A 57,671-nucleotide genomic window follows, 5' to 3' on the forward strand; every position below is an offset into this window, starting at 1 on the left:
GCAGTTTACCCGAGTTTCCGGGTAGTGGGCGTAATTGGGATTACCGCTATTGTTGGCTGCGCGATACATATTATGTGCTTACCTCGTTAAATCACATCGGGCATTTTGAGGAGATGGAACGTTATTTTGGTTACGTAACAGATATCTCCTTCGGCGAAAGTACATTCAGATATCAGCCGCTGTACGGTATCGACGGCCGTAAAGATCTTACTGAAGAGATAATGGATCATCTGGAAGGTTACTTAGGTAACGGCCCGGTGCGTATTGGTAACCAGGCATCAGAGCATATCCAGAATGACATTTACGGGCAGGTACTGGTCTCTTTGTTGCCGCTATACACAGATCATCGTTTTGTTTTTAGCGAACGCAAGGATTCTCATAAATGGATATCATCTATACTGGATAAAATTGAACGGACCATTGATGAAAAGGACGCGGGTATATGGGAGTTTAGGAACATAGCGCACATACATTGCTATAGTAATCTGTTCCAATGGGCTGGTTGTTGTGCTGCCGAAAAAATTGCGCTCACGATAAACAACGAAGAATTGGTTGAACGTGCGCTGGCACTAAAAGCCAGGGCAGCAGCGCATATAGAAAGTTGTTACGATCCGGTACGTAAAGTGTATACGCATGCTGCAGGCAGTCCGCACCTTGATGCGAGTACGCTGCAACTCATCATGATGAATTATCTGGATCCTTCATCACAAAGAGCTAAAGACCACCTTATAGCGCTTGAAAACGAATTGAAAACGGAGGGTGGACTATTCTTCAGGTATATTCACCAGGATGATTTTGGCAAGCCCAAAACAACTTTCCTGATATGTGCCTTTTGGTATGTAGAGGCACTTGCCTGCGTTGGCCGCATGGACGATGCCATGCGCGAATTTGAAAAATTGATGAAATACTGTAATCACTTATTGCTGTTTAGTGAAGATGTTGATGAAAAGACGGGCAGCCAATGGGGTAATTTCCCTCAGGCGTACAGCCATGTAGGTTTAATGAACGCCGCTTACCGTATAGCAGTTAAGTTAGACAGGCCAATATTTTTATAATGGAAAGGCAGTTTAATGCGTGGTCTAAACAAGTACCACATTTTCTATGGAACGTCATTATCATAGCCGCGGTATTGGCTATAGGCTTCTTAGTAAAATTTGTTGTTAAGCTGTTGCTGAATTACTATAAAAACAGGAAAGAAGCCGAGTATTCATTCTTGCGTTCTTTTGTTACGCATTTTAGCAGATCGCTTAATCATTTTATCCCGCTTTTAACGCTTAACATCCTGTTGCCTTACTTTGCACTAAAGGATGATTATGCGGACGATGTAAAAAAGTGGTTAGGTATTTTGCTGTTAATATCGTTTGCAGCGCTGCTTACCAATGCTATTAAAATTCTTGAAGACTTTATTTACTATAAATACGATTTAAATAAAGAGGACAACTTAAAAGAACGGAAAGTGCGCACGCAATTGCAGTTTGTGCGCAAACTCACCACTGTGCTTATCATCCTGATAACACTGGCGCTTATCCTGCTAAGTTTTGATAATGTCCGCAAGTTGGGTGCAGGTTTGCTTACAGGTGTAGGTATTGGCGGTATCATTATCGGCTTCGCTGCACAAAAATCATTAGGCAACTTGCTGGCAGGTTTTCAAATAGCTTTTACACAGCCCATCCGTATAGATGATGTACTGGTGGTTGAAGGCGAATGGGGCAGGGTTGAAGATATAACCCTTACCTACGTAGTGCTCAATATATGGGACCAACGCAGGTTAATACTACCTATCAACTATTTTATAGAAAAGCCATTTCAAAACTGGACGCGTACTACATCCCAGTTATTGGGCACCGTATTTTTGTATGTAGATTACGAGGTGCCAATTGACTCGCTTCGTACCGAACTGACACGCTTATTAAACGAAACGCCGTTATGGGATAAGCGTGTTGGTATATTACAGGTTACAGATGTTAAACCAAGTACTATCGAACTCCGCGCTTTGGTTAGTGCACGTAATTCTTCGATAGCTTTTGACCTGCGTTGCTACATCCGCGAAAACCTGATCAAATACCTCCAGCAGAACTACCCGGCCAGTTTACCTAAAAATAGGATACAAATTGATTCCGCTCCGGATGCGTTCAAAAAAAGCTTTGTTTCTGATGTGTAAGTCGTCATTGTGTCTTGAAATGGTCATTTAGTGTTGATAATCAATATTAAAAAATTAATTACTAATTAAAACCCAATATAACTTACGCTGTTTTTATAAGTACTTATCTATCTACTTATGAAATCAGTTTTTGTGATCAACGATAATAGCGTTGAAGCCAGGAGTGTAGCGGAGGCGGCATTGATGTTTGCTAAAAGCATAAATGCCGGTTTATTGATAGGGAGCAAGGTTATCAGATCTGAAAGCGTTGAACTAAGCCTGGTTTCCGGAACCGAAGATGACGAGCATCACATCGATGAGCACTTGTTTCATTATCTAAATGTTTTAAACCAGTACACGGAGGGTGATGAAACGTTAATAAGGGAAGTCGATATCACGGACCTCGACAGCAATTCGGTTGCATCATTTATCAATCAAAACAACATTACTATGGTAATGGTGCCTGCAGATCACGAACTGGCATGCAATGCCATGGCCAAACAGCTCGATCTGCAAGTTGTCCTTAATAAAATATCAGTACCAATGTTGGTTTTGCCAGCAAATTGGTCTTACAAAAGCATACAAAGGCTTACTTACATCACAGATCTTCGGTGGTGCCGTACAGATGTGTTGGGTTATCTGAGTAAGCTAACACACCCTAATAAAACGGAACTGTTTATTGGCCACGTGGCTGCTTCCGGAATACCTGACATGAGTACCGACTTTGCGAAGCAGGTGTTTTTTGAGGTTGCTAAAGGGTGCGGTAATTACGAAAGATTGAATTTCCATCACATAAAATCAAATGATATTGCAACGGTGGCGGATGTATTAGTTCATGCAATGAAAAACGATGCATTGGTACTGATCAACCACTCGCAACATTATAGTTATTTTATAGGTAAAAACCTTAGCTTGAACCAACCGCAACTGATAAACGTGCCGTTATTATTGTACCCAAACTAACTAACTGATAATAAATGCTTTTGTAATAAATACACAACGTTTTTATACCATACAACTAATTTTAGATTTATAAAACCTTACACATTAACAGCTGTTATGGACATCATGGAAAATCAAACCGAATCACGCGAGAGAACGAGGTACTCAGACAAAGAGCTTGAGGAATTCAAAGATATAATTATGCAGAAGAAAGCGATAGCTCAGGAAGAGTTAGAAGCACTATCGTCATCTTTAGGTAGCAGTAACCCAAATGGAACTGATGATACATCAGCTGCTTACTCAACTCTTGAAGATGGATCTGCTACTTTGGAAAAGGAAAGTTTACATCAATTAGCCGGTCGTCAGAAAAAATTTATAGAGCAGTTAGACGCTGCATTGGTGCGTATTGCCAATAAAACTTACGGTGTTTGCCGAGTTACCGGTAAGTTGATACAAAAAGAACGTTTAAAAGCTGTGCCACATACCACATTAAGCATGGAAGCTAAATTGAAACAAAACTAAGAATCAGGTCATTCTGCTATCATGAAAGCCGGCTTATGTAAGTCGGCTTTTCTATTTTATAAATTTTTTCGAGAGGAATTAACTTTGTTATAAAAGCTGCCATTTCTCTCCTAAAGATTTTAAATTTGAGTATCAACTTAACCAAATGAACCCAAAAGTTAACTTCTATTTCGAAAAAGATAAGGCCTGGAAACAGGAAGTAAATAAGCTGCGCGAGATTGTTTTACAGAGCAGCCTTAATGAGGAATTGAAATGGGGGCACCCCTGCTATACCTTAAACGGTGCAAATGTTGTACTGATCCATGATTTTAAGGGATACTGCGCTTTGCTTTTCTTTAAAGGCGCGTTGCTGAATGATGCCGATGGCTTGCTTGTGCAGCAAACGGAAAACGTACAATCGGCGAGGCAAATGCGATTTACCAATTTTGATGATATTGTAAAATTAGAAAAGACAATTAAGTCATACATATTCGAAGCGATAGAAGTTGAGAAGGCCGGGCTTAAAATAGCGCTCAAGAAGACCAAGGAATTTACCATGCCCGATGAATTTGAAGCCAAGCTTAAAAAGTTCCCTGACTTAAGAAAGGCATTTGAATCATTAACTCCTGGTAGGCAGCGAGGTTATCTGTTGCATTTCTCGTCGGCAAAACAAGCTAAAACACGCGAAGCGAGAATAGACAAGCACATCCCCCGGATATTAGCGGGCAAAGGTATCGACGACTGAAATTGCTTGTTTCTTAACACTTTCTAATAACTCTTTAATGTGTTTTTAATTAGTGTTTTAAGAAATTGTAAAATCGGTCATTTTCGTGTCTGTATTGCTATATTTTTAGTTATTCGAGCAAACACTTAGTGTATTAAATGGTTACTTTTGCGCAAAATACAATCAGTAATGCTTTTAAAAAGGTCGCTTATTTTTCGCTCGCTTGGATTACTGCTCATTATAGTATTCCTGGCTAAGTCGTGCGATCTTTTTATCGAGCAATGTGTAGCGCATCACAGTGCATTTGCGTCTGATAAATCGATGGATGGTGATAACACGCTAAATAACGATAGCAAGGCTTCTGCCGAGGACGGCTTTGAAAAAGGTTCAAAAAAAAGTTATTCTTATTTTAACTATCAGATCACCTTTAGTTCTTTATCGCGGATCATTACCTCGTCTGTTTCCTGGGAACCTTACAGCTTTGGCATTTTTACTGAGCCATTAAAAGTTGTTCTGACACCTCCTCCTAACGTCTGTTAGCTCCGTTTAAACAGCTTTATTATTTTCAAAATTGTGAACAATTTTTTCGCACAAAATTGTCACAACCTTGTTACAATGTCGGCAAATAAACCGACGATGCCCTTACTATTTATACACTAATAGCTTTTAACTCTTTTATGAAAAAAAACAAGCATGTAGATGTAGTTACACCCTGGCAAAGGCTTGTACGCATTTTACATTACGAGCGTAATACCATTAACTACATTTTTGTATACGCTATACTTATCGGGCTAATTGGCCTCACTTTGCCTTTGGGTACAACCGCTGTTTTCAATTTGTTATCTAATGGTGCAATGTACAGCTCAACATATCTTTTAATTGCGGTTGTTCTTATTGGTATTGTTATAGGCGGTTGCCTTTTGATCGGCCAGTATACTTTGGTGGAATTTCTTGAGCAGAAGATTTTCACTAAAGCCTCAATGGAGTTTGCCTATCGCTTGCCACGGATAAAAAAATCAGAATGGGAAGGAGAGCACCCGCCTGAGTTGGTTAATCGGTTCTTTGATATTCTTACAATTCAAAAAGGTTTAACCAAACTTTTGATAGATATAGTGGCTGCTGCTGTGCAGGTATTTTTTAGTGCTATACTGCTTTCTTTTTATCATCCAGTATTTATGGCTGTAGGCCTGTTGGCAATAATTGCCATAGTGGTAATCGTATTGCTTTACTACAGGCAAGGTGTTGAAACCAGCCTTGATGAATCTCATTACAAATACGAGCTTGTTGCGCATTTAGAGGACGTAGCCGGTGATCTGGACAGTTACCGTAATAACCCGGAAATGATGGACAGGGTTGTAAAAACCACTGATGATATCAACGCTAAATATCTTACAGCCCGTAATAGTCACTTTAGCGTATTAAGAAAATACTTGATGGGATCGGTCGCATTACGCACAATCTTGATGGGCGCCCTGCTGTTGTTGGGGTCTTTCTTTGTAGTAGAGCGCCAGATGACGTTTGGGCAGTTTGTAGCCGCGGAGGTAATTATTGTGCAAATAAGCTATGCAATTGAAAAACTGTTAACAAACATGAACACTGTATTTGATATGGTTACCGGCAGCGAAAAACTTGCCGTAGTTACCGATCTTGAAATGGAAGGAGCACCACAACATGGCTAAGCTTACCGAACAAGGATTGCATAACCAGCACATGGAAAACCTTGCTGTGCAATCAAAAGATGAGTTGATAAATGTGAAAGGTTCGCGTTTACTGGGCCGTATCATGACCATTTGCCTGGTATTATTCATCATTATATTGATGTTGCCATGGAGACAGACGATACAAGGTAAGGGTACTGTAACAGCCTTACGGCCTGAGGACCGCCCGCAGACTGTACAGAACCAAATAGGTGGCCGTATTGAGCACTGGGCGGTGCGAGATGGACAAGAGGTTAAGAAAGGTGATACCATTCTGGTGATCTCAGAGACCAGCCAATCGTACTTTGACCCTGAATTGCCTAAGCGCCTGGATGAGCAGCTTAACGCTAAAATTGGAAGCGAACAAGCGGCTGTCAAGAAAATAGAAGCTACTAATGCACAAATGGCTGCACTAAGTAGCGGTCTTCGTTTCCAGCTTTCAGCTGCTGAAAATAAGGTTAAGCAATCTATCAACTATGTGAAGATCGATAGCGCCGACCTTGTGGCTATCCAGAACTTTTATGAAACATCAAAAGCGCGATTAGCACGGTACGAAGCCGGTTACAAAAATGGTTTGTTCTCTCTTACTGATATTGAAACTCGAAGACTTAAGCTTCAGGAAGATATGGCCAAAGTGATCGGTCAGCAAAATAAGCTCAACAACTCCAAGCAGAATCTGCTGAATGCCCGCATTGATCTGGATAACATTCGCGCTAAGTATCAGGAATCGTTAGCTAAGGCACAATCTGATCTGGGTTCAGCATTATCAAGCAAAGCGAGTGTACAAGGCGAAATAGCCAAATTGCGTAATGATATTTCTAACATTACTATTCGCAGAGGGCTTTACGTAGTGCGTGCACCGCAGTCTGGCTATGTAGTAAAGACACTTAAGGCAGGTATCGGCGAGAATATCAAAGAAGGTGAGTCCATTGCCACACTTCAACCTAAAAATCCTAAGATAGCTGCAGAACTTTATGTTAACGCTATGGATGTGCCTTTGATATTAGATACAAGCGATGTGCGTCTTCAATTTGAGGGTTGGCCATCGGTACAGTTTTCAGGCTGGCCATCAGTTGCGGTAGGTACATTTGCCGGTAAAATATGGGCCATTGACAGGGTTAGCAGTAGTGATGGTAAGTATCGTGTGCTGGTTAAGCCAGAGACGCCCGTACCAAAGAATGATGAGGAATGGCCGGTACAGCTACGCCAGGGATCGGGCGTGTATGGGCGGATAATCCTTCGTTCTGTGCCGTTATGGTATGAGATATGGCGTCAGTTAAATGGTTTCCCACCAAGCCTTGATAAAGAACCTGCAGCAAAAGCTACAGACGGAAAGAAAGGATAATTAGCATGACAACGAAAGTGAAACAACATATAGCTGCAGTTTTTATCGCGGCGTTGATGATGGTGGGTATAGCTCACGCACAGTCGCCTCCAAAAGCAGATACTGAGAACGTATTTGCATTGGCTGATCTGCAGGACCTGGTTTTCAAGTACCATCCTGTAGTGAAGCAGGCAGCATTACTTACCGACGCAGCAAAAGCAAATGTCCTGCAATCTTTAGGTTACTTCGATCCTAAAATTAAGGCAGACTTTGGGCGTAAACTATTTGGGAATACAGAATATTACAACAATTGGGGAAGCGAGCTTAAGATACCTTTGTACGTTGCCGGTGCTGATCTAAAAATTGGTTATGACCGAAATGTTGGTACATACACAAATCCTGAAACACGCACCGGTCTTGACGGACTTACTGCCGTTGGGCTTAGCATTCCTTTAGGGCAAGGCTTACTCATTGATGCACGCCGCAATACACTGTGGCAGGCAAAAGCCATGGTGGCTTATGCAGAAGCCGATAAGGTAAAACAGATCAACTCCGTTTGGTATGATGCCGTTAAAAACTATTGGGAATGGTATTATAAATACCAGGAATACATCTTGCTTAAAGAAGGCGTAGAACTTGCGCAAAAACGATTTATTGCCGTAAGGAACCAAACTTTAATAGGGGATAAGCCGCCAATAGATTCTGTAGAGGCCAGTATAACCGTACAAGACAGGGAGATACAGCTTGCTAAAAGCGCAATAGAACTACAGAACGCAAAACTACTGCTATCCAATAATTTATGGAACGAGCAGGGGGTGCCATTAGAGTTGCCACAAAATGCCATTCCGCAGCGGGTCGGCGATAAGGTTATTTTGCCTGGTAATGCTATACTGGACAGTTTAGTTGCTCAAGCTAAAGATCAGCACCCTGAGCTGGTTAAACTTAGGGCCAAGGGCACCCAGTTAGACATTGAGCGCCGTTACCGGCAGGAGGTGATGAAACCTAAGATCAATATTATGGGCGCACTTATCTCATCACGCCGCGATTTTAACACTTACGTACCCGATTATTACGATTTTAACTGGCGCAATTATAAAGTTGGTTTAGAGTTTGAATTTCCTTTATTTCTGCGAAAGGAGCGTGGTAAACTGCGCGAAGTAAAGATCAAACAACAACAGTTGGGTTACGATCTTCAGCAAAGTGGCAGGGAAATAAATAACAACATCCTGGGCTCCTACAACAGTTTGAACGCATACCGGTCGCAATTGGGTATACAAGTGCAGAGCATTAATAACCAGCAAATATTGCTTACCGGCGAGTTGCAAAAATTTGATCTGGGAGAAAGCACCCTTTTCCTGATCAACAGCCGGGAAAGCAAGCTCCTAGATATGAAAATCAAACGCGAGAGTATGATAGCGGGTTATCAGAAAACCCTTGCTGAACTGTATTATAAGGCCGGAACGCGGCAAAATCTATAGTTTTGTTTAAAGGGTTATCCAAACTGGATAGCCCTTTTTTGTTTTAAAACGGCATTTTTTGCCTATATTTTATATTTTCCGAAAAGTCGTGCCAGTAAAACTGTGTAATAAATGAGTAGCCAAAACTTATTAACCAAGCCACATTATTTCATTTTGGACGGCCTTCGAGGTGTCGCAGCAATCATAGTTGTAACTTTTCACCTTACAGAGCCTTTAGGTACCGGCCATTTGGACATATTGGTTAATCACGGCTATTTGGCTGTTGACTTTTTCTTTCTACTATCGGGGTTTGTGATAGGTTATACTTATGATGACCGTTGGCGAAAAATGACGGTGACTGAATTTTTTAAGCGCCGCATTATACGGTTGCAACCAATGGTTGTACTGGGTATGACCTTGGGTGCAATGGGCTTTTATTTCACAGATTCAACCATCTGGCCATTGATCCACACGGTGCCGGTTTGGAAGATGCTGCTGGTGATGTTGATAGGATATACCGTTTTACCGGTACCATTATCGCTTGATATTCGCGGCTGGCAGGAGATGCACCCGCTTAACAGCGTAGGATGGTCGCTGTTTTTTGAATACATCGCCAATATTCTCTATGCCGTTTGGATAAGAAAGTTTTCTAATACAGCATTAACAGTATTGGTAGTTTTAGCGGCAATAGCACTTGCGCAATTGGCTATCACCAACGGTGATGTGAGCGGCGGTTGGACGTTAAATGCAGAGCAAGTACGTGTGGGACTTACGCGGACGATCTATCCGTTTTTAGCGGGACTACTGATGTCCAGAATTTTAAAGCCTGCCTATATCAAAAATGCATTTTTAATGTGCAGTTTCTTGTTAGCTGTAGTGCTTTACATGCCCCGCATCGGTGGCGCTGCACACCTTTGGATGAATGGCGTTTACGAGTCTACCTGTATTATCATCATATTCCCGCTCATAGTTTATATGGGAGCAAGCGGTGTTTTGCAAAACGGCCGTGAATATCGGATATGTAAATTTCTTGGTGATATTTCTTACCCACTTTATCTGGTGCATTATCCGCTGGTTTACTTTTACGTAGCCTGGATAAGCGATAATAAAGGCGTCACGCTGTTGCAAGCCTGGCCTTACGCCACATTGGTATTGTTCGGTAGCATTGCTTTAGCTTATGCTGCGCTCAAATGGTATGATGAGCCGGTAAGGAGATGGTTGGGAAAACAGTCACTTAAACTCTAAGCAGTAGTTACTTTGCGCCCGTAAAACAATAAAGCCTGATATTTGCATATCAGGCTTTATTTGTTCGATTCTGTTTTGTACTCAGAGCGGGAATCGAACCCGCACTCCGTTTACGGGAACAGGATTTTAAGTCCTGCGTGTCTACCAGTTCCACCATCTGAGCAGGTGATTAACCTTTTAAAAATAAATCCCTCCGTATAAGAGGGATTTGAGCGAAAGACGAGATTCGAACTCGCGACCCCGACCTTGGCAAGGTCGTGCTCTACCAACTGAGCTACTTTCGCGTTGGTGTCTCGCGCTACAAAAACAAAATTCGTTTCTGTTTTGCGTGGTGCAAATATAGCGAGAAATGAAGTTTCTGCAAGTAAAAAGTTAACTTTTTTTAAAGTATTTCATAAGTCGTTGGCTTTCAAAACATCGCTGATAAGATCGGCCTCGTAACCACGGCCCATAGCGTATTGCTGCAGTTTGTAGCGCCTTTTAAAGGTGTCCTTCTCAAAAATGGTTGGCGCTTTCTTTTCAATAAGCCTGGTAAGTGCAGCTATATAATCATCGGCATCAATCACCAGCATAGCCTTCTTTATCAAGTTAGGCGATACCCGTTTCAATTTAAGCCCCTGCTTTATCCTAATACGGCCCCATTGTTTTTGATTGAATTTTCCCTTAACATAAGCCTTGGCAAAGCGCTCTTCATTAAGGAAGTTTTCTTCAATCAGGTAGGTTATGATCTGTTCGACAGCATCAGGCCAAAGCCCCCAGTCATATAATTTATCCCGAACCTCCTGTTGGGAACGCTCCTGGTAAGCGCAATAATGCTCCGCTTTAGCTTTCGCTACATTTACGTCGGTAATGTGTGTTTTTTTTGGAGCATCCATCAATGCCAAAATTCGTTAAAATTCTTCGCTTTACAGAAATATAAGCAATTTAGTAGCATGCAAGCTACTTATCCTATTAGCGAGATAAAGCAGATCATTGACGCTACCGGTGAAATTGTTGAAGATTCACAAATAAGCCTTTTAGTAACAGATAGCCGCCGCATCAATCATCCGGGAGCAACACTCTTTTTTGCTTTGAGCGGCAGGCGAGATGGCCATGAGTTTATATCCGAAGCTTATAACTACGGTGTTCGTAATTTTGTAGTCACCCGAAAGCCAGAGATAATTACTACCGACATTAATTTTCTTTTAGTTAACGATGTTTTAACGGCTTTGCAGAAACTTGCTGCTCATCATCGCAGGCAATTTAGTTTTGATGTAATAGGTATAACCGGTAGTAATGGCAAAACCATCGTTAAAGAATGGCTTTATCAACTGATGTGCCCGGAGCATAACATTGTACGTAACCCTAAAAGCTATAACTCACAGATCGGTGTACCGTTGTCAGTTTGGCAGATGGGAGAAGGCAATGATCTCGGTATTTTCGAAGCCGGGATATCGTCTATAGGAGAGATGCCGCGCTTACAAGCTATAATACAACCTACTATAGGTATTTTAACACACATGGGCACTGCGCATGATGAGGGCTTTGAATCCCCAAGGCAGAAACTTGAAGAGAAACTGCGTTTGTTTGACGATTGCCGACAAATTATCTATCAATACGATCTGCTGATAGACTTCCCGGAACATATGCGGGGGCGCGAATGCTTTACCTGGAGCCGTAAATTTAATATCGCAAATTTGTATGTTTTCAGCGAGACGACAATATCCGGTCGCTATTATATGCGTGCTATTTACAAAGGCGAAGAAATAGAATGCCTTGTTCCGTACCGGGATGAAGCATCTGTTGAAAATGCCATTACCTGTTGGGCAACTATGCTGGCTTTAGGCTATTCGCCTGATGTTTGCGATGATCGCATAGAGCGCCTTACACCTGTAAGTATGCGCCTGGAGCTTAAACACGGTATAAACGACTGCTCGATCATTGATGATTCATACAACTCCGATATCCAATCATTGGAGATAGCTCTCAACTTTTTAAAGCAACAAAATCAGCATAACAAAAAAACGCTAATACTGTCTGATATCTATCAATCCGGTTTGCAGGAAGAGGAGCTTTACAGGCGTGTGTCGCAGTTGGTGAGTAACGCACAGGTAGATAGGTTCATCGGTGTTGGTAAGGCTTTAGGGCAATACAGATCATTCTTCGGTGAATCTCAACTGCATTTTTATGCAGACACAGCGGCTTTGTTAAACGATCTTTCGCGTTTGCATTTGCAGGAAGAAACCATCCTTATAAAAGGGGCCCGTAGTTTTGAATTTGAGAAGATAAGCCGTGCTTTGGTACAAAAAGCACATGAAACTGTTTTGGAGATAAACCTGAATACACTTTTAAACAACCTCAACTTTTACAAAGCTAAACTTGATCCCGGCGTTAAGATAATGGTGATGGTAAAAGCATTCTCATACGGTAGCGGTACTTTTGAGGTGGCTAATATATTGCAGTATAACAAGGTTGATTACCTTGCAGTGGCTTATACTGACGAGGGTATTGCCCTGCGCGAAACGGGAATAACATTGCCGATAATGGTTTTAAATCCTGAACCATTGGCATATGATAAGCTCGTAGCCAATAAATTACAGCCTGCTATTTATAGTTTTAGTTTATTGGATGAGTTTGTGAAATTTGCGCAGGAAGAAGAAATTCTTAACTATCCTGTACACATCAAAATAGACACGGGAATGCACCGCGTTGGTTTTGAGGAGTATGAAATAGAGACACTTTGCGACGTGCTGGAAGTGAACCCTTATATTCATGTCGAATCTGTGTATTCTCACATGGTGGCAAGTGATGCCGAGCAGCATGACCTTTTTACCTTGCATCAGATAAATACTTTCGAGAAGATCTATAAAGCAATTGAAGAGGCTTTAGGCTACACGGTTATCAAACACATTAGCAATACATCCGGCATAACGCGCTGGCCAAATGCGCAATATGATATGGTAAGGTTAGGTATCGGTTTATATGGTGTTGATGCAGCAGTGCCTCGCGAGAGTACTGCTTTGCAACCGATTGCTACGCTAAAAACAACGGTATCGCAAGTAAAGAAGGTGTTGGCCAATGAAACTATAAGTTACATGCGCAGTGGAAGCCTTAATGCCGATGGCAAGATCGCTACTGTGCGCATTGGCTATGCCGATGGCTATTTGCGGGCTTTTGGTAACGGTGTGGGTAAAATGCTGATAAACGGAACCTTAGTACCCACTGTTGGGAATATCACTATGGATATGTGTATGCTTGATGTCAGCAATGTTGAGGTAAAAGAAGGAGATGAGGTAATTGTATTTAACGAGCACCAACGTATTGAAGAATTAGCTGCGCAGATAGGAACTATCCCTTACGAAATACTTACAAATATTTCGCAGCGAGTAAAAAGAGTGTACTTTTACGAGTAATTTACTTGTGCTAATGACCCGTATTTTCCGCGCTTTACTTAATTATTTTATAAAAGGCCTATTGGTAGTTGTGCCATTGGGGGCTGCTTTTTTTCTCATCTTCTGGATAATTTCGCGCATAGATACTTCCCTTAATTTGAGCAGTGAGTTATGGGTTGACAGCAAAGGACGCCCGCTCTACATTCCGGGGCTGGGAATTTTAACCGTAATTGTAGTTGTAGTTGTTGCGGGTATATTGGTTACCAATGTTATAACAGAGCCTATTAAACGCTGGGCCGGTAGATGGCTTAACAGATTGCCACTTTTTAAATTCCTTTATTCATCCATTAAAGATCTTACTGAGGCTTTCGTGGGTGAGGAGAAGAAATTTAACGAGCCTGTTATTGTTGAGGTGAATGAATTTGGTTTAAAAAAGATAGGATTTCTTGTACAAAAAGATCTCGCCAAAATTAATTTGCCGGGAGAGGTGGCAGTATATTTTCCTTATTCTTATTCGTTTGCCGGGCAGGTAGTGATCATCTCTTCGGACAAAGTAAAGCCTCTGGATAAAAACGCTGCCGATGTAATGAAATTCGTTATATCCGGCGGTGTAAGTGGTCTGGACTAAATGTTTGCACTGGTTTTAGGAACGGTGTGCGAGTCTTGTTTTCCTTTGAAACTTCTGTAAGCCAGTAAAATTGCAATAAACATCATTATTGCTGCTAAAAGATATGGTGCTCCCGGAAAGTAAATGGCAGCCCCTTTAGCAGTAAAGTGATGAAATATGGATGTCATCATCAGCGGGCCGATAATAGTTGTTACACTTACCAAACTTGTTAAGGCTCCCTGTAATTCACCCTGCTCATTGGCCGGTACGTGGTCTGATATAAAGCCCTGCAGGGCTGTACCACCAAGGCCGCCAAGGCAATAGGGAATCATACAGAGATACATCATCCAGCCAACGTTGATTACAGATATCATCACCAGTCCGATTCCATAAAAAGCAATGCCTGCCATGATGTTCTTTTGTAAACCAAATTTGGGTATCGTCCATCTTACCAAACCGCCTTGTATTCCGGCTATCAAAGCGCCAATAAAAATGCCCAAGGCACCTATACTGTACGTTGTCCATTGAAATTTCTCTATTACGTAGAATGGCAGCACATGCTCAACGGCTTTTTGGGCAATATAAACAATTGTGTAAGCTGTGATTAACGTGCTAACCGCCCGCGAGTATTTGCGCAGCCTCAACAGAGATCCTATCGGATTGGCGCGTTTCCAATTAAATTCTCTCCTGTTTTTATCTGCAAGAGACTCCGGCAACACAAAGTAACCATAGGCTGCGTTAATGAGCGCCAGAGAAGCCGCAACTATAAAGGGTAACCGTATCCATACTCCACTTAAAAAGCCACCCAAACCAATACCTAAAATGAAGCCCAAACCTGTTGCTGCGCCAACTAAGCCAAAATTTGCGGCGCGCTTATCGCCACTACTAATATCGGCAATGTAGGCGGTTGCTGTAGTGGTGCTTGCACCCGCAATACCTGCTATAAAACGGCCCACAAAAAGCCACGCTATGGTTGGTGCAAAGGCCATTAACGCATAATCGAGCCCAAAACCTACCAGCGAAACAAGTAATACCGGCCTTCTGCCTATTTTATCGCTTAAGTTACCCAGCACAGGCGCAAAAATAAACTGCATGGTGGCATAAGTGAAGGTTAACCAGCCGCTGTACTGGCTGGCAGTACTTACATCAACATGGCCAAGCTGTTCTAACAAATTAGGTAAAACAGGGATAATGATACCCAAGCCGAGCACATCTATAAAGATGGTCACAAAAATAAATCCTAATGCAGCTTTGCCGTGTTCAGCAGTTTTGGTCATGTATCTTAGTCTATACTGCCGGTATAATAGCTTTTATCCGTGCTTTGTTTCGTTTTCTTAAAACTACGCACTGCAAGGATGGCACTCAGGAACATTAAAACCGATGCAATATAATAAGGTGCCCCTGGTAATTGTGTAGGTGCATTCTTGTTAGTGAAATAGTAAAATGTGTAGGTCATGAAGCCCGGCCCGAAGATAGAGCTTAAGCTCATCAAGCTGGTTAATCCGCCTTGTAATTCACCTTGTTCGTTTTTGGGCACTTCGTTGCTCATTACGCCTTGCAGCGCGGGGCCGCAAATACCACCTAAGGAATATGGTATCATAAAGGCAAACATCATCCAGCTTTTAGTTGCCATGCCAAATAGCGCCATTCCGATACCATAAAGTACCAAACCTATCCAAACGCTCCGTTCCTGACCGAGCTTTGGGATGGCCACCCTTATCAATCCACCTTGCACGGCTGCTATCAGCAAACCTATAAAGCCAAGGGAGTATCCAACAGTATCCTCATCCCATTTGAATTTCTCCATCGTGTAGAATGTCCAAACACTTTGTACTGCGTGGGCGGCAAAGTAAACGATGAACAAACAAGCTGCAAGGCCAAATATGGCCGGATATTTTTTCAATTGTATTAACGATCCTAACGGATTGGCGCGAGACAGATCAAGCTCGCGGCGATGTTCCTTATCCAATGATTCAGGCAGAATGAAGAAACCGTAAGCGGCATTTAAGAGCGCCAACGCAGCAGCAGCATAAAAGGGATAATGTGTATCCATTTTACCCAATATGCCGCCAATTACAGGCCCTATAATAAAGCCAAGGCCAAATGCAACACCTATCATACCAAAGTTTTGCGCACGTTTTTCGGGTTCGCTCACATCTGCAATGTAAGCTGATGCCGTAGTAAAGCTTGCGCCGGTAATACCCGCTATAATCCTGCCTACAAATAACAGCCAGATGGTTTTGGCAAAAGCCAGAAAAAGATAGTCGATACCAAAACCCAATAAAGAAAAAAGCAGAACCGGTCTGCGGCCATATTTATCACTAAGGTTACCAACCAACGGCGAAAACAGAAATTGCATTACGGAATACGCCATTAGTAAATATCCGGAATAACGGGTTGCATCGCTTAGCCCGCTATGGATAAGTCCCTCTATAAGCTTAGGAAAAACCGGGATGATGATGGCAAAACCTATAACATCTATCAGCAGGGTTACAAAAATGAAACTAAGCGCTGCTTGTTTCTTTTTAGGTTGTAAAATTGGCTGCATTGAAAAGTAAAGAAACGATAAATTTTCTTGTTGGCAATATTAATTATTGGATAATATTTGGATGATATTATGGTAAATATTTAAATTGACTAAAAATATAGTTACCATGAAAACTCTAAACCTGTTATTAGCGGTGCCTGGTATGTTGTTTATTCACAACTCCTTTGCACAATCATCAAAACATCTTACATTATCAGATGAAACGCCGTCTGTTGGCGAAACAATTAACCTTAGTTACAACCCTGCCGGTACATCTCTTGATGGCAAATCTGATATTAAAGCTGCGGTTTACTTTTTGGATAATAAAAAGTTCCCGGTGGCAGATGTAGATCTGAAAAAGAAAGGAAACGACCTTACAGGCAATTTTACAGTACCATCAGATGCAAAAGCGCTATTTGTGAAGTTAAGCAGCGGCACCGATGTAGATGACAACGGAGAGAACGGTTATGTTTACATGGTTTATGACAAAGCCAATAAACCTGTACAAGGTGCCAATGCTATGAAAGCCTATTTGTTAGGAAGCGGGATGGGTGGCTACTTTGCTAAAATAAAAAACAATCAGGCGGCAGCTAAAGAACTCTATAAACAAGAGTTTACGCTTTATCCGCAAAGCCAAAAAGACTTTGGAGCTGCCTATTGGGGAATGGTGGGTACGTCAAAAGATAACGCCGATAAAGCAGCGTATACAGCTAAAATGCTCGAATTATCTAAAAGCAATTTAGAAACAGATATGACGCTTGCTTACAACCTGCTTCAACGCACCCGCAAAACCAAAGAAGCTGATTCTTTAGGTAATATCGTCGTTGCTAAATTCCCTAACGGAGATGTTGCTAAAACAAAAGCAGGTATGGCAGTATACAACGAGCGCGACCCGGCCAAGAAAGAGGAACTATACAAAGCCTACATTGCCAAGTATCCCGAAAGTAATGATGAAAATACTGTACAGGATAACTTCAGGCTGCAGATAGCATCTGCTTACCTTGCAGCCGGTAATGTTGCAAAATATGATGAATGGGCCAAGCGGGTGAAAAATAAATCGCAGTTAGCGGGCGCACTTAATAATACCGCCTGGAACTGGGTTGAAAAGGGCGAGCGACTTGAAGAGGCAGCTTCGTTATCTAAACAATCTTTAGATATCCTTGATGATCTTTATAAAAATGATAAAGCGCCATCCATGTACACGTCTCCTGCACAAGCCAGGGAGAACAACCGCGAAACTTACAATATGTATGCTGATACATATGCCTTTATACTGTACAAACAAGGTAAGTTCAAAGAGGCCTTAAAATACCAACAAGCTGTTTATGACGTCCGCAAAACGGAAGATGCCGAAATTAACGAGCACTATGCTTTGATATTAAATGCCAATAGCCAGTATGCCAAAGCTAAGGAAGTGATTGAAAAATCAATGATTGCCGGTAAAACCAATGCGGCTTTAAAAGAGCAATTAGCTGTTGCCTATAAAAAAGTTAAAGGCAGCGACTCCGGTTATCAGGAATACCTCGCCGGTTTAGAAAAGCAAAAAATGATGAAGGCGAAAGCCAAGTTTATTAAAGATATGATCAATACACCTGCACCTGCTTTTGCTTTAAAAGATTTTGATGGCAAGGAAGTGTCTTTGGCCAGCCTTAAAGGAAAAGTTGTAGTTGTTGATTTTTGGGCAACTTGGTGCGGCCCTTGTAAAGCATCTTTCCCGGGAATGCAAATGGCGGTAAACAAATATAAAGACAATGAAAACGTGAAATTCCTGTTTATTAATACCTGGGAAACTGGAGATAATTATCAACCAAACGTTCAAAAGTTTATTGCGGATAACAAATATACTTTTCATGTATTGATGGACGAAAAAGGAGAGGATGGTCGTCAATCAAAAGTAGTATCGAAGTTTAAGGTTGAGGGTATCCCTACAAAATTCATCATTGACAAAAACGGGAATATCCGTTTCAAATATGTGGGTTATTCAGGCTCGTCAGATGCTGTACTTGATGAGGTAACCAACATGGTTGATCTGGCTGCAGACCCCGAAGCAGTGTCAAATGCGTCTAAGGTAACGATGCTTAAATAGTTGAGATTAAAAACAAAAAGAAAGGCGGCTCGGATTGAGTCGCCTTTCTTTTTGTTTAAAAGTTTGGTTTTAGCACATACTTATCGTAGAAGCGGAATACATGCTCTACTGCTTCCTCCGCGGTGTCTACAACGCGGTACAAATTAAGGTCGTCTGGGCTGATGTTGTGTTCATCATTCAGCATTCGCTCTTCAACCCATTTAAACAGGCCGCCCCAATATTCTTTACCAACAAATATAATGGGGAAACGGGCAATTTTACCGGTTTGTATTAACGTCATCGCCTCAAAGGATTCATCCATGGTTCCAAAGCCACCAGGCAGGATTATAAAGCCCTGGGAGTATTTCATAAACATTACCTTACGTATAAAGAAGTAGTCAAACTCCAGTATCTTATCCCGATCGATATATTTGTTATGGAACTGTTCAAAAGGCAGCTCGATGTTTAACCCAACAGATTTACCGCCGGCCTCATACGCGCCTTTGTTACCTGCTTCCATAATACCTGGGCCACCGCCGGTTATTACGCCATAACCACGTTCGGTAAGCAGGCGGGCAGTGTCCTCTGCCAGTTTATAATACTTATTATCATTATGCGTACGTGCCGATCCAAATATGGATACGCAAGGACCTATTTTAGCCAGCTTTTCGAAGCCGTCTACAAACTCGGCCATTATTTTAAAGATCTGCCAGGAGTCGGTTACTTTAATTTCCTGCCAGTTTTTGTTCTCAAACGCTTGTCTTATTTTTTCTTCACCAGTCATGTTACAAATTTAGTATAGGCAGCTTGCAATTAACAAGGCCCGTAAATAGATAGATATTACAATAAATTTTTGTTTAAGTTTTAAAAGGAGGGGGTTAAGCAAATTCTGCTCTCAACGCTTTATCATCTTTTCTTTTCGATGTGATCCACAACCCGGCAAATGTAATTAACCCGTTTACAATTATCAGTTCGTTGTCAAACACGTAACCGCCAAGCAATTCTTTCGAATCCTTGCTCAGGAAGTAGCAAACCGCCGGAGATATCAAGCAAATAAACGGAACCAATTTATCATTCACCTGTCGTTTACTTACAAACAAACCGAAGCTATATAAGCCAAGTAGTGGGCCATAAGTGTATGATGCCACTTTGAATATAGCGGTTACCACTGCATCATTATTTAATGCATTAAAGGCGATAATAGTAAAAAACATCAAGCCGGAAAAGGCGATATGCACCCAATGCCTTACGTTCACCATTTTTTTGCTGTTAGTATCTTTGCGTTTATTAAAGCCTAAAAAATCTACACAAAATGATGTCGTAAGCGCAGTAAGCGCCGAATCTGTAGTAGCAAATGTCGCAGCTGTTAAGCCGAGCATAAATACCATAGCCGGCACCAACCCCAGGTAATTTAGGGCAATGGTAGGGTATAAGTAATCAGTTTTGGCAACTGTTATACCGTTCTTAGCGGCATACATATAGAGCAAAGCGCCAACGCTGAGGAAGAAAATATTGATCACAACAAATACCCCAGTAAAGCTGAACATATTTTTTTGTGCTTCTTTGATATTGCTTAAACTCAGATTTTTCTGCATCAGGTCCTGATCAAGGCCAGTCATACCTACGGTAATGAACAATCCACCCAGGAACTGCTTGCTTAGGTGAAAATGACTGCTCATAAAATCATCCAGGAAGAATATCTTTGAATAACTACTGTTTTTGATAGCTTCAGCTGCCTGGAAAATGCTCATATCCAAGCTACGGCAAATAAAGTAAATAGATAAAAATACCGATGAAACCAGGAAAAGGGTTTGCAGACTATCGGTGATGATGATGGTTTTTAACCCACCTTTGAAGGTATATGACCATATTAGTGCTAAACATATAAGCACCGTTACGCCAAACGGCACGCCGTAACTATCGAATATAAATTTCTGCAAAACGATCACAACCAGGTACAGCCTGAAAGAGGAGCCAATGGTTCGGCTCAGCAAAAATATAGCGGCAGCCGTTTTGTAGCTCCAGGTACCTAAAGCATGTTCAATGTAGCTATAGATCGAGGTAAGCTTCATACGGTAATATAGCGGTAGTAACACCGTAGCGATGATAATAAAGCCCGCAGCATTACCTAACACAAACTGGAAATAGGAAAACTGATCGCCGCTTGGTGCGCCAACCTTACCGGGCACAGATATAAAAGTTACACCGCTTAAGGCAGTACCTATCATACCGAAAGCCACCAGGTACCATTTAGAGTTGCGGTTGGCTACAAAGAAGGTATCGTTATCTGAAGATTTACGTGATGTGAAATATGATATAACCATCAGCACTAAAAAGTAGCCGATAATGAATGACAGTAATATTCCGGGTGACATAATTTAGTTTTACGTTACGCCCTAAAGTAGGGGTTTACAATTGGCAATGCAAAATAATATGTGTACAGTATAGCAAAAAAGATACTTTTGCAAGCAGTTATTTAGCTTTAACGATATTACGGACATGAACCGACTTAACCAGCTTTTTGCTTCGAAAAATAAACATCTGCTTTCTATTTATTATACAGCCGGTTATCCGCAATTAAATACCACGCTTGATATTGCCGAAGCGCTTGAGAAAGCAGGTGCCGATTTTTTAGAGATCGGTTTTCCATATTCTGATCCGGTTGCTGACGGTCCAACCATACAGCACAGCTCGCAAACTGCCTTGGACAATGGAATGACTTTAAATATATTGTTTCAGCAGTTGAAAGATCTGCGTAAAAGTATTAGCATACCGGTGCTTTTAATGGGTTATGTAAACCCTATTGTGCAATACGGTGTAGAACGTTTTTGCCAAGATGCAGCAGCTGCCGGCGTAGACGGCGTTATAGTACCCGACCTGCCGATGTATGAGTACGAAACCCTATACCGTAAGCATTTCGAAGACAACAACCTCAGCAATATATTCCTGGTTACCCCGCAAACCTCAGAGGAGCGTATTCGTAAGATAGATGGTTTAAGCAACAGCTTTATTTATTTGTTGTCGTCTTCATCCATCACCGGAGGTAGTTTAAAGCTAAGTGATAGCATTGAGGCCTATTATAAACGTATTAAAGATATGCAATTGAACAATCCGGCTATTATTGGTTTTGGTATCTCAGATAACAGGTCTTTCAGCAAGGCTTGCGAGTATGCCAATGGTGCTATATTAGGCAGTGCCTTTGTAAAACTTTTAGCAGAGGAGAATTATTTGGAAAAAATTCCTGGATTTATAAAATCTATAAAGGGATAAATTATAAGTAATCTTCCAGAACACCTTTTCCTTCCCGGATGATCTCAAAGTCACCCGATGTGCAGTCAACCACGGTTGACGGTATGTTCTCACCATAACCGCCATCGATCACGATATCAACCAGGTCTTGATATTTTTCATAGATCAATTCCGGGTCAGTAGAATATTCCATGATCTCATCATCATCGTGGATAGATGTAGATAGGATAGGGTTGCCTAATACCTTTACAATGCAGCGGGCGATATTATTATCCGGTACGCGTATACCAACTGTTTTTTTGTTAGAGCTAAGCAGTTTAGGCACAGCATGGCTTGCATTAAAAATAAAAGTAAATGGACCTGGTAAGGCTTTCTTTAACAGCCTAAAAGTGGTGTTATCTATCGGTTTAATATAATCAGAAATGTGGCTAAGATCATAGCAGATAAATGAGAAGTTGGCTTTTTCGGGTTTGATGTTCCTGATGCGGGCAACCTTCTCAATAGCCTTCTGATTGGTAATATCGCACCCTATCCCATAAACGGTATCAGTAGGGTAGATGATTATGCCACCTTTACGCAGCACATCTGCAACCTGTTCAATAGCGCGTTCGTTAGGATTTTCAGGATAGATCTTTAAAAGCATAACTATAAAGCAAATATAACTATCAAAGGTTTTAAAAAGAGAAAGCCATCCGGTTTTACGAATGGCTTTCTGTGAATATTTAAGAGAGATTAATCTCCAATTAACTAATCACTAATTAATCAACTCAGGCTTGCTTAGCAAATTGGATGCTGGCGATCAATTTTATGTCTTCACCAACTACTACCGAACCTGCTTCCGTAATACCATCCCAGGTAAGGCCAAATTCTTTGCGGTTGATTTTGCCTGTTACGTCAAAGCCTGCTTTATTGTTACCGTAAAAATCGGTAGCAATGCCACCGTGTTCTACATTAAGAGTAACCGGTTTGGTAACGCCTTTTATAGTTAGATCACCTTTTAATTGATAATCATCTCCATCTTTTGTCAAAGAAGTTGATTTGAAGCTGATCTTAGGGTGAGAAGCAGCATCAAAGAAATCAGCACCCTTTAAGTGTTCATCACGCTGGCTTTGGTTAGTGTCAATACTGTCAACATTTAAAGAAAACTCAACTTTTGCATCTGTAAAGTCGTCGTTCTCGGTTTCTAATGAACCTTCAAATGTTTTGAAAGAACCTGTTACCGTAGATATTACAAGGTGTTTAACTTTAAACTGAACCTCTGAGTGCATTGGATCTAATACCCATTTTGTTGTAGTCATGATTGTAATTATTTGTTGTGTGTGACAAATATAGAAATTAAATGTTTAAACATCTATTTTGTTTTTCATCAAATGACGCTAAACAGACAATGATGTCAATGTTTAAACGGTAGGGCGACCACGATGTTTTCCGCTACCAATCATTTAACATTTTAGTAATAAAAAAGGCCCCGAGTTTCGGAGCCTTCTAATTTATCTATAAGTATGTAACTAATATTTAGCTACGCTAACACTTCTTTAACACGTTCTGCAGCCTCTTTCAACAAAATAGCAGAGAATACCTGCAAGCCAGAGTTATCGATCAATTCTTTTGCTTCTTTTGCATTAGTGCCTTGTAAACGTACAATGATAGGTACCGGGATGTTGCCAATTTCGTTGTATGCATCGATAACGCCTTGTGCAACACGGTCGCAACGTACTATACCACCAAAAATATTGATCAAAATAGCCTTAACGTTAGGGTCTGAAAGGATGATGTTAAAACCAGCCTTTACAGTTTGTGCATTTGCTGTACCACCAACGTCAAGGAAGTTAGCTGGCTCGCCACCGGCAAGTTTGATAATATCCATAGTAGCCATTGCCAAACCTGCGCCGTTAACCATGCAACCAACGTTGCCATCAAGTTTTACATAGTTAAGATTGCTTTTGCTTGCCTCAACCTCGGTTGGGTCTTCTTCAGCAGTATCGCGCATAGCAGCGTAATCCGGGTGGCGGTATAAAGCGTTATCATCCAGGTTAACTTTAGCATCAACTGCTAAAATTTTGTTGTCAGATGTTTTTAATACCGGGTTTATCTCAAATTGTGAAGAGTCGGTAGCATCGTAAGCTTTGTAAAGTGCAGTGATAAATTTCACCATGTCTTTAAACGCCTCACCGCTGGTGCCCAGGTTAAACGCGATTTTACGCGCCTGGAAGCCTTGTAAACCAACTTTAGGATCTATCTCTTCTTTGAATATTTTATCAGGAGTTGAGTGCGCAACTTCTTCGATGTCCATGCCACCTTCGGTAGAGTACATGATAATGTTGCGGCCTTTAGCACGATCAAGCAATACGCTCATATAGTATTCTTTGGTTTCACTTTCGCCAGGATAGTAAACATCCTGTGCTACTAAAACCTTGCTTACCAATTTACCTTCCGGGCCGGTTTGAGGGGTAACCAATTGCATGCCAATGATCTGGTTGGTTAATTCTTTAACCTGATCATGATTTTTTGCCAGCTTAACACCACCACCTTTACCGCGGCCACCAGCATGTATTTGTGCTTTTACAACAACCCAGTCAGAGTTAAAGTCTTCCTTTAATTTCTGTGCGGCTGCAACTGCTTCTTCAGCTGTTTCTGCAAGTATGCCTTCCTGTACTCGTACGCCAAAGCTTTTTAAAATCGCTTTGCCCTGATATTCGTGAATGTTCATATTGTCGAAGTATTTGCGGTAAAACTACAATTTTGTTTTAAGACATCAACCTACTCCGGTTACAGTTTTGCAATATTTATTTTAATAAACAAATGGCTTTAATTGCATTTTAACAATTTATAAGCTTTACGTTGTTTTCTAATCGCTAAATTCGCACATGCTAAAAGCACAAGCTATAAAGAAATCATACGGAAATCTTAACATTTTAAAAGGGGTAGACCTTGAAGTACAAAAAGGAGAAATTGTTGCCATTGTAGGTGCATCCGGTGCCGGTAAAAGTTCCTTACTCAACATTTTAGGTACACTGGATACGCCCGATAGCGGGCAACTTTTTATAAATGATGAAGAGATAAGCAAGTATGATAACAAAACGCTTAGCGCTTTCAGAAACAAGCATATAGGCTTTATATTTCAGTTCCATCACTTATTGGTTGAGTTTAGTGCACTTGAAAATGTTTGTATTCCGGCTTTTATAGCTGGGGTTTCACGGGTTGATGCTGAGAGCAGGGCTAAAGAGCTTTTGGATATGCTTGGCCTGAAAGATCGTTATAACCATAAACCGGCAGAACTTTCTGGTGGAGAGCAGCAACGCGTTGCAGTAGCTCGGGCCTTGATCAACAAACCGGCCCTCATATTTGCCGATGAACCCTCAGGAAACCTCGACTCCCAAAATGCTTTAGAACTTCATCACTTGTTTATCAAATTAAGAGATGATTTCCAGCAAACGTTTGTGATCGTAACACACAACAAAGACCTGGCAAATATGGCAGACCGCACATTAGTGATGAAAGATGGTTCAATTGTAACTAACGTTTAGTGAAAGTACTGATAACCGCCGGTACATCGGCAAAAGCATTTAAGATTAAAGGCAGTTTAATTGGGAAGGATATTCTTTTAGGAGATTATAATGAAATTCCTGCATTCACCAATATCATTAAACTTCCAAACCCAGCCAGCGACACCTACGCACACGAAATGCTCACCTTAAGCCTTGATAATTCAGTTGAATCCATTTACCTGTTAGATGATAGAGAATGGCAAGTGTTGCAAATATCAAAGCAATTGTTTAGCGAATACAATATTGAACTAATTAATGGCTGTAAATTATAACGATATCGATCCCAGCAAAAAGGCGTTTATTTTTGAGTTAGATAATGTGCTTTTCCCCGCCAAAGATTATTATTACCAGATCTATTATCTTTTTGCCAATCTTTTAGAGTATACCGAATTAAATAACGCATCGAAGACAACCGAGCTGATGATTGCAACGTATAATACAAAAGGAGAGGATGCTGTTTACGATGCTTTGGTTGGCGAGTTAGATTTTGATGAAAAATATCGTAGTAAACTGGAGATCATGTTGCTTACATCAAAGCTGCCGCTTAAGTTGTTGCTGTACCAGAATATGCTTAGCTTTATGCAAGAGGTGGTAACCGACAGAAAGAAGCTATTTGTAGTTACCAACGGCACACCTCAAATGCAGCTGAATAAAATACGCCAGGTTGAATGGCACGGTCTGGAGTCTTATTTAACTTGTTATTTTGCGCAAGAAACCCGGCCTAAGCCAGAAACAGATTCAATCGATCTGCTATTAAAGGAACACCATTTAGAGAGGCGGGACCTGTTAATGATCACCGAATCAAACACAGATATATTATGCGCAGAGGCAAGCGGAATCGACTATTTTCCGGCTTCTGAAATTATATCTTAAATACTGATAATATACTAATAGCAAACGCGTTAACTCAAATATCATTAAATACGTATGAGGAAATTCTTTTACTTTATTGCAGCGCTAACAATGGGGCTTGCATCTTGTTCCAAAAAAAGTGTTAACCCGGGGGACGACACTACCGGCCCGACAAAGACCGGCTCGACACTTGATCTGATCAAGGACTCTGTGTATTTGTATGCGCAGCAAACCTATTATTGGAATACGTCATTACCAACTTACGATAAATTTAACCCACGCTCGTTCACTGGCTCAAGTGACGCTAACGCATTAAGCAAAGAAGTTGATGCATTATCGCAGTATGCCATAAACCCGAAAACGAACAAACCTTATGAGTATGATGAGGATTCTCCGGGACAAGCTAAATATTCTTTTATCGATCAGGGAGCTGTAGCAGGCTCAATAGGTGGCACCAACGGCGATTTCGGGTTTGCACCTTTTTGGCCAAGCACAAATGATCTTCGCGTAAAATATGTTTATCCGGGTTCACCAGCTGATGCGCAAGGTATCAAGCGTGGATACCAGATAATCAAGATAAATGATAAAACAGATCTTGCGGCAACCGATGCTAACGTGAGCTTCCTGATACAAGCTTATGCGTACAGCAATACCATTAACATGACGTTGAGAAGGCCGGATAACACCACTTTCGATGTGTCTTTATCTGTAGCAAATTATAATGTAAACCCGGTGATCACCAGTAAAGTATTTGATTTAGGCGGTGGTAAAAAGGTTGGTTATATGGTATTCAATAGCTTTACGCAATTAAGCAATGCCCAGCCTAAGATAGATGCAGCATTCAGTACTTTCCAGGCAGCAAATATAACAGACCTTGTTATCGACTTGCGTTATAACGGAGGCGGTGCTGTTGAAACAGCTCAATACCTAAGCAATTTAATGGCGCCAGAATCAGCTTTTGGCACGCCGATGTTTAGCTATGTATTTAACCAAACAATGGCAACCGGCAAAGCAACTATTTTGAAAAACCAGGTTAGAAAAGATAACAGCGGAAGGTTATATAACTATTTCGACGCCTTTGATTATACCGCAGCAACTAATACAGAAAATTTTGAAAAGCAATCATTAGGTAGCTTGGCTACCTTAAATAACATTTTCTTCATAGTAACAGGTAGCACTGCATCAGCAAGCGAGTTGACGATAAACAACCTTTTGCCAAAACGTAATGTTAAACTTATTGGTAACACTACTTACGGTAAACCAGTTGGTTTCTTCGCTATGAATATTAATAAATACCAACTTTATATTCCGCAATTTGAGACTAAAAACTCGGCAGGTAACGGCGGTTATTATGCAGGTATGCAACCGGGTTCTGCAGACTATGCCGGTAAATACGCCGCGGATGACGTAAGCAAAGATTTTGGCGACCCTGATGAGCAATTACTTAAGTACGCGCTTAATTATGTTAAGCAGGGTACATTTGATGTTGCAAGTCCTAAAGTACAAAGTTTGTCTACCCAACGTTTGTTTAGTGCAGATGAGTCTCACGCGCTTGGGATCAAACTTGATGCACGTAAGTTCAAAGGCATGGTCGTAGATCACCCTCAGTCTAAAAAATAAGTGTATAAGTAAAACTAACAAAAGAGGCCGAAGATCAATCTTCGGCCTCTTTTGTTAATCAGCAAATTCGCGCAGGTCAACCGGCACAACACGGGATATACCCTGCTCAACCATAGTTACGCCGTAAACAATATCAGTACAAGCTATAGTGCGTTTATTGTGTGAAATAATGATAAACTGCGAATCAGCAGAGAACTTGCGGATGATGTTGTTAAACTTATCAATGTTTGTGTCATCAAGCGGAGCATCAACCTCGTCAAAAATACAGAAGGGTGCTGGCTTGAGCAGGTAAAGCGAAAATAGTATGGCTGTAGCTGTAAGCGTTTTTTCCCCGCCCGATAACTGGTTGATTGATAGCGGTCGCTTACCTTTAGGCCGTGCAATAATGTCTATGTCGGACTCGAGCGGATTATCGGGATTGGTAAGTGTAAGATCGCATGAGTCTTCTTCATTGAACAATGAGCGGAATACTTTTATAAAGTTCTCACGTACCAATACAAAGGCATTCATGAATTTCTCTTTGGCGGTGTCATCAATTTCCTGAATAGTGGCCAGTAACGATGCTTTAGCTTCTGCGAGATCTTTCTTTTGCGTTTGGATGAAAGTATGGCGCTCGTTCATCTCATTGTATGCCTCAACCGCCATAGGGTTAATAGCACCAAAATCATCGAGCTGGCGCTTCATTTTTTCAGTCTTCTCACGAATATCGTCTTCGTTATCGGCTTTATTTACTTCAATTTCTAACAGGTCATTGATATCGATATTGAACTCTACCGACAAACGTTCACGAAGAGCATTCAGTTCTATTTTTAGGTTATTACGCTCATCTTTAAGTTCGTTCTCTACAGCTTCCGTGCGATCTTTTTGCTGGCGAAGTTTTGTCACTTCGGCCTCGCGTTCGGTGATTAAGTTACGCCACGCGTAATATTCCTGTTCGGCTTCTGCGGTGCCTTTTTCAAGAGACTCTTTCTGTTCGTACATTTCGAGCAGGTTCTCGTCGCTATCCCCGGTTTGTTGCAGATTTTCCAATATCAACGCTTTCACTTTCTCCAGCTCGGCAGTATTTTGCCTTATGCGCGTATCCAGGTGCTCTAATTGCGTTTCGCGGTAATCAAGGTCTTTTGCTAAACCCGACACCTTATTTTGCTGTTGGTGAAAACGGATATTCTCCTGGTTGTAGGCGTTGGAACGGACAGTTACAACTTCGTTGAGTTCATTGAACAAAGCCTGCTTCTCCAGCATTAATTCATTTTGCGTTTGCTTCTGTTCTTTAAGATCTAAAAGGGTAGGGCCAAGGTTAAATATCTCATCTTTTATCCCGGCAATTTTATCTGCTATGGCTTGCTTACGATTCAAGCTATTCTCAATAAAGGCTTGGTATTGTTCCTGTTTGGTTTTAACTGTAACCAGCTCAGTGTTTAATTGATTAAGCTCAAATTGTTTCTGGCGAACCTCATTAGCCTTGCCTGATGCTTTTAAGGCTACCAGCCTGCTGTTTAATTCTTCAGACTCACTTTTTAATTTCTGTATGCGTGTTTCGGATTGTTTGATCTCTTTAAGTAGGTTATCAAGATTTTTTGCCCTGCCTATACGTTTTCCTTCAAACAAACCGACTGAGCCGCCAGCCATGGTATGGCGCGATTTATTGAATTTGCCGCTTTTTCCTATTAGTACAACGCCTTCCGGCAACGGTAATGAGTTAATATCCTGCTCGCTGTGATCATTAACGAGGTAAACATTTTTTAGCAGATGAGTGCATAGCGGTTTGTAACGTTCGTCTACCTCAACAACTGATAGTGCCGGAATAGCTGCAGAGTCTATTAAGCTGGTATCTGAGGATTGCGCGTCGGTTTCGTAATTATCAAGGATGAAAAATTGCGCGCGCCCCTTAGCGGCATTGCTTAGCAGGTTGATGGCGGCAATTGCTTCGTTGTAATTATTTACCACGTAATGGTTCATAAACGGCTCGAGGTAGTTCTCTATCGCTACCCTGAACTCTTCCTTACAAAAAAGAATATCGCTGAAAAGCGTGATGGTTTTAGCCCAACCTGAGGTTTTCTTTAAAAAACGGATAGACTCCGGGAAACCCTCCAGGTTGTCTACCAAACTTTTAGTCAAATTATACTCGTTCTGTTTGGCATCCAGCTTACGGCTATCCGCAGCAATGCTTTCAGTAACGGTTTTAACCGATGCTTCGGTCTTCGTAATTTGCTCCTGTAGTTTGTTTTCCGCGTCCACAGCCAGCTCATACTCGCTTTGTAGGGTTTCAACCCGGGTTTGGAGATCGTCAACAACCGTATTGAAGTGTGAAAGTTCAGTTTCTTTATTGGTGGTATCTTCTACGTTGCGCTGGCTTTCCTGCTCAAGTGCCTGTTGTTGTATATTAAGGATGTCAACATCCTTTTCGGCTTTATAAACCTGGCTTTGTAAACGATTGTTTACCGCGTTAAGTTCATTCAGTTCGTTCCTGGCCTCAGCCTGTTGCGCTCGTAGTTCTTCAACCGCTTCTTTAAGTTCCCGTACACGGGCAGAAATGATCTGCAGGTTTTCATCCTCCTGTAACTTTTCTTCGTTAAGGCGCTTGATGTTATACTGTACGTGTTTGTGTTGTGTATTATCGCGCTCCAATTCATCCTTTAAACGCGATTCTTTATCCTGCTGATGTTTGAGTTGCTCGTTCTTAATGCGTTTTTCGCTTTCGTACGCACGTATTTTAGCCGTGTATTCATTGCTGGCTTTTTGTTGGGCAGCCAGGTTTTTCTCTTTAGTGATGCTTTCCACCTTACTTTTCTGAAGCTCGGCTTCCAACGTATCTATTTGTGTAACAATACCGGCTTTTTCTACTTTTTGTACCTGCTCTTTTTCCTCTATCTGCGCTAAAGACCGACTAAAATTGGCGATACGGAACGAAGCCAGGGATATACTCAACGTTTTGTACTGCTCTTTTAAACGATAATAACGTTCGGTTTTTTTTGCTTGATTCTCAAGCGTTTTAAGGTTTTTCTCAATCTCAAACAGGAGGTCCTCAACACGTTCAAGATCGGCTTCGGTATCTTTTAACTTGTTAAAGGTTTGTTTTTTGCGAAGCTTATATTTTGAAATGCCCGACGCTTCTTCGAATAAATTACGGCGAGATCCTTCCTTGTTGTTGATTATCTCATCTATCATTCTTAACTCGATGATAGAGTAGGAGTCGGCACCAACACCGGTATCCATAAAAAGGTCTGTAATATCCTTTAGGCGGCACTGCACATCATTGAGGCGGTACTCACTCTCGCCACTACGGTACAATCTGCGTGTGAGCGTAACCTGCGAAAAATCAGTAGGGAGGATGTTCTTTGTATTATCAAACGTTAGTGATACCTCGGCAAGGTTAGCGGCTTTACGGGTTTTGGTACCGTTGAAAATAACGTTGTCCATCTTTTCAGACCGTAGCATACGTGTACTTTGCTCACCCAAAACCCAGCGGATAGCGTCGACAACGTTGCTTTTGCCGCAGCCGTTTGGGCCTGCAATAGCTGTAACACCCTCATTAAAATTAATGGTGATCTTATCGCCGAAACTCTTAAACCCCTTGATTTCTAATTGAGTAAGTTGCATTAATCAGGACAAGTACTGCTAAAAAACAAAAGCTTAATATAGCTATTTAAGGTTAAAGCTGAAAGGAGAAAGCTAAAACGTTCGCCGCATCAAATTTCTATACTTCCCCGCAGATAGGTTACTGCTTTACCTGCCATTATTACCCTGTCGCCTTTCAATTCGCACCATAGTTCTCCCTTGCGTGAGGAAACCTGGTAGGCATGCAAGCTGTTTTTACCAAGTTTATTTGCCCAGTAAGGAATCAGGTTGCAATGCGCTGAACCTGTAACCGGATCTTCGGGCACACCGGCGGCTGGTGCAAAAAAGCGGGATACGAAATCAATATCTTTACCCTGTGCCGTAACAATTACCCCTAAAGTATCAATTTTAGCAAGTAAAGCGTGATCCGGAATCATATTCGTTATCTCATCCTCGGTTTCGTAAACCAGAAAGTAGTCGCGTGAGCGCAAAACTTCTTTAGGTTGATTTCCGCCCAAGGCGTTTATCAAACCTTCAGGTATGTCGGCTGCAAACGGAGGACGCGAAGGGAAATTCATAGAATATTTTTCACCATCGCGCGTAACTATTAATGTACCTGTCTTAACGGTGTCAAAGTTGATTGCATCACCCGCGTAACCTAATTCGGTAAATAAGATGTGGGCTGTGGCCAGCGTAGCGTGACCACAAAGATCAATCTCCAACTCGGGCGTAAACCAGCGCAGTAAGTAACCATTACCATTCTTTACAAAAAAAGCAGTCTCGGCCAAATTATTCTCCAGCGCTATTTTCTGCATCACGTTATCGGGCAGCCATTCCTCAAGCGGACATATTGCAGCGGGATTACCACCAAAAAGCTTGTTAGTAAATGCATCTGCTTGGTAAATGGGTATAGTCATAACTTTTAACGATTGATACCGCTAAGATAGCCGTAACTGACTAATTGTTCATTATCGGTAATGTGTTTTGTGCAGCCGTTATCAAGTAATTTTAATTTGTCGCTTACTTCCAAAATATTGTAGTATTGATGGTCGGTTATAATTATGCCTTTTGTTTTGACGCAATTTCGCATAGCTTCCTTTAACTCGTCGGCTTGCAAAGGTGAGATGTGTGTGAACGGCTCATCCAGCAAAATAAAATCAGCTTTGCTATGAACCACCATCATGGTTTCGAAATGTCGTAACTGACCACTGGATAACTCGTTGGCCTTTTTATCTCTACAGATTTCAAATATCGGTAATTGCTCAAACGAAGGCCATAATTGGGGATCGACAATAAATTTTGCTAATTGATGTATATTTATGCTCTTGGGTAGGTAATGATCTTGCGGCAGATAAGCCATTTGGTTGCCATGATAGCCTTTACCGATGGCATGCCCATCAATTGCAACATAGCTATAAGCAGGTTTAACTATGCCGAAGATTACTTTAAGCAAGCTTGATTTGCCGCAGCCATTGCGGCCTAATAAACCAACAATTTCGCCCTGCTTACATGTAAGGTGCACGTCACGCAATATTTTGCGGCCTTGATATTCCATTTGTACGCTATCAACCTTTAAGATGCGCATGCTGAGGAATAAATGAGAATAAAAGAGCTATTATAACGACATATATTGCAAGATCGCAGCTACATGCGTACACGTACATCCGGCTTATGCTATATCCGGCGTTGCGGTAAAACATGTAAGTTTTGCTGCCAAAATAATTTTTATAAAATAACATTGCCGCGTAACCCAATGCTTTAATGATCAGCGTGTTTATAAAAAAACAAACCCCGATCTTTAATAAACTTACTAAACAAATTGCTGTAAAAATGAGATCGACAACCATTACCGGCCGATAAAAATACCAGACAAGAGTAAGCGTTTTGTTCATGAAGGCAAGGTATTAATCAAACAAACCCGGTTGCTTAGCTGTCCCATCACCGTGCTCAATCCTTATTTTGTTAACTAAAAAATGCGCTTGCCTGGTTGGTTCTGGTATGCGGTAACCACGAATGCAGTTTCTAATCACATCAACGCTTTGCCGGATACTGATATTATGCCCCGGCGAAATATAAATGGGGTTACAACGCACTTTGCTTCGTAAGGCCACACCAACTTGTTCATTATTATGATACATCGGGCTTTCGGCAAAGGGTTTATCAGCAGGCTCATTAAAATTACCGTAGAGCCTGCTTTTAGCACTGCCAATAGTAGGTATGGTAGTTATTAATCCAAAATGCGTGGCTATGCCCATACGGCGTTCATGTGCTATACCCTGGCCATCTAACACCAGCAGGTCAGGTTTGATAACAAGATTATTCCAGGCATTAAAGAGTGCGGGCACTTCTCTGAAAGCCAGCAGTCCGGATATGTAGGGAAAAGTTGTGTGCGCTATTGCAGTTGCTGTGCTTATAATCTTCAATTCGGGATACGTAAAAACCACAATACCGGCATATAAAACTTCTGAATTTTTGTTGAACGATACATCAGCACCCGCGATGGTACGAATGGGCGAGGTCAGTTCCTTAATGCTGATCTGTTTACGCAACTCTTGCTGATGAGCAATTGCGTCGGCTGGAGTGAAATGCTCGTAACCGCTTGGGTCTTCCATTTCAATTTAACATAAAAAAGCCTCCGCTTGTTTAAGGGAGGCTTTGTATGTTAACCTAAATATGATTTTAATATCTTGCTTCGCGATGTATGCCTTAAGCGTTGTAAAGCCTTATCTTTTATCTGGCGAACCCGTTCACGGGTAAGGTTGAATTTCTCACCTATCTCTTCAAGAGATAACGGATGGTTAGAACCTAAACCAAAAAACAATACAATTATCTCGCGCTCGCGCTCCGTTAAAGTAGATAGTGAACGTTTGATCTCTTCTGATAGCGATTCGTTGATCAGGATAGAGTCGGTATTTGGCTCCTGGTTTTCCAATACATCTAAGAGTGTATTTTCTTCACCCTGTACAAACGGTGCATCCATAGATACGTGACGACCGCTGTTACTAAGTGTATCAGATATCTTATCCACCGTAGTTTCCAATATGTCTGCAAGCTCCTCTGGTGATGGCTCACGTTCGTATTCTTGCTCTAATTTTGAAAAAGCTTTGCTGATCTTGCTTAACGAACCAACCTGGTTCAATGGTAAACGTACGATACGGCTTTGCTCAGCAATAGCTTGTAATATCGACTGGCGTATCCACCATACAGCGTAGGAAATAAATTTGAAGCCTTTAGTTTCGTCAAAGCGTTTTGCAGCTTTTATTAAGCCTAAGTTACCTTCGTTAATAAGGTCGCCCAAGGTAAGTCCCTGGTTTTGATATTGTTTAGCTACCGATACCACAAAACGAAGGTTTGTTTTTGTTAAACGTTCTAATGCGGCCTGGTCGCCTTCTCTAATTTTCTGTGCTAAGATTACTTCTTCTTCGGCAGTTATCAGGTCAACTTTACCAATTTCGTGTAAGTATTTGTCAAGGGATTGTGACTCACGATTGGTAATTGATTGAGTTATTTTGAGTTGTCTCATCTATTTAATTAGCCTCGATTCTTTGATTTAGAATTGAACGTGCAAAAGTACGCATTTGTTTGTTAAAAAACCAGTTTTACTATAAGAAAACCAGTATTTTACCCTAAAATGAGAAAATATTTTAGTACGTTAAATTTGGAATAATTTTTGTGGTTAACAAGATATCCTCGTTATTTCGGTTTATAGGCACAAGTTACAAATCTTTAAGCATAAAGGTATCTTTTAACTTAATTCCTTTTTCAGTTTGCTGCAAAGTGCAGCATTCAATTACAGGGTCGTGTTCTAAATACAATATGTATTCATTGTCTACAGCTTCTTTCCAATAGTGTTTTCGCTCATCAAGTGTCTTCATCGGGAACATATCGTATGCCATTACGTATGGGAGAGGTATATGCCCTACAGATGGAAGCAGATCTGCCATATATAAGATTTGTTTTCCTTTGTAGCTTATCTGTGGCAACATCATGGCATCAGTATGTCCATAAGCGAAACGTATCTTTACATCGTTGGTGAAAGTTACACCATCCTGTGCTTCAATAAACTTTAGCTGTCCGCTTTCCTGTATTGGCAAAATATTCTCTTTAAGAAATGATGCTTTTTCACGATCATTTGGATTAACCGCCCATTCCCAATGCTGTGCGTTACTCCAGTAAGTGGCATTTTTAAAAGCAGGGGTGAGGTTGCCATTTATATGCTCCACAGCACCACCAACGTGGTCAAAATGCAGGTGAGTTAAGAACACATCTGTTATGTCATTTCGGTTAAAACCTTTGGCTGCTAATGAACTGTCTATAGTATCTGTGCCATGCAGATAATAATGGCTAAAGAACTTTTCGTCCTGTTTATTGCCTATCCCGGTATCTATCAATATCAGTCTGTCTCCGTCCTCAACCAATAGACACCGCATGGCCCAGGTGCACAGGTTCTTATCGTCGGCAGGGTTAGTTTTCTGCCAAAGAGATTTCGGTACTACGCCAAACATCGCGCCGCCATCCAATTTAAAAAAACCGGTATCTATAGTATGTAGTTTCATAGCGTACCAATTATAGGAAAAAATATCTTTGCAGCGTGAATGACATTTTCGGACAAGCGCTTTTTGACCATTACAAACATAACCGCAAGCATAAACTTTGGATAAAAAACAAATATGGCCCTAAAGAGGAAATGCCGGTTGATGTTTATTTTCGGGATGAGGCCGAGATGCCTGATCTGGAATTGATTGCTTTGGAAAAATGTAAGGGTTCAGTATTAGACATTGGTGCAGGTGCGGGCAGCCACGCCCTTATGCTTCAAGATAAAGGCATTGATGTTACGGCATTGGATATTTCACCCCTGGCAGTTGCCATTATGCAACAACGCGGTGTGAAACAAGCCTTCGCAAGGGATATCTTCGAACTTAGCCATCAGCAATATGACACTTTGTTGCTGCTGATGAATGGCATTGGCTTATGCGGAACCTTAGACGGTTTACGTAGATTTTTACGGCATGCCAAAACGCTGCTTAAATCCAGCGGATGTTTACTGTTCGACTCATCTGACGTTGCCTACCTTTATGATGGCCAACCACCACAAAACGATGATTATTACGGCGAAATATCTTATCAATATGTTTATAAAGGGAAGAAAACAGATTGGTTCAAATGGCTTTATGTTGATAATGAGACACTAAAGCGAATAGCTTTAGAAGAAGAATGGATTAGTGAGGTATTGTATACTGATGATATGGACCAATATCTTGTAAAGCTTACACCTGTAAGCTATAAGGAATAGTTTAGTTGGTTGTGTTTCAGTAGTTTCTTTTCTTGAAAAAAGATGTAAAAAATTTGTTATATCCATTTAAATAGATATTTTTACGGAGTTATACCCTAAATAATAACTAAAAGTTGAGAAGATTTCTGGCTATATTGCTACTAAGCGTACATCTGTTTAATGCAGGTGGGTATACCGTTATCTTCGAGTATTTCATCCATCGATCCGAGCAGCAGATCGTTAAACAGATCTACGAAAACAAGGTTGATGCTACTCAACTTGTGCAAATAAAAGTTCCTGTTCACACGCCGGGCATTCAAGACTGGCCGGATTATGAAAAAGTTCAAGGACAAGTTCAATTAAAAAACGGTTTCTACAATTATGTTGGCGTTAAGATGACCAGGGATACCATGTACCTTGTTTGTGTGGCCAACGAAGTAAAGAACAAATTATTTGAGGCTAACACCATTATAGCCAAAAATGTAAGTGATGCGCCTTTAACTAAGAAAGGGCAGGAGCCATCAGCTAAAAAACTAAGTTCTCCGGTATCAGAATACAATGTACCGGTCACCCAGGTAAATTTTCTGAATTTTAATGATCCTTCTCTACAAAGGGGAAATCTTATATCTTCTGTATTAACCCATCCATACATCGAATCTCCGGGCAAGCCGCCCAATCAACTTATTGGTTGATTAATAATTATATAAAGATTTTTTCGTCTGCTTAGGCACAATGCTACGTCACGTTTTGTCGTAACGTGTCAGATGTATATGCATAACGCAGAATACAATTAAGCACCGGCCATCAAATTTGTGAGATTTTTTGGCGGCCGGTGTTTATTGATACTTTTTATCCCGATTACTTTAAACCCTTATGAATAAAACTTTACAATATATAAAGTATTGTATCAGTGCGTTTGCTGTAATGGCTTTAAGCCAAACAGCTAAGGCTCAAACCGAGTCAGACGCGTTGATGATACCTAAAAATTACTTTTGTGCAGCCGGCGTTTACACCCATAATAGCTGGGACCACTACTGGGAAGGCACCTTTAGACGCGATAATCTTAACCTTGGTACTGTGAGCAGCAACGTATATGCCCTTGGCGGTAACTACGGTTTAAGCAACCGCATCAATTTACTTTTTATGGTACCGTATGTTAAAACCAATGTTTCTGCGGGTACACTACGCGGACAGCAGGGTTTTCAGGACATAAGCCTTGCGTTTAAATGGATGGCTGTAAAGCAGGAGGTTGGCACGGGTTTACTTAGCTTACATGCTATTGTATCAGGCAATATACCGGTTGGCAATTACCAGGCAGATTACCTTCCACTTTCTATAGGTATGCGCAGCAAAAGCATTGCTGTTAGAGGCTTATTAAATTACCAGGTAGGCAGGTTCTTTGTTGCCGGCGCAGGGCAATACGTTCGCCGCGATAATATTACTATCGATCGTGATTCTTACTTCACAACAGAGATGCATTACACCAATCAGGTTGCAATGCCAAACATGACCAATTTTTTATTCAGTACAGGTTACCGCAGCTTAAAATTTAATGCCGAGGTAACGCTTACGCACATGAATACCATTGGTGGTTTCGATATCACCAAAAACAACATGCCATTCCCAAGCAACAATATGCAGGCAACGGCGGTAGGCAGCATTTTTAAGTACATGTTCCAGTCGATACCGGGTCTTGAGTTTACGGCAGGCGGCAGTTGGGTATTGCACGGCCGTAATTACGGACAGAATTTAGGCGTGTTTGGCGGTGTTTACTACGTATTCTCAACCAAAGGAGAAAAATCAGATAAATAATATTACAGATGAAAAAGAATTTACTACATATATTACCAGTGATGTTTGCGGCGGTATCGGTACTTACATCATCTTGTAAAAAAGAAATTGTTGAGCGGAACATGGAGTTCCCGGCGTTAGCACCAGCTAACTTAGACCTAAACGCTGATACCTGGAAACCTATTCTGACCAGCTCTTCTACATTTACCGTTACTGCACCCGATGCTGTGACTTCGCCAAATTATCTTGCCGATCTTAACGAAATTAAAAGCTATCAGCGCAACTTAACAAAGGAACAGCGAGACATTATCACTTACTGGAGCGCAGGATCAGTACTTCGCTGGAACGAGATTTTACGCGATCTGGTTGCTAAACACAACTTACCGCCTTATCAAAAAGATGGTGGTACTTACCCGGCTCCAAGTGCTGCCAACCCTTTAGCTTATCCATTATTTCCTTTTGCTAATCCGCCTTACGCTGCCCGTGCTTATGCTTATGTAAGTGCTGCTCAATACGACGCACTGGTACAAGCCTGGAAATTTAAAAAACAATATAACCGCCCTGCGCCCTACAAAACTGATGCGGCAATTAATGCTTTAGTGCCAAAATCTGACCTGCCTTCTTACCCAAGTGAGGATGCAGTGGTGTCAGGGGTTACTGCTAAGATGATGGAGTTACTTTTCCCGGGTGATCTGGATTTTATTCGCCAGAAAGCTGCTGAAGAAAAATTATACCGTATTATGGCTGGTGCAAATGCCCGCTCTGATATGGACGCAGGTGAATCTTTAGGTCGCCAGGTTGCTGATGTGTTCTTAGCCCGCGCTCGAACAGATAAAGCAGGTGCAGCTATTGGTACGAAAGAAATATGGGATAAACTGGAAGCAGATACAAAAGCAACGGGCCAAATCCCATGGATAAGTTTAGAGTTGCCAAAACGCCCGCCAATGTTGCCATTGTTCACAAAAGTTACACCATTCTTATTTGCTCCTGAGACTGTTGTTGCTTTGCGCCCGGCTCCGCCATACTCTACAAGCTCGCCTGAGTTCAAAAAAGAAGCGGACGAAGTGTTGCAAATGAGCATGAACCGCAGCCGCGAACACGAGCGCATTGTAGCATTTTGGGCAGATGGCGTAGGTACAGTTACACCTCCGGGACACTGGAACACCATAGCTGCTGAGGAGTTTGTAAAACATAATTTAAGCGAAGTGCGCTGGGCACGTAACTTTGCATTATTGAACATGGCCGAAATGGATGCAGCAATAGTATGCTGGGATGCCAAGTACGCCTACTTTAATCCTCGCCCTTGCCAATATATGCTTGATATAAAGACCCTTACCGGCGTGCCAAACTTCCCGTCATATACATCTGGACACTCTAACTTTAGCGGCGCAGCTGCCACTATTTTAGGCTACCTGGTGCCGGAGCGTAAAGACGACTTTATGGCAATGGCGAACGAGGCTGCGATGTCAAGATTATACGGCGCTATTCACTACCGCAGTGACTGCGAAGTTGGCTTAAAAACCGGTATCAAAGTAGGCGAATATGCAATAGCTCGCGCTAAAACAGATGGTGCTAACTAATAAAATATAAGTGCAGGGTGATGAAGACTGAGCAAAAGATCCATTACGTATTACGAATAGCCATAGCCATGTGTTTTATTGGCCATGGTTCATTCGGTATTATTACTAAGCAGATTTGGTGCAATTATTTTGCGGTGTTTGGCATAGGCACGAAAGCGGCCTATGCCCTAATGCCGTGGGTAGGAGCTGCGGATATCGCTTTGGGTTTGATCATGCTTTTCAGGCCGATGCGGGCAATTGCGCTTTGGCTGGTTGTATGGGGAACGTTAACAGCATTTCTGCGCCCCGCATCAGGCGAGCCTTTTGCGGAGTTCATTGAAAGGGCCGGCAACTTCGGCGCACCGCTGGCTATGCTTATCCTGTCAGGAGGAATTAAGAGCTTTAAAAATTTGTTTGAGCTTATAGATCCTGCGGCCGAAGTTGACGCCAAGACCATGGCGCGGGTTTATAACTGCCTTAAAACAGTTGGTTTTTTGTTATTGATAGGACACGGCTGGCTTAATCTCTTGCAAAAGAAAAGTCTGCTTGGGCAATATGCATCGCTCGGCTTTACAGAACCGGCTAAAGTGGCGCAAATGGCAGGAGTTTTCGAGATAACGGCCGCTGTGCTGGTGTTGTTTAAGCCTATCCGCAACCTGATCCTCATTTTTATTATATGGAAAGCTGCAACCGAACTATTTTATCCCAGGTACGAGATATTTGAATGGATAGAGCGCGGTGGTAGCTACGGCACTTTGATAGCCTTATGGCTCTCATTAAAACAAGTTTCTTCAAATCTCACAATACCGTTCTTATCAAAAAAATTCTGATTTTTTAGAGGGGGACTTTCAACCAACCAATCACCTTTTTTGCAATCCTTCAGGGTTGCCTGTCATTCTATTACCTAAAAACCCACAAAATGAAACTGATTTACAAGGTGCTTGCGGGCACTATCATATTTATAATATTTAACAATGTAACAGCAAACGCACAAGGCTGTGTAGCTATCAGCGGCAAAGGCGCATTCACTGTAATGGAACATCCTATGCTTGATAGCAGTATCACTCCCGGCAAAGAAAGCAGCTGGGTATTTACATCAGCTTACCGCTACTTTCACTCTTACAAGCACTTTAAAGGTACAGAAGAACAAAAGCAACGTCAAACCTTACATAACGAAGTGGTAAACTTTCAAAATACCATTGATCTGAGCCTTACTCGTAATTTCAACCGCTTCTGGTCTGTTACTGTAGGTATTCCTTACCTCATAAACATCCGATCCTCACTTTATGAGCACGGCGGTAAAGAACGCCACAGGTCGTATTCACATGGTTTTGGCGATGCCCGCGTTGTTGCTTATCGCTGGTTGTTTGATCCGCGGACCTCACATAACGGAAACCTGCAGGTTGGCTTAGGTATTAAATTGCCTACGGGAGATTATAATTATCACAGTTATTTTTACAACGTAACACCGTCGAACCGTCCGGTAGATCAATCTATCCAATTAGGCGACGGCGGAGTAGGCGCAATAGCCGAGTTAAATGGCTTTTTGCATCTGGGAGGACGTTTCAGCGGTTACACCAATTTGTATTATATGGCCAACCCGCGTAACACAAACGGCACGCGTACTTACCGCGAAACATTAAGCCCGCTACTTGCTAATGAAAGCATCATGAGTGTGCCGGATCAATACCTGGCGCGATTAGGAGTAAATTATACCTTTAATGGTTCGTTCAGCGCACTCACCGCATCAGTTGGTGGCCGTATGGAGGGTATCCCGGTGCGCGACCTGATCGGGAAAAGTGATGGTTTCCGTCGTCCCGGCTACATCATATCGGTTGAGCCTTCGTTAAACTACAGTTTGAAGAGAGTTAACCTTTTTGCGAGCGTTCCTGTTGCTTTGAAAAGAAACCGCCAGCAAAGTGTAACTGATAAAGAGAATTCGGCGAAAACAGGCACTTATGTGATAGGTGACGCAGCTTTTGCGGATTACTCTATCAATTTCGGTGTGTCCTTTAAGTTTTAATTATATTGGTTCTATAAAAGCCGGGGTGGTTCCCGGCTTTTTTTGTTTATGACTGGTATTTGATGGTAAAAATAATAGCTTTACCGCCATGAACTCTGCTGAACAAAACTTCAAAGAAACAGGCTTAAGCCTTCCGCCGGCGCCAAAACCGCTTGGTGTTTATAAACCATGTTTAATTGATGGTAAGTATCTGTATCTGTCGGGCCACGGCACCGTGCAGGACGACGGGTCACTTATCATTGGTCGTGTAGGCGATACTATCGATATGGAAAATGGTAAGCTTGCTGCAAGGCAGGTGGGTTTGGCCATGCTGGCTACCATCAAGGAAAACCTGGGTAGCCTGGATAGGATTAAACGCGTAATTAAGGTTTTAGGCATGGTTAATTGCACGCCCGATTTTGAACGCCATCCTTACATCATTAACGGTGCAAGCGAATTGTTTGCCCAAGTTTGGGGCGAAGAAAATGGTATTGGCGTGCGCAGTGCGGTGGGTATGGGATCATTACCGGATAATATTCCTGTTGAGATAGAAGCGCTATTTGAACTGGTTTAAACGTAGCATATCCTATGGAAAATCCTGATTGGTATATCATTGATAAAGTTGATGAATTAGATACACCTGCACTTGTTGTGTATCCTGAAAGGGTGAGCTACAATATTGATCTTTTGAAAGCGATGGTTGATGATGTAGCACGTTTGAGACCGCATGCTAAAAGCCATAAAAGCGCTGCTGCTGCTAAATTGATGATCCGGAAAGGTATAATCAAGTTTAAATGCGCCACTATTGCCGAAGCAGAAATGTTGGGCATGGCCGGAGCTAAGGATGTACTCTTAGCTTACCAACCGGCGGGACCAAAGCTTAAGCGGTTTATCGAGGTGATAAAAACTTATCCGGATACTCAATATTCCTGTTTGGTGGATAATGAACAATCCGCACTTGAAATTTCTGAACAGGCAATCGCTAACAATCTGATCATCCCCGTTTTTATTGATCTGAATATTGGTATGAACCGCACAGGCATAAAGTCTGTAGATGCGTTGGCGTTATATTCGCGTTGTAACGCCTTACCTGGTTTGTCTTTGAAAGGCTTGCATGCTTACGACGGCCACATCCATGATAGTGATTTTGAGGTAAGACGGAAACGTTCGGATGAAGCGATGCAGCCTGTTCTTCAATTAACTAAAGATTTGCAAAAACAGGGCTTCGAAAAGCCACTGCTAATAGCCGGAGGTTCGCCAACTATGCCCATCATAAAAGAAATTAAAGATGCAGAGCTTAGTCCCGGTACTTTTGTGTATTGGGATAAAGGCTATGGTGATGCCTACCCCGAACAGCCCTTTAAACCGGCTGCTTTGTTGATAGCACGCGTAATTTCATTACCTGATGAAGCTAAGATATGTATTGATCTTGGCCACAAATCAGTGTCTGCAGAGCGCCCGCTTAACGAACGCGTTTTTTTCCTTAACGCGCCAGAACTGAAATTTGTGAGCCACAGCGAAGAGCATCTTGTAGCTGATGCCGGCGCTGGTCATAACTATAAAGTTGGCGATGTGTTGTATGGTCTGCCTTTTCATGTTTGCCCTTCGGTAGCACTGTATGAAAGGGCTCTCACCGTCGAAGATAGTATCATTTCAGGTGAGTGGAAAATCATTGCAAGAGATAGAAAGATAAACATTTAATATTCGAGCGATTCAAAAGATATGTTCACGATAGATGCACACTTAGACCTAAGCATGAACGCTCTTGAGTGGAACCGCGACCTGACACAACCGGTTGCCGCCATCAATGCGCGTGAAGTTGGTTTAACTGACAAACCAGACAGGGCTAAAGCCGTTGTGGCCTTGCCGGAGTTGAGGAAGGGAAAGATAGGGTTGGTGGTTGCAACGCAGTTAGGTCGTTACGTTGCGCCTAATAATCATTTGCCCGGGTGGCATTCGCCGCAACAGGCATGGGCGCAAACCCAGGGGCAACTTGCTTGGTACAAAGCCATGGAGGATGCGGGCGAAATGGTGCAGATAAATGATCTTGCATCTTTAGAGTCGCATGTAAGCCTGTGGCAAAATGATAATGACAGTACTAATAAGCCGATAGGTTATATCTTAAGCTTAGAAGGGGCAGATTCCATCGTGGATGTTTCCTACTTGCAAACGGCATACAATTATGGACTTAGGGCTTTAGGCCCCGCGCATTACGGGCCGGGGCGTTATGCCAACGGAACCGATGCAACGGGGGTGATGGGTGATAACGGCCTGCAACTACTTAAAGAAATGGAGCGGCTGAACATCATCTTAGATGCCACTCATCTGTGCGATGATGCTTTTTGGCAGGCGCTGGATAATTTTGGCGGCTATGTTTGGGCAAGCCATAATAATTGCCGCGCACTGGTTAATCATAACCGCCAGTATAGCGACGAAATGATAAGGGCATTGATAAACCGCGGCGCTGTTATAGGCGCAGCCTTAGATGCCTGGATGATGGTACCAGGATGGGTTAGAGGACAATCAGATCCTAAACAAATGAATTGTAATTTGGAAGTGATGGCCGATCACATAGACCACATTTGCCAGATTGCCGGTAACGCTTTGCATGTAGGCATGGGCACCGATTTGGATGGTGCTTTTGGCAGGGAGCAATGTCCATACGACTTGGAAACCATCGCAGACCTGCAAAAAGTACCTGGTATTTTATTAAAAAGAGGATACAGCCAAACAGATATTGAAAATATGATGTATGGCAACTGGCTACGTTTTCTACGTAACGCCTGGAAATAAGATATTATGGGTGCAGAAGCCGACCGATTAAAAACTACCGGATGGAAGCGTTGGGGACCTTACGTTAGCGACCGCCAGTGGGGTACCGTGCGGGAAGATTACAGTGCTAACGGCGACGCCTGGAACTACATCACTCATGATATGGCCCGCAGTAAAGCATACCGTTGGGGAGAGGAGGGGATTGCAGGTATTTGTGATCTAAAGCAATTGCTTTGCTTCTCAGTAGCGTTTTGGAACAAGCAAGACCATATTATCAAAGAACGTTTTTTTGGGTTAAGCAATGCCGAAGGTAATCACGGCGAAGACGTAAAGGAGCTATACTATTATTTAGATAATACGCCTACCCACTCGTATATGAAAATGCTGTATAAGTATCCCCAGCAGGCATTTCCGTACGATCAATTGGTGGCAGAGAACCGAAAACGAGATCGCAACAAACCGGAATTTGAAATTATTGATACCGGTATTTTTGATAACGATGAATATTTTGATCTGCAGGTAGAGTACGCAAAAGCTGGTATAGACGACATCCTGATCAAAATAATTGTTACCAATCGCGGCAAGCAAGCCGCCAGGCTAAATGTGCTGCCAACTATCTGGTTTCGCAATACATGGGATTGGGGCTATGATGATTACAAGCCGCAATTAAGTGATAGTAATGGTAGCATAAACATCATACATAAAGATCTTGACATACACAGTCTTTTAGCAGAAGGCAACACAGAAACACTCTTTTGTGAAAACGAAACCAACATCGTCCGCTTTGGTGGGATCAATAGCAAACAGGAATACTACAAGGATGGAATAAATGATCATATCGTTAACCAATCTGATACAGTTAACAAAGCAAAAGTTGGAACGCGTGCGGCTTACAATTACGATATTGAAGTCGCCGGCGGCGAAAGCAAAGTGATCAGACTGAGGTTGACAGCAAATGAAGGCGCTAATTTTAAAGATTTTGACGACCTCTTCACCGCCCGCGAGGCGGAAGCGGATGAGTTTTACAACAACTTGTTACCTGCCAAAAACGCTCCAGAAAAAGCGATGATAAGACGGCAAGCCTACGCTGGTCTGCTTTGGAACAAGCAATTTTATTATTACGATGTTCATCAATGGTTGAAGGGCGACCCCGGAGAACCTGCTCCACCTCAAAGCCGCTTGCACGCGCGTAACAGCAAATGGCAGCACTTTAACAACCGTGGCGACATTATTTCCATGCCTGATAAATGGGAGTATCCCTGGTTTGCCGCGTGGGACCTTGCATTCCATTGCATTGCTTTGGCCGGAATTGATATGGCTTTTGCTAAAAATCAGTTGAGCCTGTTAATAAGAGATTGGTACATGCACCCCAACGGACAGCTACCTGCATACGAATGGGATTTTGGCGATGCTAATCCACCGGTACATGCCATGGCTACCTGGAAAATATATCTGCAGGACAAACAAGCTAACGGCGGCGTGGGCGATACCTTCTTTTTAGAGCGCATCTTCCATAAGCTTATGCTAAACTTTACCTGGTGGGTTAACCGTAAAGATGAGGTAGGCAACAACATATTTGAGGGCGGCTTTTTGGGGATGGATAATATCGGCGTATTAGACCGCAACACTAAGTTTACAAACGGCGCACACCTTGAGCAGGTTGATGGCACAAGTTGGATGGCTATGTTTTCGTTGAACCTGTTAGGCATTGCTGCGGAGCTTGCCCAGGCCAATAAAGCTTACCGGGATATAGCTTCTAAATATTTCGAGCATTTTATTTACATAGCCGAAGCGATGTCGAGCCTGGGAGAGGGTGGTCAGGCAGGTTTGTGGGATGAAGGGGACAACTTCTTTTACGACCAGTTGCGGATGCCTGATGGCAGCGCATTAAAAATGCGTATTCGAAGTATGGTAGGTTTAATACCAATGTTTGCTGCTGAAGTGTTAGATGATGCGGACATCAGCAGCAATCCGATCTTTGCCGACAGGCTGGAATGGTTCAAAGATAACCGGCCGGATCTGGCAGCGCTGGTTTCCCGGTGGGACGAGCGAAGCGCAAACGGCAAGCACCTGATCAGTTTACTGCGTGGGCATAGGATGAAAGGGTTATTAAGCTACATGCTTGATGAGAATGAATTTTTGAGTCCATACGGTATACGTTCCTTGTCTAAATATCATCTCGAACATCCGTTCAGCATCACTATTGATGGTAACCTCTTTAGCATTAAATATACTCCGGGCGATAGCGATGGGACAATGTTTGGTGGCAATAGTAACTGGCGCGGCCCTGTGTGGGTACCGCTCAACTATCTGTTGATCCAAAGCCTTAACACTTACCATGAATTTTATGGCGACGATTTTCAGGTGGAATGTCCAACCGGATCAGGCAATATGATGAATTTGAATCAAGTTGCAAACGAGATCTACAGGCGTATTTCCAATTTGTTCCTTAACAATGCAGATGGTCACCGGCCTGCTAACGGTACTACCGAAAAGGTACAAACAGACCCTAATTTTAAGGACAATATTTTATTTTACGAGTTTTTTGACGGTGACACGGGGCGTGGCTTAGGTGCATCACATCAAACTGGATGGACGGGTTTGATCGCAAACTGTCTGTATCAGTAGGATAAAATAGTGTCTAAATAATTGTGTACTAAGGACACATTAAATTTCTTTTCTTCAAATTATTGATTTAGATTTACTTACCAAGTAATAAACAAACACTAAATCAATTATGAGTTTAAACAGACGCAAGTTTTTACAAAGCACAGGTACACTTGCACTTAGTAGCGCCGTATTATCAGCAAACGCATCTTCGTTATTTGCAAAACATCCTATAGGCATACAATTATTTACATTTTTTAATATAATTGATGATGATGTGAAAGGCACCTTAACTAAGATCAAAGCGATGGGTTATGGAGAACTGGAATCGGCATTCAGCAAAAAGGGTGGCTACTATGGCTTTAAACCGAAGGAATTTAAAACATTAGCTAATGACCTCGGCCTGACCTGGAAATCGCACCATGTGCTTGGCGCGCCATTTAAGTTGCCGGCAGGTGCTAAAATGCCGGCAGGGCCTGATGGTAAGCCAATGGTAATACCTCCAATGCTTAACCTTACCGATAATATGCAGCAGCTGGTTGACGAAGCAGCAGAAGGCGGGTTGAAATATCTTTTGTGTGCTATGACGCCAACCGGTACTACCGAGGAGATCAAGCAATCGATCGCTGTTTTAAACAAGACGGGTGAAGCAGCGGCCAAAGCCGGTTTGCAATTTGCTTACCATAATCATGACATGGAATTTAAAGCGGTAGACGGAAGCGTGCCGTATGACCTGCTACTTTCAGAAACCGATCCTAAGAAAGTTAAAATGGAGCTTGATCTTGCCTGGGCGATGAAGGCGGGTAAAAATCCTGTCGAATTATTTAAGGCTCATCCCGGCCGTTTCCCATTATGGCATGTTAAAGACCTCGATGCAAGCCGAGAAAACATAATGCCTGTTGGTAGTGGTACGCTTGATTTTAAACCGGTTTTTGCTGCTGCTTCAATTGCCGGTATGCAAAGTTTTTTTGTTGAGCATGATATGCCTAAAGATGCATTTGCCAGCGCAGCCGCAAGCATACAATACATCAATAAAAATATCAATATTTAATAATATGCAATTTGTACAGGCTTAGCGAAGATAAGCCTGTACAAATTCATCATTTCTGATAGTGTTTATTAGTGCATTTAAATATGGTTTAGCATCGGCATCGTTATCAAGGCTTGCAGAGTAATCTTCCAACTCATCCAAATAGTCAACAGCCTCTTCCTCATCTTCAAATAGCAAAACCACGTCACCGTTTATTTCAGCATCGGTACCATTCGGCGGGGTCGGTAAATCAAATTGATCAAAGGCCGCAGCTGTAAACGCCGGGCTTCCTGTTTGCGGGATATCTATCTTTAACATAATAAACCTTTTTAAGTTGAACGCTTGTATCAGCTTTTAGGTTTTGGCCTTTCTGCAACTATGCCATCATAACGAATACTTTGTTTGTTAACGCTAACAACAGAAAGATTTGCGTAACCGGTAGGATAAACCTCCAAATACATTTGCGTTCTGTTGGTAATGTCATTTGGCTTGATAAAAATGCGATATCCACCTTTTTTAAGATTATCCACCTTATAATCAAACTTAGTTGATGTAAATTTTATTCCGCCATCATCGTTTGGAGTGTAACCAGTATTCATGTAAGCTACCCCGAAAAAGGGCAGAAAGGACGTTACTGTGTCTGGTGCGATGGTAAGATCGTAGATGCGATCAAGGTAACGTTGGCCACCACCCATAGGGTACATAAAGGTTGCTTTAAAAACAAAGTTTTTCGACTCTACCAGATTTTTTACTTCCTGTGCCTTAAGTTCCTTTTTGGTTGGCTTTGTTGTTTGCGCATTAACTTGTGTAATACAGAACAACGCCGATAATACGACAGAGAATATGATTAATAAGCGTTTCATTGTAAATGCTTTATAAAGATGACTTAATTATTTATTAGACTATAGTTGGCTGTTTAGGTTTAAATTAATAACCGATAATTAACCTGAGTTTATAACGACTTTGCAGTTCATAATTAGTACATTTTTTTACTACAAGATGCAGGCCGAATCGCAATTCCATAAATAATAAATAATAAAAAAAGCTACCCGCCGGTCGACGAGTAGCTTTTGTGTCTAATTTTCCTTAATTATCCTGAAAAGTATTATATCAAATTAACGCTTCTATTAACAAATTCGGTTAGCTCGGCGCCTGTAAGCAATCCCTGTGATAGTAAAGCTAAGTCAAACGCTTGTTTAGCCAATTGAGCTTGTTCGTCAGTGTTTTCGTTGTTCAGAATGCGGCTGATCAGTTTATGGTTGCCATTTACAATAACTTTGTAGTTATCAGGCATGTTGCCATAGAAGCCCATGCCACCACCCATAGCTGCCATATCTTTCATGCGGCGCATAAACTCATCCATGGTAACGGTGACAGGTAACTCATCAGGGTGCAGACTTTCCAGTTCAACACGGTAAGCCGGTTTGTTAATGGCCTTGTCGAATATCTCTTTCACCTGTTTGGTTTGTTCTTCTGTTAACACGTGTTCAGGCGCATCATCTTTTTTGATCAGCTTATCGGCAACATCAGCATCAACCCGCTTAAGCGAAGTTTTCTCCAGCTTTTGCTCTAACTGACTAATGAAGTGGTTATCGATAGGAGAGTTCATCAGTAAAACATCGTAACCCTTTTTGTTGGCCGATTGGATGAACGAATCCTGCTTATCGGCATCGTTAGTGTAGATGTAAACTAACTGTCCATCTTTATCTGTTTGTGTACCTTCAACTTTTTCTTTGTACTCGGGCAAAGTAAAATTTTCTTTAGCCGTATTGGTTAACAGAACGAAATCTTTGGCTTTATCATAAAATTTCTCATCGCTGATAGCGCCGTATTTTACAAATAAACCAATATCGCTCCATTTATCTTCATAGGCTTTGCGGTCGTTTTTAAATAGCTCAGCAAGCTTGTCAGCAACTTTTTTGGTGATGTAGCTGTTTATCTTCTTTACGTTGCTATCGGCCTGTAAGAAGCTACGCGATACGTTCAGCGGAATGTCCGGTGAATCGATAACACCGTGCAACAGCATCAGGAATTCAGGCACAATATCTTTCACCTCTTCGGTAATGAATACCTGTCGAGAGAACAATTTGATCTTGTTTTTTTGAAATTCGAAATCGTTTTTAACCTTGGGGAAGTACAAAACACCAGTAAGGTTGAACGGATAATCTACATTCAGGTGGATCCAGAACAATGGATCTTGGCTGAATGGATAAAGCTCTTTGTAGAATTTTAGGTAATCTTCGTCCTTTAACTCGTTAGGAGATTTTGTCCAGATGGGGTTGGTATCGTTGATAATATTGTCAACAGTAACCGTTGTGTATTTGGTTTTACCTTCGTCGTCAACACCTTCCTCAACGCTGTCTTCTTTGGTGCCAAATTTAATAGGCACAGGCAGGAATTTACAGTATTTGTCAAGAATTTCTTGCAACCTGTGTTCGTTCAGGAACTCCTCAGACTCTGCATTGATGTGCAAGGTAATTTCGGTACCACGTTCTTCCAGGTTACCGTCGCTAATTTCAAACTCAGTGCTGCCATCACAAACCCAGTGGGCAGGGGTAGCACCATCCTGGTAGCTTAAAGTTTCAATTTCAACCTTATCGGCAACCATAAAGGCAGAGTAGAAGCCCAAACCAAAACGACCGATGATCTCATTGGCGTCTTTAGCTTCTTTAAACTTCTCCATAAACTCGGTAGCTCCTGAGAAAGCTATCTGATTGATGTACTTTTTGATCTCTTCGGCCGTCATACCAATACCATTATCAGATATGGTTATGGTCTTTTTGTGGGCATCAAATGCAACTTCAACGCGCAGGTCGCCAAGTTCGCCTTTGTACTGACCAAGGGCGGCAAGCCGTTTTATTTTTTGTGTTGCATCTACCGCATTTGATACCAGTTCGCGCAGAAATATCTCGGTATCAGAGTATAAGAATTTTTTAATGATGGGAAAAATGTTCTCGGTATGTATCGAGATGGTTCCTTTTTCTTGCATTGTATTGAGTAATTTTAAGTTTGATTAATTGTAATGCAAACCCAGCATCAATGCCTGTTCCAAAGGATTTATCATTGCCAAATTGGCAGATAAGAACTTCAAGTACTGACCTAAGAAGCTACCGGAAAGGTCATAATAAACGCAGAACCTTTTCCTTCGGTAGACTGAACCTGGATGTTACCCTTATGCAAAAGCATAATTTGCTTACATAAACTCAGGCCGATACCAGTACCGGTTTTGCGTGTACTAAAGAACGGGATAAAGATCTTGTCTAACAGTTCTGGTGGCATACCTACACCATTGTCTATTACCTTTACCAACAGTTTGCCACCTTGTTGCTCGGCCTGCAGGATTATCTGCGGTTCTTCGCGGTCTTTTACGGCCTCTATGGCGTTCACCAGCAGGTTGATTAGCACCTGGTCTAAAAGGTTTACGTCAGCCTCTATAGTAAGGGCAGGATCGCGAAGGATAATATCCAACTCAATGTTCTTTTTCTCCAGCGACGGCGTCATTAGCGTGTTCAGGTTCTCAAACATATCGCGCACCAGCATACGGGTAAGATCGAGCTTGGTTATCTTGTTGAGACTTCGGTAACTTTCAGTAAATTTCAGCAAGCCATCGCTACGGCGTTTGATGGTATCTATACCCAGGCCAATATCTTCAAGGTCAATATTTTGTAACCGATCGGTCAGTTCCGGATCTGCAAGTCGGTTTTTCAACGTATCGGCCAACGAAGAAATAGGGGCAACAGAATTCATGATCTCATGCGTCATTACATTCAATAGTTTGGACCATGCCTTAGATTCAGTTTCATCCAATGCCTCGCTCACGTTCTGGAAGGCGATCAACTTATAAAGCTTATCCTCGCTACGCATCACACTAGCCGTTACCAGCATTTTTACCTGCTGCTGATCGCGGGTAATGGTCATGATGTTTCCCTCACCGGCTTTAAGCTTCATCACATCATGGTATAAAACAGCCTCGCGTTTCTCAAGCGAATGAATGGTTTTTAAATACGGAATGCCGATAAGGGTTTTAAAAGCCTCATTTATCCAGCTGATCTCACCGGTCTCTTGCTCATAACTAACAATACCTGTGTCCACCAGTTCCAAAATTTTCTGAAGATATTGATATTGCGTTTCACGCTCACGGCTGATAACCTTGAAGGTCGTATTGATATCATTAAAACCTTTACGTAAAGGCTTTAATTCCGTAGGTGCTTTGCGTACATCAAAGTGGCGAGAAAAATCGCGGTAATGTATTGATTCGACAAATTGATTTACCTCATCCTGGGCTTTTTTATTGAACCGGATAAGATCAAGCACAGAATAAACCACCAATGGTATAGTTATCACCATAAACAGATATTGCCGCAGCTCAAATATCACAAGTACGGTAGCCGTAATGGCGAGGAAAAGTAAAGCAACACGCAGCACCAGCCGCCATTCGTACCTGTTAAATATCATACTTGCTTAGTCTGCGGTAAAGTGCAGTGCGGGTTAAACCAAGCTCTTTTGCTGCACGGGTAATATTGCCATTGTGTTTATCTATTACTTTTAGAATGGCATTTTTTTCTAATGTACTCAGTTGAATATTATCCTCATCGATGATGCTTTCTGCAGGCGATTCCAAAACAGAGAATATCAGGTCATCTGCTTTAAGCAAACTATCATCAGCCATAATAACTGCACGCTCAATGGTATACTGCAGTTCGCGTACGTTACCGGGATAGCTATAGCTGCGCAATTTATTAGTAGCTGTATTATCAAAATCAGCTAGCGGCTTCATGTACTTGGTGCTGTACATTTTGGCAAAGTGTCTTGCTAATACCACAATATCTTCAGCGCGTTTGCGTAAAGGTGGCATATTGATCTCTACCGTGTTGATACGATAGATCAAATCCTTGCGGAATTTGTTCTCGTTAGCAAGTTCCTGCAAAGGCACATTTGTAGCGCATATCAGGCGGATATTGATATCTACCGCTTTATTTGTGCCTAAACGTGTAACCTGTCTGTTTTGCAGTACTGTTAATAGTTTGGCTTGTTGCTGCAGGCTGATATTACCTATTTCATCTAAAAATAAAGTGCCGCCCTCTGCTTCTTCGAAACGGCCCATACGGTCTTCCCTGGCATCAGTAAAGGCGCCTTTTTTATGGCCAAATAATTCGCTCTCAAAAAGCGAGTCGGTTAAGGCACCCACGTCTACTTTTACAAATGGTTTATCAGCTCGGAGAGAACGTTCATGTATAGCTTTTGCCATCAGGTCTTTACCGGTGCCGTTCTCTCCCAAAATAAGGATGTTTGCATCGGTAGGGGCTATCTTATTTACTTTGTGAAAGATATCTTCCATCACTTCAGATTCGCCAAGGATAGAGGTTTGGCCGGTGCTGCTTTTTACAGATTTGGATGTTTTAGCACCACCTTCTTTTTTATCCAGCAGATCGGTTATGGTATCAATCAGTTTCTCGTTATGCCAGGGCTTCACCACAAAATCGTTAGCGCCTTCCTTCAGAGACCGCACAGCAAGGTCTATGTCTCCATATGCCGTTATCATGATCACACAAACATTAGGTTTCCACTCTTTTATCTTGCGCAGCCAATAGATGCCCTCGTTGCCGGTGTTTATAGCGCTGTTAAAGTTCATATCTAAAAGCACCAGGTCTATGGTGTTCTTTTGCAGCAGCCAATTCAGGTTCTCCGGGTTTTTCTCGGTTATAATTTCTTGTGTAAGCGGCTTAAGTAACAGTTTAACAGCGGTAAGTACATCCGGGTCATCGTCAACAATTAAAACGTTGGCTTTTTTAAGTATCATAATTCAGCGTAAATCAACAGTAAATTAATCTGCAATTTAGTATTTTGACTGCTAAATATCGTACCATTTACAGCAGTGGGGCTATTATCTTGAAAATCAAACCTGATAGGCGTTAGCGGCTTTACAAAGGCGTTTTGAACGTTGTATCATAACCGAACACTTGCTGTAACAGAAGCGTACGGTGCGATATTGATATTTATGTATAAATATTTGTAAATCAATACTTTAATTTATGGCATGTGATTTTGTATTTACTTGCCAAACATTATCTAAACAACGTGGACAGAGTTATACAAAAAAAGAAGTGGAGCAATAAACGCCTGATGACCATAGCCGGTATCACCGGTGTTGTGGTGCTGGTTGCAGGCAGCATATTTTTTACATCCGGTAAAAGCAAATTGAACGTTGATACAGAACGCATTACTATAAGTGAGATAAAGAAAGGCCCTTTCCAGGAATTTATTCCGGTTAACGGCGTGGTGATGCCCCGTACTACTATATACCTTGACGCTGTTGAAGGTGGGCAGGTTGAAGAAAAGTATGTTGAAGATGGCGCTATGCTAAAAAAAGGCGATCCGATCCTGAAGCTATCCAACATAGATGAGGAGCTAAGCCTTGCATCACAAGAATCAGCAGTATTTGGCGAGCAGACACAAATGCAGATAGCCCACAATAACGCACAACAAAATACGGTAAGCAAGCTTAACCAAATGGCTGATGTTGACAATGCCTACAAAGAAGCCGAACGTATTTATTTGCTTGATAAAAGCCTTTACGAGCAAAAAGCAATAGGGTTACAGGAATACCAGGCCGCTAAAAACAACTATGACTACCAGGTGCGCCGTAAACGCTTAACTACCCAAATATTAAAGCAGGATACCAGCTTAACAAAACAACAGGAGCAACAGGCGCAGGAGCATTATGCGCAAATGAAAAACGCTTTAACCCTGATGCGGAAAAAAGTGGGAAGCTTAACTCTGCGTGCGCCGATAGACGGACAATTAACCTCTATGGATGCCGAAGTGGGGCAGAACAAAAATAAAGGTGAACACCTGGGCCAGATAGATGCACAAAATGGTTTTAAAGTACGGGTTGATGTTGAAGAGCACTACCTTTCACGTATCTACAATGGCTTAATGGGCGATTTCGTCTTTGCTGATAAAACTTATAAATTAACTATTAAAAAGGTTTACTCGCAGATCACTAACGGACGCTTTCAGGTTGATATGGAATTTGTGGGCACGGTGCCTAAAGGCATCCGTAAAGGTCAAACCCTGCAGATACGTCTTGCGCTGAGCGACGAAACAACCGCCTTACTTGTTCCTCGTGGTGGTTTTTACCAGCAAACCGGTGGTAACTGGATCTTTAAAGTAAGCGAGGATGGTAAAACAGCCTACAAAACCGATGTACAGATAGGACGCCAAAACCCTGATTATTTTGAAGTGCTGCAAGGTTTAAAACCAGGCGACAAGGTGATCACCTCAAGTTACGAGAACTACGGCGATATACAGGAACTGGTGCTAAAAGAATGATAGATTTCTTTTGCAACGAAATTGGCGCAGGCTGCGTCTGATAATTAGAAACACGAAATAAAAGACATAATCACAATTAACAACAAACCCGCCGGCCTTAAACAGCCGGTGGGTTTAAGGAGGCCAAATGATAAAAATTACAAATCTTGAGAAGTTCTATCGTACAGAAGAGGTAGAGACCATTGCGCTTAACAAGCTATCGATGCACGTTGATACCGGCGAGTTTGTTGCGATAATGGGCCCATCTGGTTGCGGTAAATCAACCCTGCTTAATATTTTGGGCATGCTGGATGACCCGGATGAAGGCAGCTACGTTTTTAACGATATTGAAGTTGCCCACTTCAACGAACGTAAACGTGCCGACCTGCGCAAACACAACATAGGTTTCGTATTCCAGAGCTTTAACCTGATCGATGAACTTACCGTTTTTGAAAATGTTGAACTCCCTTTGATCTACACAGGTGTAAGCGCGGCAGAACGCGTAAAAAGGGTAGAAGAAGTGTTAGATAAAATGCAGATCATGCACCGTCGTAACCACTACCCGCAACAATTATCCGGTGGTCAGCAACAACGTGTGGCTATTGCCCGTGCGGTTGTTAACAAACCAAAGCTGATATTGGCGGATGAGCCTACCGGTAACCTGGATAGCAGCAACGGTAACGATGTAATGGAACTTTTAACAGACCTTAACGAGCAAGGCACTACCATTATCATGGTAACACACTCTGAGCACGATGCACGTTACAGCCACCGTATCATCCGTTTGTTAGACGGACAAACTGTGATGGAAAACATCATGGTATAATAACTTACTGATCTTTAGTTAATAATATAGTTAAGTGTGCCTCCTGCTTACTCCCTCTGCCGCCCGAACCGGCAGAGGGGTTAGCTTGAGATTTGCCCAAATTTTTTCACAAAGCGCCTAATGTAAGTTGCTTGCCGGTGTTGAACAAATGGGTTAGTTTTTTAAAACCTCTAAGTAATCTATCATGATAAAAAACTACATTAAAACCGCGTTCAGAAGCCTTTACAAAAACAAAGGGTTTACCGCTATTAACATATTAGGTTTAGCACTTGGCTTGCTATCATGCCTTTTAATTGTATTATATGTTGTAGATGAGCTAAGCTTTGACCGCTACAACACAAATCACGACCGTATCTTCCGTGTAAATGAAGATCTAAAACTTGGCGATAACAAGGTTGATTACGCTGTAGCCATGCCGCCGCTGGCCAAAACCATGAAGGTTGAATACCCTTATGTTGTGGAAGCTACCCGCATTAAAGCTGCTGGCACAACACACGTAAAAAAAGGGGATCTTACCGTTGTAGAAAATCGTATCGCCTTTGCAGATGCATCTATATTCAGCGTGTTTACACTGCCCATGATAAGTGGTGACCCCAAAACTGCTTTAAAAGACCCAAATACTGTTGTCTTAACTGAAACTACTGCACGCAAGTATTTCAACACCACTGATGCCGTTGGCAAAACCATCATATTTAACGATAAAGAGAACTTTAAAGTAACCGGCGTTATCAAAGATGTACCGAAGCAATCGCATTTTAACTTTGACTTTTTTGTGTCGCTTGAATCTTTCCCTGATAGCCGTTCAAATGAATGGTTACGCAGCGATTACAACACCTATGTTTTACTGAAAGATAAAAAATACGCAAAGCAGTTAGAAGCAAGCTTCCCTGCGTTTCTTCAAAAATTTAGCGGAGCCCAAATGCAGTCAGAACTGCACATGAGTTATGATCAGTTTGAAAAGAGCGGAAGCTATTTCAGAATGAACCTTACCCCGCTGGACGACATCCATTTGAGATCAGCCCGTAACGGCGAACTTGGGCCAAATAGCACCGTTCAGTACGTTTATATATTTTC

General features: G+C 41.9%; 51 protein-coding genes and 2 tRNA genes (2 of these 53 cut by a window edge). 32 read left to right on the forward strand and 21 right to left on the reverse strand.

The annotated features are described in order from the left end of the window. The 10 genes from FPZ42_RS10240 to FPZ42_RS10285 form a co-directional block, all read left to right on the forward strand. Positions 1-1,055, forward strand: partial view of a glycoside hydrolase family 15 protein gene (locus tag FPZ42_RS10240; protein WP_146271013.1) — the 3' portion only. 730 nt of this gene lie to the left of the window's left edge; the window shows 1,055 of its 1,785 coding nt (coding positions 731-1,785); its start codon lies off the left edge, out of view; it ends in the stop codon at positions 1,053-1,055. Further along, positions 1,055-2,161 carry a mechanosensitive ion channel family protein gene (locus tag FPZ42_RS10245; protein WP_146271015.1) on the forward strand — a complete coding sequence of 369 codons (1,107 nt, stop codon included), beginning with the start codon at positions 1,055-1,057 and terminating at the stop codon, positions 2,159-2,161. Before FPZ42_RS10240 ends, FPZ42_RS10245 begins: the two co-directional genes overlap by 1 nt. A 117-nt stretch (positions 2,162-2,278) precedes the next feature. Then, complete coding sequence (locus tag FPZ42_RS10250; protein ID WP_146271017.1) at positions 2,279-3,103, forward strand: hypothetical protein; 825 nt, start codon at positions 2,279-2,281, stop codon at positions 3,101-3,103. A 96-nt stretch (positions 3,104-3,199) separates the two neighbouring features. Continuing rightward, positions 3,200-3,604, forward strand: a complete 405-nt coding sequence (locus FPZ42_RS10255) for a TraR/DksA family transcriptional regulator (protein ID WP_146271019.1) — start codon at positions 3,200-3,202, stop codon at positions 3,602-3,604. A gap of 145 nt (positions 3,605-3,749) precedes the next feature. Then, complete coding sequence (locus FPZ42_RS10260) at positions 3,750-4,328, forward strand: YdeI/OmpD-associated family protein (RefSeq protein WP_146271021.1); 579 nt, start codon at positions 3,750-3,752, stop codon at positions 4,326-4,328. 168 nt (positions 4,329-4,496) lie between these two features. Then, positions 4,497-4,847: a hypothetical protein gene (locus tag FPZ42_RS10265; RefSeq protein ID WP_146271023.1), complete on the forward strand. Its 351-nt coding sequence runs from the start codon at positions 4,497-4,499 to the stop codon at positions 4,845-4,847. Positions 4,848-4,984: 137 nt separating this feature from the next. Next, positions 4,985-5,986: an ABC transporter transmembrane domain-containing protein gene (locus tag FPZ42_RS10270; protein WP_146271025.1), complete on the forward strand. Its 1,002-nt coding sequence runs from the start codon at positions 4,985-4,987 to the stop codon at positions 5,984-5,986. After that, complete coding sequence (locus FPZ42_RS10275) at positions 5,979-7,349, forward strand: HlyD family secretion protein (RefSeq protein ID WP_146271027.1); 1,371 nt, start codon at positions 5,979-5,981, stop codon at positions 7,347-7,349. Before FPZ42_RS10270 ends, FPZ42_RS10275 begins: the two co-directional genes overlap by 8 nt. Positions 7,350-7,354: 5 nt before the next feature. Continuing rightward, on the forward strand, positions 7,355-8,806 hold the full coding sequence (locus FPZ42_RS10280) for a TolC family protein (protein WP_146271029.1): 1,452 nt from the start codon (positions 7,355-7,357) through the stop codon (positions 8,804-8,806). Positions 8,807-8,917: 111 nt separating this feature from the next. Then, positions 8,918-10,030, forward strand: a complete 1,113-nt coding sequence (locus FPZ42_RS10285; protein WP_146271031.1) for an acyltransferase family protein — start codon at positions 8,918-8,920, stop codon at positions 10,028-10,030. Between the two features lie 78 nt (positions 10,031-10,108). Here FPZ42_RS10285 and FPZ42_RS10290 read toward each other — a convergent pair. The 3 genes from FPZ42_RS10290 to FPZ42_RS10300 form a co-directional block, all read right to left on the reverse strand. Next, positions 10,109-10,193: transfer RNA gene (locus FPZ42_RS10290), tRNA-Leu, on the reverse strand. Between the two features lie 48 nt (positions 10,194-10,241). Further along, positions 10,242-10,314: transfer RNA gene (locus FPZ42_RS10295), tRNA-Gly, on the reverse strand. Between the two features lie 108 nt (positions 10,315-10,422). After that, positions 10,423-10,905 carry a regulatory protein RecX gene (locus tag FPZ42_RS10300; RefSeq protein WP_146271033.1) on the reverse strand — a complete coding sequence of 161 codons (483 nt, stop codon included), beginning with the start codon at positions 10,903-10,905 and terminating at the stop codon, positions 10,423-10,425. A gap of 57 nt (positions 10,906-10,962) precedes the next feature. Between FPZ42_RS10300 and FPZ42_RS10305 the strand changes: the two genes are divergently transcribed. Further along, on the forward strand, positions 10,963-13,422 hold the full coding sequence (locus tag FPZ42_RS10305; protein WP_146271035.1) for a bifunctional UDP-N-acetylmuramoyl-tripeptide:D-alanyl-D-alanine ligase/alanine racemase: 2,460 nt from the start codon (positions 10,963-10,965) through the stop codon (positions 13,420-13,422). 13 nt (positions 13,423-13,435) lie between these two features. Beyond that, positions 13,436-14,029 (forward strand): DUF502 domain-containing protein, encoded by a 594-nt coding sequence (locus tag FPZ42_RS10310; protein WP_146271037.1) that lies wholly within the window; start codon positions 13,436-13,438, stop codon positions 14,027-14,029. On the opposite strand, the gene FPZ42_RS10315 is transcribed toward FPZ42_RS10310, so the two are convergent. After that, positions 14,026-15,285 (reverse strand): TCR/Tet family MFS transporter, encoded by a 1,260-nt coding sequence (locus FPZ42_RS10315; RefSeq protein ID WP_146271039.1) that lies wholly within the window; start codon positions 15,283-15,285, stop codon positions 14,026-14,028. The genes FPZ42_RS10310 and FPZ42_RS10315 overlap by 4 nt on opposite strands. Positions 15,286-15,290: 5 nt before the next feature. Further along, entirely contained in the window at positions 15,291-16,556 is a 1,266-nt protein-coding gene (locus tag FPZ42_RS10320) for a TCR/Tet family MFS transporter (RefSeq protein ID WP_146271041.1), read from the reverse strand. A 106-nt stretch (positions 16,557-16,662) separates the two neighbouring features. Here FPZ42_RS10320 and FPZ42_RS10325 point away from each other — a divergent pair, with 106 nt between their 5' ends. Then, on the forward strand, positions 16,663-18,621 hold the full coding sequence (locus tag FPZ42_RS10325) for a redoxin domain-containing protein (RefSeq protein WP_146271043.1): 1,959 nt from the start codon (positions 16,663-16,665) through the stop codon (positions 18,619-18,621). A gap of 55 nt (positions 18,622-18,676) precedes the next feature. Here FPZ42_RS10325 and FPZ42_RS10330 read toward each other — a convergent pair whose 3' ends face one another. Both FPZ42_RS10330 and FPZ42_RS10335 read right to left on the reverse strand, forming a co-directional pair. Beyond that, positions 18,677-19,384: an LOG family protein gene (locus FPZ42_RS10330; RefSeq protein WP_146271045.1), complete on the reverse strand. Its 708-nt coding sequence runs from the start codon at positions 19,382-19,384 to the stop codon at positions 18,677-18,679. A gap of 94 nt (positions 19,385-19,478) precedes the next feature. Further along, positions 19,479-20,975 (reverse strand): sodium:solute symporter, encoded by a 1,497-nt coding sequence (locus FPZ42_RS10335; protein WP_146271047.1) that lies wholly within the window; start codon positions 20,973-20,975, stop codon positions 19,479-19,481. Positions 20,976-21,099: 124 nt separating this feature from the next. On the opposite strand from FPZ42_RS10335, the gene trpA reads away from it, so the two are divergent. Beyond that, positions 21,100-21,870 (forward strand): tryptophan synthase subunit alpha, encoded by a 771-nt coding sequence (gene trpA / locus FPZ42_RS10340; RefSeq protein ID WP_146271049.1) that lies wholly within the window; start codon positions 21,100-21,102, stop codon positions 21,868-21,870. Between the two features lies 1 nt (position 21,871). Here trpA and FPZ42_RS10345 read toward each other — a convergent pair whose 3' ends face one another. From FPZ42_RS10345 to sucC, 3 genes are all read right to left on the reverse strand, one after another. Further along, positions 21,872-22,492: an L-threonylcarbamoyladenylate synthase gene (locus FPZ42_RS10345; protein ID WP_146271051.1), complete on the reverse strand. Its 621-nt coding sequence runs from the start codon at positions 22,490-22,492 to the stop codon at positions 21,872-21,874. A 124-nt stretch (positions 22,493-22,616) separates the two neighbouring features. Continuing rightward, entirely contained in the window at positions 22,617-23,147 is a 531-nt protein-coding gene (locus FPZ42_RS10350) for a YceI family protein (RefSeq protein WP_146271053.1), read from the reverse strand. A 221-nt stretch (positions 23,148-23,368) separates the two neighbouring features. Next, positions 23,369-24,559, reverse strand: coding sequence for an ADP-forming succinate--CoA ligase subunit beta (gene sucC, locus FPZ42_RS10355; protein WP_146271055.1), 1,191 nt, complete (start codon positions 24,557-24,559; stop codon positions 23,369-23,371). 157 nt (positions 24,560-24,716) lie between these two features. Between sucC and FPZ42_RS10360 the strand changes: the two genes are divergently transcribed. From FPZ42_RS10360 to FPZ42_RS10375, 4 genes are read left to right on the forward strand one after another with little or no spacing between them, the layout of a single operon-like run. Further along, positions 24,717-25,376 (forward strand): ABC transporter ATP-binding protein, encoded by a 660-nt coding sequence (locus tag FPZ42_RS10360; protein WP_146271057.1) that lies wholly within the window; start codon positions 24,717-24,719, stop codon positions 25,374-25,376. Beyond that, positions 25,376-25,669, forward strand: a complete 294-nt coding sequence (locus tag FPZ42_RS10365) for a hypothetical protein (RefSeq protein WP_146271059.1) — start codon at positions 25,376-25,378, stop codon at positions 25,667-25,669. The genes FPZ42_RS10360 and FPZ42_RS10365 overlap by 1 nt, the downstream gene beginning before the upstream one ends. Further along, positions 25,653-26,270 (forward strand): HAD hydrolase-like protein, encoded by a 618-nt coding sequence (locus FPZ42_RS10370; RefSeq protein WP_146271061.1) that lies wholly within the window; start codon positions 25,653-25,655, stop codon positions 26,268-26,270. The genes FPZ42_RS10365 and FPZ42_RS10370 overlap by 17 nt, the downstream gene beginning before the upstream one ends. Before the next feature lie 54 nt (positions 26,271-26,324). Next, positions 26,325-27,869, forward strand: a complete 1,545-nt coding sequence (locus tag FPZ42_RS10375) for a S41 family peptidase (RefSeq protein WP_146271063.1) — start codon at positions 26,325-26,327, stop codon at positions 27,867-27,869. Positions 27,870-27,923: 54 nt separating this feature from the next. Here the strand turns inward: FPZ42_RS10375 and smc are convergent, their stop codons facing one another. The 6 genes from smc to FPZ42_RS10405 form a co-directional block, all read right to left on the reverse strand. Beyond that, positions 27,924-31,469, reverse strand: coding sequence for a chromosome segregation protein SMC (gene smc, locus FPZ42_RS10380; protein ID WP_146271065.1), 3,546 nt, complete (start codon positions 31,467-31,469; stop codon positions 27,924-27,926). Positions 31,470-31,558: 89 nt separating this feature from the next. Continuing rightward, positions 31,559-32,344, reverse strand: a complete 786-nt coding sequence (locus tag FPZ42_RS10385) for a PhzF family phenazine biosynthesis protein (protein ID WP_146271067.1) — start codon at positions 32,342-32,344, stop codon at positions 31,559-31,561. Positions 32,345-32,349: 5 nt separating this feature from the next. Then, positions 32,350-33,012, reverse strand: coding sequence for an ATP-binding cassette domain-containing protein (locus FPZ42_RS10390; protein WP_146271069.1), 663 nt, complete (start codon positions 33,010-33,012; stop codon positions 32,350-32,352). Between the two features lie 319 nt (positions 33,013-33,331). Further along, a complete protein-coding gene (nfi, locus tag FPZ42_RS10395; protein ID WP_146271071.1) occupies positions 33,332-34,039 on the reverse strand; it encodes a deoxyribonuclease V in 708 nt (235 codons plus the stop codon). Positions 34,040-34,089: 50 nt separating this feature from the next. Next, positions 34,090-34,950, reverse strand: a complete 861-nt coding sequence (locus FPZ42_RS10400; RefSeq protein ID WP_078348167.1) for a sigma-70 family RNA polymerase sigma factor — start codon at positions 34,948-34,950, stop codon at positions 34,090-34,092. Positions 34,951-35,143: 193 nt separating this feature from the next. Continuing rightward, positions 35,144-35,983, reverse strand: a complete 840-nt coding sequence (locus FPZ42_RS10405; RefSeq protein ID WP_146271073.1) for an MBL fold metallo-hydrolase — start codon at positions 35,981-35,983, stop codon at positions 35,144-35,146. A 35-nt stretch (positions 35,984-36,018) separates the two neighbouring features. Between FPZ42_RS10405 and FPZ42_RS10410 the strand changes: the two genes are divergently transcribed. The 11 genes from FPZ42_RS10410 (at position 36,019) to FPZ42_RS10460 (ending at position 48,481) form a co-directional block, all read left to right on the forward strand. Beyond that, the gene (locus tag FPZ42_RS10410; RefSeq protein WP_186458740.1) at positions 36,019-36,720 is read left to right on the forward strand and encodes a class I SAM-dependent methyltransferase; all 702 of its coding nucleotides are present in this window, start codon (positions 36,019-36,021) and stop codon (positions 36,718-36,720) included. Positions 36,721-36,833: 113 nt separating this feature from the next. Beyond that, positions 36,834-37,391 carry a hypothetical protein gene (locus FPZ42_RS10415; RefSeq protein WP_146271075.1) on the forward strand — a complete coding sequence of 186 codons (558 nt, stop codon included), beginning with the start codon at positions 36,834-36,836 and terminating at the stop codon, positions 37,389-37,391. A 181-nt stretch (positions 37,392-37,572) separates the two neighbouring features. Next, the gene (locus FPZ42_RS10420) at positions 37,573-38,511 is read left to right on the forward strand and encodes a transporter (protein WP_146271077.1); all 939 of its coding nucleotides are present in this window, start codon (positions 37,573-37,575) and stop codon (positions 38,509-38,511) included. Between the two features lie 8 nt (positions 38,512-38,519). Next, positions 38,520-40,070: a phosphatase PAP2 family protein gene (locus tag FPZ42_RS10425; RefSeq protein WP_146271079.1), complete on the forward strand. Its 1,551-nt coding sequence runs from the start codon at positions 38,520-38,522 to the stop codon at positions 40,068-40,070. 20 nt (positions 40,071-40,090) lie between these two features. Next, entirely contained in the window at positions 40,091-40,879 is a 789-nt protein-coding gene (locus FPZ42_RS10430) for a hypothetical protein (protein WP_146271081.1), read from the forward strand. A gap of 89 nt (positions 40,880-40,968) precedes the next feature. Next, positions 40,969-42,072: a hypothetical protein gene (locus tag FPZ42_RS10435; protein WP_146271083.1), complete on the forward strand. Its 1,104-nt coding sequence runs from the start codon at positions 40,969-40,971 to the stop codon at positions 42,070-42,072. Between the two features lie 88 nt (positions 42,073-42,160). Then, on the forward strand, positions 42,161-42,625 hold the full coding sequence (locus FPZ42_RS10440; protein ID WP_146271085.1) for a RidA family protein: 465 nt from the start codon (positions 42,161-42,163) through the stop codon (positions 42,623-42,625). A 14-nt stretch (positions 42,626-42,639) separates the two neighbouring features. Then, positions 42,640-43,752 (forward strand): D-TA family PLP-dependent enzyme, encoded by a 1,113-nt coding sequence (locus FPZ42_RS10445; protein WP_146271087.1) that lies wholly within the window; start codon positions 42,640-42,642, stop codon positions 43,750-43,752. A 21-nt stretch (positions 43,753-43,773) separates the two neighbouring features. Further along, entirely contained in the window at positions 43,774-44,844 is a 1,071-nt protein-coding gene (locus tag FPZ42_RS10450) for a dipeptidase (protein WP_146271089.1), read from the forward strand. A gap of 6 nt (positions 44,845-44,850) precedes the next feature. Beyond that, positions 44,851-47,451, forward strand: a complete 2,601-nt coding sequence (locus tag FPZ42_RS10455) for an MGH1-like glycoside hydrolase domain-containing protein (RefSeq protein WP_146271091.1) — start codon at positions 44,851-44,853, stop codon at positions 47,449-47,451. A 109-nt stretch (positions 47,452-47,560) separates the two neighbouring features. After that, positions 47,561-48,481 (forward strand): sugar phosphate isomerase/epimerase family protein, encoded by a 921-nt coding sequence (locus tag FPZ42_RS10460; protein WP_146271093.1) that lies wholly within the window; start codon positions 47,561-47,563, stop codon positions 48,479-48,481. Between the two features lie 21 nt (positions 48,482-48,502). Here the strand turns inward: FPZ42_RS10460 and FPZ42_RS10465 are convergent, their stop codons facing one another. The 5 genes from FPZ42_RS10465 to FPZ42_RS10485 all read right to left on the reverse strand — a co-directional run bounded on the left by FPZ42_RS10465 (position 48,503) and on the right by FPZ42_RS10485 (position 54,260). After that, positions 48,503-48,778 (reverse strand): hypothetical protein, encoded by a 276-nt coding sequence (locus FPZ42_RS10465; protein ID WP_146271095.1) that lies wholly within the window; start codon positions 48,776-48,778, stop codon positions 48,503-48,505. A gap of 29 nt (positions 48,779-48,807) precedes the next feature. Continuing rightward, positions 48,808-49,323 (reverse strand): DUF4251 domain-containing protein, encoded by a 516-nt coding sequence (locus FPZ42_RS10470; protein WP_146271097.1) that lies wholly within the window; start codon positions 49,321-49,323, stop codon positions 48,808-48,810. A gap of 242 nt (positions 49,324-49,565) precedes the next feature. Continuing rightward, on the reverse strand, positions 49,566-51,449 hold the full coding sequence (htpG, locus tag FPZ42_RS10475) for a molecular chaperone HtpG (RefSeq protein ID WP_146271099.1): 1,884 nt from the start codon (positions 51,447-51,449) through the stop codon (positions 49,566-49,568). 110 nt (positions 51,450-51,559) lie between these two features. Continuing rightward, entirely contained in the window at positions 51,560-52,915 is a 1,356-nt protein-coding gene (locus tag FPZ42_RS10480) for a sensor histidine kinase (RefSeq protein WP_146271101.1), read from the reverse strand. Further along, positions 52,905-54,260 (reverse strand): sigma-54-dependent transcriptional regulator, encoded by a 1,356-nt coding sequence (locus FPZ42_RS10485; RefSeq protein WP_146271103.1) that lies wholly within the window; start codon positions 54,258-54,260, stop codon positions 52,905-52,907. Before FPZ42_RS10485 ends, FPZ42_RS10480 begins: the two co-directional genes overlap by 11 nt. Before the next feature lie 278 nt (positions 54,261-54,538). Between FPZ42_RS10485 and FPZ42_RS10490 the strand changes: the two genes are divergently transcribed. From FPZ42_RS10490 to FPZ42_RS10500, 3 genes are all read left to right on the forward strand, one after another. Next, on the forward strand, positions 54,539-55,792 hold the full coding sequence (locus FPZ42_RS10490) for an efflux RND transporter periplasmic adaptor subunit (RefSeq protein ID WP_146271105.1): 1,254 nt from the start codon (positions 54,539-54,541) through the stop codon (positions 55,790-55,792). Positions 55,793-55,919: 127 nt separating this feature from the next. Next, positions 55,920-56,597, forward strand: coding sequence for an ABC transporter ATP-binding protein (locus FPZ42_RS10495; protein WP_117389751.1), 678 nt, complete (start codon positions 55,920-55,922; stop codon positions 56,595-56,597). Between the two features lie 184 nt (positions 56,598-56,781). Beyond that, positions 56,782-57,671 carry the start of an ABC transporter permease gene (locus tag FPZ42_RS10500; RefSeq protein WP_146271108.1) on the forward strand. 1,543 nt of this gene lie beyond the right edge of the window, so only the first 890 of its 2,433 coding nucleotides appear in the window; it begins with the start codon at positions 56,782-56,784; its stop codon lies off the right edge, out of view.

The sequence above is a fragment of the Mucilaginibacter achroorhodeus genome, from assembly GCF_007846095.1.
GTDB classification, from domain to species: domain Bacteria; phylum Bacteroidota; class Bacteroidia; order Sphingobacteriales; family Sphingobacteriaceae; genus Mucilaginibacter; species Mucilaginibacter achroorhodeus.

What these genes read in the sequence shown, in the direction of transcription:
- FPZ42_RS10285 (WP_146271031.1), top strand. Translation starts at nt 8,918, where the DNA reads ATGAGTAGCCAAAACTTATTAACCAAGCCACATTATTTCATTTTGGAC.
- FPZ42_RS10485 (WP_146271103.1), bottom strand. Translation starts at nt 54,260, where the DNA reads ATGATACTTAAAAAAGCCAACGTTTTAATTGTTGACGATGACCCGGAT.
- FPZ42_RS10335 (WP_146271047.1), bottom strand. Translation starts at nt 20,975, where the DNA reads ATGTCACCCGGAATATTACTGTCATTCATTATCGGCTACTTTTTAGTG.
- FPZ42_RS10270 (WP_146271025.1), top strand. Translation starts at nt 4,985, where the DNA reads ATGAAAAAAAACAAGCATGTAGATGTAGTTACACCCTGGCAAAGGCTT.
- FPZ42_RS10450 (WP_146271089.1), top strand. Translation starts at nt 43,774, where the DNA reads ATGTTCACGATAGATGCACACTTAGACCTAAGCATGAACGCTCTTGAG.
- FPZ42_RS10250 (WP_146271017.1), top strand. Translation starts at nt 2,279, where the DNA reads ATGAAATCAGTTTTTGTGATCAACGATAATAGCGTTGAAGCCAGGAGT.
- sucC (WP_146271055.1), bottom strand. Translation starts at nt 24,559, where the DNA reads ATGAACATTCACGAATATCAGGGCAAAGCGATTTTAAAAAGCTTTGGC.
- FPZ42_RS10360 (WP_146271057.1), top strand. Translation starts at nt 24,717, where the DNA reads ATGCTAAAAGCACAAGCTATAAAGAAATCATACGGAAATCTTAACATT.
- FPZ42_RS10470 (WP_146271097.1), bottom strand. Translation starts at nt 49,323, where the DNA reads ATGAAACGCTTATTAATCATATTCTCTGTCGTATTATCGGCGTTGTTC.
- smc (WP_146271065.1), bottom strand. Translation starts at nt 31,469, where the DNA reads ATGCAACTTACTCAATTAGAAATCAAGGGGTTTAAGAGTTTCGGCGAT.
- FPZ42_RS10430 (WP_146271081.1), top strand. Translation starts at nt 40,091, where the DNA reads ATGAAGACTGAGCAAAAGATCCATTACGTATTACGAATAGCCATAGCC.
- FPZ42_RS10320 (WP_146271041.1), bottom strand. Translation starts at nt 16,556, where the DNA reads ATGCAGCCAATTTTACAACCTAAAAAGAAACAAGCAGCGCTTAGTTTC.
- FPZ42_RS10495 (WP_117389751.1), top strand. Translation starts at nt 55,920, where the DNA reads ATGATAAAAATTACAAATCTTGAGAAGTTCTATCGTACAGAAGAGGTA.
- FPZ42_RS10420 (WP_146271077.1), top strand. Translation starts at nt 37,573, where the DNA reads ATGAATAAAACTTTACAATATATAAAGTATTGTATCAGTGCGTTTGCT.
- FPZ42_RS10300 (WP_146271033.1), bottom strand. Translation starts at nt 10,905, where the DNA reads ATGGATGCTCCAAAAAAAACACACATTACCGACGTAAATGTAGCGAAA.
- FPZ42_RS10455 (WP_146271091.1), top strand. Translation starts at nt 44,851, where the DNA reads ATGGGTGCAGAAGCCGACCGATTAAAAACTACCGGATGGAAGCGTTGG.
- FPZ42_RS10425 (WP_146271079.1), top strand. Translation starts at nt 38,520, where the DNA reads ATGAAAAAGAATTTACTACATATATTACCAGTGATGTTTGCGGCGGTA.
- FPZ42_RS10280 (WP_146271029.1), top strand. Translation starts at nt 7,355, where the DNA reads ATGACAACGAAAGTGAAACAACATATAGCTGCAGTTTTTATCGCGGCG.
- FPZ42_RS10400 (WP_078348167.1), bottom strand. Translation starts at nt 34,950, where the DNA reads ATGAGACAACTCAAAATAACTCAATCAATTACCAATCGTGAGTCACAA.
- FPZ42_RS10375 (WP_146271063.1), top strand. Translation starts at nt 26,325, where the DNA reads ATGAGGAAATTCTTTTACTTTATTGCAGCGCTAACAATGGGGCTTGCA.
- FPZ42_RS10305 (WP_146271035.1), top strand. Translation starts at nt 10,963, where the DNA reads ATGCAAGCTACTTATCCTATTAGCGAGATAAAGCAGATCATTGACGCT.
- FPZ42_RS10310 (WP_146271037.1), top strand. Translation starts at nt 13,436, where the DNA reads ATGACCCGTATTTTCCGCGCTTTACTTAATTATTTTATAAAAGGCCTA.
- htpG (WP_146271099.1), bottom strand. Translation starts at nt 51,449, where the DNA reads ATGCAAGAAAAAGGAACCATCTCGATACATACCGAGAACATTTTTCCC.
- FPZ42_RS10390 (WP_146271069.1), bottom strand. Translation starts at nt 33,012, where the DNA reads ATGCGCATCTTAAAGGTTGATAGCGTACAAATGGAATATCAAGGCCGC.
- FPZ42_RS10440 (WP_146271085.1), top strand. Translation starts at nt 42,161, where the DNA reads ATGAACTCTGCTGAACAAAACTTCAAAGAAACAGGCTTAAGCCTTCCG.
- FPZ42_RS10265 (WP_146271023.1), top strand. Translation starts at nt 4,497, where the DNA reads ATGCTTTTAAAAAGGTCGCTTATTTTTCGCTCGCTTGGATTACTGCTC.
- FPZ42_RS10350 (WP_146271053.1), bottom strand. Translation starts at nt 23,147, where the DNA reads ATGACTACAACAAAATGGGTATTAGATCCAATGCACTCAGAGGTTCAG.
- FPZ42_RS10325 (WP_146271043.1), top strand. Translation starts at nt 16,663, where the DNA reads ATGAAAACTCTAAACCTGTTATTAGCGGTGCCTGGTATGTTGTTTATT.
- FPZ42_RS10385 (WP_146271067.1), bottom strand. Translation starts at nt 32,344, where the DNA reads ATGACTATACCCATTTACCAAGCAGATGCATTTACTAACAAGCTTTTT.
- FPZ42_RS10480 (WP_146271101.1), bottom strand. Translation starts at nt 52,915, where the DNA reads ATGATATTTAACAGGTACGAATGGCGGCTGGTGCTGCGTGTTGCTTTA.
- FPZ42_RS10435 (WP_146271083.1), top strand. Translation starts at nt 40,969, where the DNA reads ATGAAACTGATTTACAAGGTGCTTGCGGGCACTATCATATTTATAATA.
- FPZ42_RS10330 (WP_146271045.1), bottom strand. Translation starts at nt 19,384, where the DNA reads ATGACTGGTGAAGAAAAAATAAGACAAGCGTTTGAGAACAAAAACTGG.
- FPZ42_RS10255 (WP_146271019.1), top strand. Translation starts at nt 3,200, where the DNA reads ATGGACATCATGGAAAATCAAACCGAATCACGCGAGAGAACGAGGTAC.
- FPZ42_RS10345 (WP_146271051.1), bottom strand. Translation starts at nt 22,492, where the DNA reads ATGCTTTTAAAGATCTATCCTGAAAATCCTAACGAACGCGCTATTGAA.
- FPZ42_RS10245 (WP_146271015.1), top strand. Translation starts at nt 1,055, where the DNA reads ATGGAAAGGCAGTTTAATGCGTGGTCTAAACAAGTACCACATTTTCTA.
- FPZ42_RS10275 (WP_146271027.1), top strand. Translation starts at nt 5,979, where the DNA reads ATGGCTAAGCTTACCGAACAAGGATTGCATAACCAGCACATGGAAAAC.
- FPZ42_RS10460 (WP_146271093.1), top strand. Translation starts at nt 47,561, where the DNA reads ATGAGTTTAAACAGACGCAAGTTTTTACAAAGCACAGGTACACTTGCA.
- FPZ42_RS10465 (WP_146271095.1), bottom strand. Translation starts at nt 48,778, where the DNA reads ATGTTAAAGATAGATATCCCGCAAACAGGAAGCCCGGCGTTTACAGCT.
- FPZ42_RS10405 (WP_146271073.1), bottom strand. Translation starts at nt 35,983, where the DNA reads ATGAAACTACATACTATAGATACCGGTTTTTTTAAATTGGATGGCGGC.
- trpA (WP_146271049.1), top strand. Translation starts at nt 21,100, where the DNA reads ATGAACCGACTTAACCAGCTTTTTGCTTCGAAAAATAAACATCTGCTT.
- FPZ42_RS10260 (WP_146271021.1), top strand. Translation starts at nt 3,750, where the DNA reads ATGAACCCAAAAGTTAACTTCTATTTCGAAAAAGATAAGGCCTGGAAA.
- FPZ42_RS10445 (WP_146271087.1), top strand. Translation starts at nt 42,640, where the DNA reads ATGGAAAATCCTGATTGGTATATCATTGATAAAGTTGATGAATTAGAT.
- FPZ42_RS10315 (WP_146271039.1), bottom strand. Translation starts at nt 15,285, where the DNA reads ATGACCAAAACTGCTGAACACGGCAAAGCTGCATTAGGATTTATTTTT.
- nfi (WP_146271071.1), bottom strand. Translation starts at nt 34,039, where the DNA reads ATGGAAGACCCAAGCGGTTACGAGCATTTCACTCCAGCCGACGCAATT.
- FPZ42_RS10370 (WP_146271061.1), top strand. Translation starts at nt 25,653, where the DNA reads ATGGCTGTAAATTATAACGATATCGATCCCAGCAAAAAGGCGTTTATT.